Annotated in this window: 52 protein-coding genes (2 of these 52 cut by a window edge); 18 read left to right on the top strand and 34 right to left on the bottom strand. The window is 63.0% G+C overall.

What is annotated here, in order from left to right:
* Positions 1–560: the 3' portion of a LysE family translocator gene (locus OEG79_RS12315; protein ID WP_264145302.1), read on the top strand. It extends 52 nt beyond the left edge of the window; 560 of the gene's 612 nt are visible here — the last part of the coding sequence; the start codon falls outside the window, past its left edge; it ends in the stop codon at positions 558–560.
* Entirely contained in the window at positions 560–1750 is a 1191-nt protein-coding gene (locus OEG79_RS12320) for a benzoate/H(+) symporter BenE family transporter (protein WP_264145303.1), read from the top strand. Before OEG79_RS12315 ends, OEG79_RS12320 begins: the two co-directional genes overlap by 1 nt.
* A 136-nt stretch (positions 1751–1886) precedes the next feature.
* Here the strand turns inward: OEG79_RS12320 and OEG79_RS12325 are convergent, their stop codons facing one another.
* From OEG79_RS12325 to pyrF, 3 genes are all read right to left on the bottom strand, one after another.
* Positions 1887–2789 (bottom strand): bile acid:sodium symporter family protein, encoded by a 903-nt coding sequence (locus tag OEG79_RS12325; RefSeq protein ID WP_264145304.1) that lies wholly within the window; start codon positions 2787–2789, stop codon positions 1887–1889.
* A gap of 110 nt (positions 2790–2899) precedes the next feature.
* On the bottom strand, positions 2900–3661 hold the full coding sequence (locus tag OEG79_RS12330) for an SDR family oxidoreductase (RefSeq protein ID WP_264145305.1): 762 nt from the start codon (positions 3659–3661) through the stop codon (positions 2900–2902).
* A gap of 221 nt (positions 3662–3882) precedes the next feature.
* On the bottom strand, positions 3883–4584 hold the full coding sequence (gene pyrF, locus OEG79_RS12335; RefSeq protein WP_013715164.1) for an orotidine-5'-phosphate decarboxylase: 702 nt from the start codon (positions 4582–4584) through the stop codon (positions 3883–3885).
* 258 nt (positions 4585–4842) lie between these two features.
* On the opposite strand from pyrF, the gene OEG79_RS12340 reads away from it, so the two are divergent.
* The 3 genes from OEG79_RS12340 to OEG79_RS12350 are packed head-to-tail and all read left to right on the top strand — an operon-like array spanning position 4843 to position 7227.
* Entirely contained in the window at positions 4843–6237 is a 1395-nt protein-coding gene (locus OEG79_RS12340; RefSeq protein ID WP_264145306.1) for an ethanolamine ammonia-lyase subunit EutB, read from the top strand.
* Positions 6237–7004 carry an ethanolamine ammonia-lyase subunit EutC gene (eutC, locus tag OEG79_RS12345; protein ID WP_264145307.1) on the top strand — a complete coding sequence of 256 codons (768 nt, stop codon included), beginning with the start codon at positions 6237–6239 and terminating at the stop codon, positions 7002–7004. The genes OEG79_RS12340 and eutC overlap by 1 nt, the downstream gene beginning before the upstream one ends.
* Before the next feature lie 55 nt (positions 7005–7059).
* On the top strand, positions 7060–7227 hold the full coding sequence (locus OEG79_RS12350; RefSeq protein WP_264145308.1) for a DUF2897 family protein: 168 nt from the start codon (positions 7060–7062) through the stop codon (positions 7225–7227).
* 155 nt (positions 7228–7382) lie between these two features.
* Here the strand turns inward: OEG79_RS12350 and OEG79_RS12355 are convergent, their stop codons facing one another.
* The 3 genes from OEG79_RS12355 to OEG79_RS12365 all read right to left on the bottom strand — a co-directional run bounded on the left by OEG79_RS12355 (position 7383) and on the right by OEG79_RS12365 (position 9773).
* Positions 7383–8150, bottom strand: coding sequence for a substrate-binding periplasmic protein (locus OEG79_RS12355; protein WP_264145309.1), 768 nt, complete (start codon positions 8148–8150; stop codon positions 7383–7385).
* A 126-nt stretch (positions 8151–8276) separates the two neighbouring features.
* Positions 8277–9062 carry a substrate-binding periplasmic protein gene (locus tag OEG79_RS12360; RefSeq protein ID WP_264145310.1) on the bottom strand — a complete coding sequence of 262 codons (786 nt, stop codon included), beginning with the start codon at positions 9060–9062 and terminating at the stop codon, positions 8277–8279.
* A gap of 87 nt (positions 9063–9149) precedes the next feature.
* A complete protein-coding gene (locus tag OEG79_RS12365; RefSeq protein WP_264145311.1) occupies positions 9150–9773 on the bottom strand; it encodes a TetR/AcrR family transcriptional regulator in 624 nt (207 codons plus the stop codon).
* Positions 9774–9992: 219 nt separating this feature from the next.
* On the opposite strand from OEG79_RS12365, the gene OEG79_RS12370 reads away from it, so the two are divergent.
* From OEG79_RS12370 to OEG79_RS12400, 7 genes are all read left to right on the top strand, one after another.
* On the top strand, positions 9993–11780 hold the full coding sequence (locus tag OEG79_RS12370) for an acyclic terpene utilization AtuA family protein (RefSeq protein WP_264145312.1): 1788 nt from the start codon (positions 9993–9995) through the stop codon (positions 11778–11780).
* Positions 11781–11794: 14 nt separating this feature from the next.
* Positions 11795–12667 carry an SDR family oxidoreductase gene (locus tag OEG79_RS12375; protein ID WP_264145313.1) on the top strand — a complete coding sequence of 291 codons (873 nt, stop codon included), beginning with the start codon at positions 11795–11797 and terminating at the stop codon, positions 12665–12667.
* A 4-nt stretch (positions 12668–12671) separates the two neighbouring features.
* Entirely contained in the window at positions 12672–14288 is a 1617-nt protein-coding gene (gene atuC / locus OEG79_RS12380) for a geranyl-CoA carboxylase subunit beta (protein WP_264145314.1), read from the top strand.
* 39 nt (positions 14289–14327) lie between these two features.
* Complete coding sequence (gene atuD, locus OEG79_RS12385) at positions 14328–15488, top strand: citronellyl-CoA dehydrogenase (RefSeq protein WP_264145315.1); 1161 nt, start codon at positions 14328–14330, stop codon at positions 15486–15488.
* A 94-nt stretch (positions 15489–15582) separates the two neighbouring features.
* Positions 15583–16380 carry an isohexenylglutaconyl-CoA hydratase gene (atuE, locus tag OEG79_RS12390; RefSeq protein WP_264145316.1) on the top strand — a complete coding sequence of 266 codons (798 nt, stop codon included), beginning with the start codon at positions 15583–15585 and terminating at the stop codon, positions 16378–16380.
* 82 nt (positions 16381–16462) lie between these two features.
* A complete protein-coding gene (locus OEG79_RS12395; protein WP_264145317.1) occupies positions 16463–18451 on the top strand; it encodes an acetyl/propionyl/methylcrotonyl-CoA carboxylase subunit alpha in 1989 nt (662 codons plus the stop codon).
* Positions 18452–18554: 103 nt separating this feature from the next.
* Positions 18555–19379, top strand: a complete 825-nt coding sequence (locus OEG79_RS12400) for an SDR family oxidoreductase (protein WP_264145318.1) — start codon at positions 18555–18557, stop codon at positions 19377–19379.
* 127 nt (positions 19380–19506) lie between these two features.
* Here the strand turns inward: OEG79_RS12400 and OEG79_RS12405 are convergent, their stop codons facing one another.
* From OEG79_RS12405 to OEG79_RS12440, 8 genes are all read right to left on the bottom strand, one after another.
* Positions 19507–19998, bottom strand: coding sequence for a hypothetical protein (locus OEG79_RS12405; protein WP_264145319.1), 492 nt, complete (start codon positions 19996–19998; stop codon positions 19507–19509).
* A gap of 90 nt (positions 19999–20088) precedes the next feature.
* Positions 20089–20769, bottom strand: a complete 681-nt coding sequence (locus tag OEG79_RS12410; protein ID WP_264145320.1) for a hypothetical protein — start codon at positions 20767–20769, stop codon at positions 20089–20091.
* Positions 20766–21338 carry an RNA polymerase sigma factor gene (locus tag OEG79_RS12415; protein ID WP_264145321.1) on the bottom strand — a complete coding sequence of 191 codons (573 nt, stop codon included), beginning with the start codon at positions 21336–21338 and terminating at the stop codon, positions 20766–20768. The genes OEG79_RS12410 and OEG79_RS12415 overlap by 4 nt, the downstream gene beginning before the upstream one ends.
* Entirely contained in the window at positions 21335–23032 is a 1698-nt protein-coding gene (locus OEG79_RS12420; protein ID WP_264145322.1) for a vWA domain-containing protein, read from the bottom strand. The genes OEG79_RS12415 and OEG79_RS12420 overlap by 4 nt, the downstream gene beginning before the upstream one ends.
* Positions 23033–23118: 86 nt before the next feature.
* Positions 23119–24564 carry a PLP-dependent aminotransferase family protein gene (locus tag OEG79_RS12425; RefSeq protein WP_264145323.1) on the bottom strand — a complete coding sequence of 482 codons (1446 nt, stop codon included), beginning with the start codon at positions 24562–24564 and terminating at the stop codon, positions 23119–23121.
* A gap of 180 nt (positions 24565–24744) precedes the next feature.
* Positions 24745–25557 (bottom strand): OmpA family protein, encoded by an 813-nt coding sequence (locus OEG79_RS12430; protein ID WP_264145324.1) that lies wholly within the window; start codon positions 25555–25557, stop codon positions 24745–24747.
* On the bottom strand, positions 25557–25907 hold the full coding sequence (locus OEG79_RS12435) for a DUF4398 domain-containing protein (protein ID WP_264145325.1): 351 nt from the start codon (positions 25905–25907) through the stop codon (positions 25557–25559). Before OEG79_RS12435 ends, OEG79_RS12430 begins: the two co-directional genes overlap by 1 nt.
* A gap of 9 nt (positions 25908–25916) precedes the next feature.
* A complete protein-coding gene (locus OEG79_RS12440) occupies positions 25917–26750 on the bottom strand; it encodes a substrate-binding periplasmic protein (protein ID WP_264145326.1) in 834 nt (277 codons plus the stop codon).
* Between the two features lie 115 nt (positions 26751–26865).
* On the opposite strand from OEG79_RS12440, the gene OEG79_RS12445 reads away from it, so the two are divergent.
* A complete protein-coding gene (locus OEG79_RS12445; RefSeq protein WP_264145327.1) occupies positions 26866–27807 on the top strand; it encodes an alpha/beta fold hydrolase in 942 nt (313 codons plus the stop codon).
* A gap of 42 nt (positions 27808–27849) precedes the next feature.
* On the opposite strand, the gene OEG79_RS12450 is transcribed toward OEG79_RS12445, so the two are convergent.
* Complete coding sequence (locus tag OEG79_RS12450; RefSeq protein ID WP_264145328.1) at positions 27850–28779, bottom strand: electron transfer flavoprotein subunit alpha/FixB family protein; 930 nt, start codon at positions 28777–28779, stop codon at positions 27850–27852.
* Positions 28780–29529, bottom strand: a complete 750-nt coding sequence (locus OEG79_RS12455) for an electron transfer flavoprotein subunit beta/FixA family protein (protein ID WP_264145329.1) — start codon at positions 29527–29529, stop codon at positions 28780–28782. It lies immediately after the preceding gene.
* 324 nt (positions 29530–29853) lie between these two features.
* Here OEG79_RS12455 and OEG79_RS12460 point away from each other — a divergent pair, with 324 nt between their 5' ends.
* The gene (locus OEG79_RS12460; protein WP_264145330.1) at positions 29854–31518 is read left to right on the top strand and encodes an electron transfer flavoprotein-ubiquinone oxidoreductase; all 1665 of its coding nucleotides are present in this window, start codon (positions 29854–29856) and stop codon (positions 31516–31518) included.
* A 63-nt stretch (positions 31519–31581) separates the two neighbouring features.
* On the opposite strand, the gene OEG79_RS12465 is transcribed toward OEG79_RS12460, so the two are convergent.
* The 15 genes from OEG79_RS12465 to leuC all read right to left on the bottom strand — a co-directional run bounded on the left by OEG79_RS12465 (position 31582) and on the right by leuC (position 48897).
* Positions 31582–32358: an SDR family oxidoreductase gene (locus tag OEG79_RS12465; protein WP_264145331.1), complete on the bottom strand. Its 777-nt coding sequence runs from the start codon at positions 32356–32358 to the stop codon at positions 31582–31584.
* On the bottom strand, positions 32358–33569 hold the full coding sequence (locus OEG79_RS12470; RefSeq protein ID WP_264145332.1) for an O-succinylhomoserine sulfhydrylase: 1212 nt from the start codon (positions 33567–33569) through the stop codon (positions 32358–32360). Before OEG79_RS12470 ends, OEG79_RS12465 begins: the two co-directional genes overlap by 1 nt.
* 111 nt (positions 33570–33680) lie before the next feature.
* The gene (gene purF / locus OEG79_RS12475; RefSeq protein ID WP_264145333.1) at positions 33681–35189 is read right to left on the bottom strand and encodes an amidophosphoribosyltransferase; all 1509 of its coding nucleotides are present in this window, start codon (positions 35187–35189) and stop codon (positions 33681–33683) included.
* A gap of 76 nt (positions 35190–35265) precedes the next feature.
* The gene (locus tag OEG79_RS12480; RefSeq protein ID WP_264145334.1) at positions 35266–35787 is read right to left on the bottom strand and encodes a CvpA family protein; all 522 of its coding nucleotides are present in this window, start codon (positions 35785–35787) and stop codon (positions 35266–35268) included.
* 85 nt (positions 35788–35872) lie between these two features.
* Positions 35873–36487, bottom strand: coding sequence for an SPOR domain-containing protein (locus OEG79_RS12485; protein ID WP_264145335.1), 615 nt, complete (start codon positions 36485–36487; stop codon positions 35873–35875).
* Positions 36488–36501: 14 nt separating this feature from the next.
* Complete coding sequence (gene folC, locus OEG79_RS12490) at positions 36502–37779, bottom strand: bifunctional tetrahydrofolate synthase/dihydrofolate synthase (protein WP_264145336.1); 1278 nt, start codon at positions 37777–37779, stop codon at positions 36502–36504.
* Positions 37776–38660 carry an acetyl-CoA carboxylase, carboxyltransferase subunit beta gene (gene accD / locus OEG79_RS12495; RefSeq protein WP_161865309.1) on the bottom strand — a complete coding sequence of 295 codons (885 nt, stop codon included), beginning with the start codon at positions 38658–38660 and terminating at the stop codon, positions 37776–37778. The genes folC and accD overlap by 4 nt, the downstream gene beginning before the upstream one ends.
* A gap of 134 nt (positions 38661–38794) precedes the next feature.
* Positions 38795–39427, bottom strand: a complete 633-nt coding sequence (locus OEG79_RS12500; RefSeq protein WP_264145337.1) for a phosphoribosylanthranilate isomerase — start codon at positions 39425–39427, stop codon at positions 38795–38797.
* A gap of 44 nt (positions 39428–39471) precedes the next feature.
* Entirely contained in the window at positions 39472–40335 is an 864-nt protein-coding gene (truA, locus tag OEG79_RS12505) for a tRNA pseudouridine(38-40) synthase TruA (RefSeq protein ID WP_264145338.1), read from the bottom strand.
* 8 nt (positions 40336–40343) lie between these two features.
* On the bottom strand, positions 40344–43166 hold the full coding sequence (locus tag OEG79_RS12510; protein WP_264145339.1) for a FimV/HubP family polar landmark protein: 2823 nt from the start codon (positions 43164–43166) through the stop codon (positions 40344–40346).
* 156 nt (positions 43167–43322) lie between these two features.
* Positions 43323–44333 (bottom strand): aspartate-semialdehyde dehydrogenase, encoded by a 1011-nt coding sequence (locus OEG79_RS12515; protein WP_264145340.1) that lies wholly within the window; start codon positions 44331–44333, stop codon positions 43323–43325.
* A gap of 141 nt (positions 44334–44474) precedes the next feature.
* Entirely contained in the window at positions 44475–45587 is a 1113-nt protein-coding gene (gene asd / locus OEG79_RS12520; protein ID WP_264145341.1) for an aspartate-semialdehyde dehydrogenase, read from the bottom strand.
* Between the two features lie 56 nt (positions 45588–45643).
* Positions 45644–46726 carry a 3-isopropylmalate dehydrogenase gene (leuB, locus tag OEG79_RS12525; RefSeq protein WP_264145342.1) on the bottom strand — a complete coding sequence of 361 codons (1083 nt, stop codon included), beginning with the start codon at positions 46724–46726 and terminating at the stop codon, positions 45644–45646.
* An 84-nt stretch (positions 46727–46810) separates the two neighbouring features.
* Positions 46811–47458 carry a 3-isopropylmalate dehydratase small subunit gene (gene leuD / locus OEG79_RS12530; protein ID WP_264145343.1) on the bottom strand — a complete coding sequence of 216 codons (648 nt, stop codon included), beginning with the start codon at positions 47456–47458 and terminating at the stop codon, positions 46811–46813.
* Positions 47459–47469: 11 nt separating this feature from the next.
* Positions 47470–48897 carry a 3-isopropylmalate dehydratase large subunit gene (gene leuC, locus OEG79_RS12535; RefSeq protein ID WP_264145344.1) on the bottom strand — a complete coding sequence of 476 codons (1428 nt, stop codon included), beginning with the start codon at positions 48895–48897 and terminating at the stop codon, positions 47470–47472.
* 224 nt (positions 48898–49121) lie between these two features.
* On the opposite strand from leuC, the gene OEG79_RS12540 reads away from it, so the two are divergent.
* Both OEG79_RS12540 and OEG79_RS12545 read left to right on the top strand, forming a co-directional pair.
* Positions 49122–50003, top strand: coding sequence for a LysR family transcriptional regulator (locus OEG79_RS12540; protein ID WP_264148717.1), 882 nt, complete (start codon positions 49122–49124; stop codon positions 50001–50003).
* A 103-nt stretch (positions 50004–50106) separates the two neighbouring features.
* On the top strand, positions 50107–53394 hold the full coding sequence (locus OEG79_RS12545) for a PAS domain S-box protein (protein WP_264145345.1): 3288 nt from the start codon (positions 50107–50109) through the stop codon (positions 53392–53394).
* Between the two features lie 48 nt (positions 53395–53442).
* On the opposite strand, the gene OEG79_RS12550 is transcribed toward OEG79_RS12545, so the two are convergent.
* Both OEG79_RS12550 and OEG79_RS12555 read right to left on the bottom strand, forming a co-directional pair.
* Positions 53443–53892 (bottom strand): Hsp20 family protein, encoded by a 450-nt coding sequence (locus OEG79_RS12550; RefSeq protein WP_264145346.1) that lies wholly within the window; start codon positions 53890–53892, stop codon positions 53443–53445.
* Between the two features lie 91 nt (positions 53893–53983).
* Positions 53984–54961, bottom strand: coding sequence for a tRNA dihydrouridine synthase (locus OEG79_RS12555; RefSeq protein ID WP_264145347.1), 978 nt, complete (start codon positions 54959–54961; stop codon positions 53984–53986).
* Positions 54962–55184: 223 nt separating this feature from the next.
* On the opposite strand from OEG79_RS12555, the gene OEG79_RS12560 reads away from it, so the two are divergent.
* On the top strand, positions 55185–55580 hold the full coding sequence (locus tag OEG79_RS12560) for a hypothetical protein (RefSeq protein ID WP_264145348.1): 396 nt from the start codon (positions 55185–55187) through the stop codon (positions 55578–55580).
* Positions 55581–55586: 6 nt separating this feature from the next.
* Here OEG79_RS12560 and OEG79_RS12565 read toward each other — a convergent pair whose 3' ends face one another.
* Positions 55587–56036 (bottom strand): acyl-CoA thioesterase, encoded by a 450-nt coding sequence (locus OEG79_RS12565; protein WP_264145349.1) that lies wholly within the window; start codon positions 56034–56036, stop codon positions 55587–55589.
* A gap of 159 nt (positions 56037–56195) precedes the next feature.
* Between OEG79_RS12565 and OEG79_RS12570 the strand changes: the two genes are divergently transcribed.
* A protein-coding gene (locus tag OEG79_RS12570; RefSeq protein WP_264145350.1) for a diguanylate cyclase crosses the window boundary here: on the top strand, positions 56196–57671 show its 5' portion. 423 nt of this gene lie beyond the right edge of the window; 1476 of the gene's 1899 nt are visible here — the first part of the coding sequence; its start codon is at positions 56196–56198; its stop codon lies beyond the right edge, outside the window.

Here is a 57671-nt window from a genome sequence, read left to right on the forward strand (position 1 = left end):
TGACGCCAGGCCCCAACAACATGATGCTGCTCGCCTCGGGCGTGAACTTCGGCGTGCGCCGCAGCATCCCGCACATGCTTGGCATCAGCCTCGGTTTCATGCTGCTGGTGGCCGCCGTAGGCCTGGGCCTTGGCCAGGTGTTCCAGCGCCTGCCAGTGCTGCATGACGTGCTGCGCTATGTCGGCGCTGCCTATCTGCTCTATCTGGCCTGGAAGATCGCCCAGTCCGGCGCGCCGCAAAGCCGCGAGAATCTCGAGGCCAGGCCATTTACCTTCCTTCAGGCCGCGGCGTTTCAGTGGGTCAATCCGAAGGCGTGGATCATGGCAATCGGCGCCATTACCACCTATACACCGCAGGATGGTTTTTTCAGCAACGTGCTGCTGATCGCGGCCCTGTTTGCGCTGGTCAACTGCCCCAGCGTAGGTTTGTGGACCGTCGCCGGCAGCATGCTGCGCAAGTGGCTGGACAACCCGCGTGCCCTGCGCGCCTTCAACATCGGCATGGCACTGCTGCTGGTCGCCTCGCTCTATCCCATCATCGTCGACACTGGAATGTTCTGATGCAAGACGCCGCCCCTACCCGCCTGCGACCACTGGCGGACACCTCCACCTCGGCCGTGGTCGCGGGCTTCATTGCCATGCTCACCGGCTATACCAGCTCTCTGGTGCTGATGTTCCAGGCCGGCCAGGCTGCCGGCCTCACCGCGGGGGAGATTTCCTCATGGATCTGGGCACTGTCGATCGGCATGGCGCTGTGCTGCATCGTGCTCTCGCTGCGCTATCGCGCGCCGGTGATGATCGCCTGGTCCACCCCCGGCGCCGCGCTGCTGATCACCAGCCTGCCGCAAGTGTCCTATGGCGAGGCGATCGGCGCTTACATCCTGGCCTCGGGCCTGATCGTGCTGATCGGTCTGACCGGCACCTTCGACCGCCTGATGCGGCGCATCCCCGCCTCCATCGCCGCGGCCCTGCTGGCCGGCGTGCTGTTCAAGATCGGCCTGGAAATCTGCGTGGCGGCCGAGCAGCAGCCGGTTCTGGTGGTCGCCATGCTGCTCGCCTACCTGCTTGGCAAACGCCTGTGGCCACGCTACTCGGTGCTCTCCGCGCTGATCATCGGCAGCGTGCTGGCTGGGGCCTTCGGCTTGCTGGATTTCACAGGTTTCCAGTTGCAACTGGCCACGCCAGAGTGGACGACGCCGAGCTTCTCTCTGGGCGCCGCCATCAGTATCGGCATTCCGCTGTTCATCGTCGCCATGGCCTCACAGAACCTGCCGGGCATGGCCGTGCTGCGCGCCAACGGTTATGACGTGCCGGCCTCGCCACTGCTGACCAGTACCGGCCTGGTGTCGATCCTGATGGCGCCGTTCGGCAGCCACGGGATTCACATGGCCGCCATCAGCGCCGCGATCTGCGCCGGCCCGGAAGCCCACGAAGATCCGCACAAACGCTACACCGCGGCGGTCTGGTGCGGCGTGTTCTATGCCATTGCCGGCATTTTCGGCGCCACGCTCGCCTCGCTGTTCGCGGCACTGCCAGCAGCACTGATCCTGTCCATCGCCGCGCTGGCACTGTTCGCCTCGATCATTGGCGGCCTGACCCAGGCCATGAGCGAACCCAACGAGCGCGAAGCGGCGCTGATCACCTTCCTGGTCACCGCGTCCGGGATGACCCTGGCCGGCGTCGGCTCTGCGTTCTGGGGTATTGTCGCCGGCCTGCTGACCCTGGCCGTGCTGAACTGGGGCAAGCGCTAGATTCTCCGTAGCCCGGATGCAATCCGCGAGCACTCTGCCAGGTCGCCCCGGATTGCATTCGGGCTACGGACTCGGTCGAAGCGGGAGGGACTTTAGCCGCGACTATCACGGGCAAAGCCCTCCCCATTCTTTAACGCTACGCCTTTTCCCCTTGCACCGCCGGCTCGGCCAGCTCGACGCCGTGCACACGGTTGACCCACAGCCCGAACAGCGCAGCGGTGACGAACATGATCAGGCTGTAGATGGCTGCGGGGATGGCCATGGTCGGGTTGTTCAGCAGCGCCGGGCTGAGTGCCAGGGCGATGGCCAGGGTGCCGTTGTGGATGCCGATTTCCATGGCGATGGCAATCGCCTGGCGCAGGTCGAGCCTGAGCAGGCGCGGCACGCAGTAGCCCACCGCCATGCTCAGCAGGTTGAAGGCCAGCGCCGCGCCGCCCACCGAAGGCGCGTAGTCCACGAAGGTGCGCCAGTCCTTGGCCACTGCCAGCAGGATGATCAGCAGCAGGAACAGTGCCGAGACGATCTTCACCGGTTTCTGCATGCGCTCGGCGAAGCCGGGGAAACGGCTGCGCAGCCACATGCCGATGGCCACCGGCCCGAGGACGATGACAAACACCTGCACCACCTTGGCGAACTGCAGCGGAATGGCCTGATCGGCGGACATGAAGTAAGCCAGCGACAGGTTGACGATCAGCGGCATGGTCAGGATTGCGATCACCGAATTGACTGCGGTGAGGGTGATGTTCAGCGCTACGTCACCATGGGCCAGATGGCTGTAGAGGTTGGCGGTGGTGCCGCCTGGCGAGGCCGCCAGCAGCATCAGACCGACGGCCAGCGCCGGTGCCAGGCCGAACAGTTTGGCCAGGAAGAAGCAGGCCAGTGGCAGCAGCAACAGCTGGCAGGCCAGGCCGATCAACACCGGTTTGGGGAATCTGGCCACGCGGGCGAAATCGGCCAGGGTCAGGGACAGGCCAAGCCCGAGCATGATGATGCCCAGCGCAGCGGGAAGGAAAAACGTCAGCAAGGGATCGGCGGTCATTATTGTTATCGCTCCAGTTGTACCTCGCGAGATTGTGCGCAGTCAGGCCACTGCTGACAGTGGCCCTGCGAGCCAACCCTGGTTCCCCAGCAACTAGCGGGCCAGAGCGCTCAGATCGCCGTGGCGCCACCATCGACAGCCAGCGCGTGGCCGGTGGTGAACGCCGCATGATCGCTGCACAGATAGAGCACTGCAGCCGCGATTTCCTCGACCTTGCCGATGCGCCCGACCGGATGCATGGCAGCGGCGAACTCGGCCTTCTTCGGGTCGGCTTCATAGGCGCGGCGGAACATGTCGGTGTCGATCACCGCCGGGCACACCGCATTGACGCGAATTTTCTTCTTCGCGTACTCCACCGCAGCGGACTTGGTCAGGCCGATCACCGCATGCTTGGAGGCTGCGTAAATGCTCATCTTCGGAGCCGCCCCCAGGCCTGCCACCGACGCCGTGTTGACGATGGCACCACCGCCCTGGGCCAGCAGCAGCGGGATCTGGTGCTTCATGCACAACCACACGCCCTTGACGTTGACGCCCATGATGGCGTCGAACTCGGCTTCGTTGCCGTCGGCCAGCCTGCCCTGCTCGATCTCGATGCCGGCGTTGTTGAAGGCGTAGTCCAGGCGACCATACTGGGCCAGCGTGGCGTCCATGAGAGCCCTGACCTCGGCGTCGCAGGTCACGTCGCAACGTACGAAGCAGGCCTCGCCACCGGCCGCGCGAATCAGCTCGACAGTGCTCTCGCCGCCGGCCACATCCACATCGGAAACCACCACCTTAAGCCCTTCGGCGGCGAAGGCCTGGGCCGTGGCCCGGCCGATACCGGCAGCACCGCCGGTGACCAGGGCGACCTGGCCGGAGAACGTCATGCTCATGTGTCTGCTTCCTCGCAGCGATTCTTGTTGAATTTGCGAGGAGTCTAGCCAGCAAGCCAGACGGCGAGCAGCACTATCAGGCTCTGGAGTGGAGGGTCATGCAGGGCGCTGATGGCGACGCCACCAGCGCGGTGCCGCGATCAGCGGGTAGCCCGGATGTAAATCCGGGACAGATCGGACGGGATGCCAGAGCGCCCCGGATTTCATCCGGGCTACAGGGCTCAGGCGCGCAGTTCGGCAACCACCGCCGCCAGCGCCTGTGCCGGGTCGGCGGCCTGGCTGATGGGACGGCCGATTACCAGGTAATCGGAGCCTGCCTCCAGCGCCTGACGCGGGGTGAGGATGCGTTTCTGGTCATCGGCGCTGCTGCCGGCGGGACGGATACCCGGCGTCACCAGCTGCAGACGCGGCTGCGCGACCTTCAGCGCCTGCGCCTCCTGCGCCGAGCAGACCAGACCGTCGAGCCCCGCCTCGGCGGCCAGGCCAGCCAGGCGCAGCACCTGCTCCTGCGGCGGCACATCCAGACCGATGCCGGCCAGATCCTGCTGTTCCATGCTGGTCAGCACCGTCACACCGATCAGCAGTGGCTTGGCGCCGGCCAGCTTGTCCAGCTCGTTACGGCAGGCCGCCATCATGCGCAGACCGCCGGAACAGTGCACGTTGACCATCCATACGCCCAGTTCCGCCGCAGCCTTGACCGCCATCGCCGTGGTATTGGGAATATCGTGGAATTTCAGATCGAGAAAAAGCTCGAAGCCCTTGGCCTGCAACGCCTCGACCACCTGCGGCCCGCTGCGGGTGAACAGCTCCTTGCCGACCTTGACCCGGCACAGCGCCGGATCGAGCTGATCGGCCAGGGCCAGAGCAGCATCACGGCTGGGAAAGTCGAGGGCGACGATAATCGGTGTTTGGCAGGCGGGCATGAGCAGGTCTCGAACAGGTGAAAAACGCCGCGCATTGTAGCGCAAAGCGTCCCGGCACTGGTCGCGGCTGAAGCCCCCTCTGCCGATGTGCCATGAGCGGCCTGTCATGTACCAGGCAGGTGCATCCGCGCATTTTCTGCACCTTTTTCACTCACCGGTCACGGCCAGCACGCCCCCACCTGCCGCGCACCGCCAGTGCTCTGGGCTCTGGCATGAGCGCTGCACGGCAAATGCATCTCCGTGTCATGGGTTGCAAGCATGCCCTACCAAACCACCATCGGCAGCCTCGTCTACCGCTTCGCCGACCTCAAGACCCTGCTGGCCAAGGCCAGCCCCGCGCGTTCAGGCGACTACCTGGCCGGGCTGGCTGCCGCCACCTACGAAGAGCGCATGGCGGCCAAGCTGGCTCTGGCCGATGTGCCGCTCAAACGTTTTCTCGACGAGGCGCTGATCCCTTATGAGCAGGATGAAGTCACCCGCCTGATCATTGACCGGCACGATGCCGTCGCCTTCGCACCGATCAGTCATCTCACCGTCGGCGATCTGCGTGACTGGCTGCTGCTGGAAAAGACCGACAGCGCTCGTCTGGCTGCAATAGCCGCCGGGCTGACGCCGGAGATGGTCGCTGCCGTGAGCAAGCTGATGCGCAATCAGGACCTGATTCTGGTGGCACGCAAATGCCAGGTGATCAGCCGTTTTCGCAACACCCTGGGCCTGCCCGGCCACCTTGCCGTGCGCCTGCAGCCCAATCACCCCACCGACGACGTACGCGGCATAGCTGCCAGCATGCTCGACGGCCTGCTGTATGGCTCCGGCGACGCCACGGTGGGCATCAACCCGGCCAGCGACTCGTTGCCGACGCTGATGCGCCTGTGGCAGATGATGGACGAGGTACGCCAGCACTTCGAAATTCCCATGCAGAGCTGCGTGCTGACCCACGTCACCACACAGGTCCAGGCCATCGAGGCCGGCGCGCCGATCGACCTGGTGTTCCAGTCCATCGCCGGCACCGAGGCCACCAACGCCGGTTTCGGCGTCTCCCTGGCGATCCTGCGCGAAGCCCACGAGGCCGCGCTGTCGCTGGGGCGCGGGACTCTGGGTGATAACGTCATGTACTTCGAAACCGGCCAGGGCAGCGCGCTCTCCGCCGGCGGCCACCATGGCGTCGATCAGCAGACCTGCGAAACCCGCGCCTATGCCGTGGCCCGGGAGTTCCGCCCACTGCTGGTCAATACCGTGGTCGGTTTCATCGGCCCGGAATACCTCTACGACGGCAAGCAGATCATCCGTGCCGGGCTGGAAGATCACTTCTGCGCCAAGCTGCTCGGCCTGCCGATGGGTTGCGACGTCTGCTACACCAACCACGCCGAAGCCGACCAGGACGACATGGACAGCCTGCTCACCCTGCTCGGCGCAGCCGGCATCAACTTCATCATGGGCATCCCCGGCGCCGACGACATCATGCTCAACTATCAGAGCACCTCGTTCCACGACGCGCTTTACCTGCGCAGCTTACTGGGCCTGAAACGGGCGCCGGAGTTCGACGCCTGGCTGACACGCATGGCCATTACCGAACCCGGCGGCAGGCTGCGCGAGGTCGGTCGCGGGCATCATCTGCTCAAGCGACTGCCACAGATTTCCGGAGCGGCCTGATGAAGGATATCGATCTCATCCAGCACAACCCCTGGGACGACCTGCGTGCACATACCTCGGCCCGCATCGCGCTTGGCCGTGTCGGCTGCAGCCTGCCCACCCGGGAGGTGCTGAAGTTCGGTCTGGCCCACGCCCAGGCACGCGATGCGGTACATCGTCCGCTGGATTTCACTGAACTCAAGCATCAGCTGCATGCAGCCGGTTTTCGCGCCCTGAAAGTGCGCAGCAATGCCGAGGATCGGCAGGCCTACCTGCTGCGACCGGATCAGGGCCGTCATCTGCACAGCGACTGTCAGCTGCAGTTGCAACATGAACTGCCGGCCCCGGAACTGGCCATCGTGCTGGCCGACGGTCTATCGGCCGTCGCCGTGCAACGCCATGCCCTGCCTCTGCTGCAGGCCTTTCGCCAACGCTTCGATACCGACTGGGCCAACACTCCGGTGGTTCTTGCCGAGCAGGGCCGCGTGGCGATTGGCGACGGCATCGGTGAGGCACTGCGTGCTCGCCTGGTGATTGTGATGATCGGCGAACGTCCAGGCCTGACCTCACCAGACAGCCTCGGCCTGTACCTGACCTACGCCCCGAGAGTGGGTTGCCTGGACAGTGCGCGCAACTGCATCTCCAACGTGCGCCCCGAAGGCCTGCCCTACGAGGCGGCGGCATACAAACTCGACTACCTGGCACGCCAGGCACTGCGCCTGCAACTGAGCGGCGTACAACTCAAGGACGAGAGCGATATGCAGGCAGTGCAGCTGCAACCAGCCTGACAAGCGGGTGACGAGCGGGTATGGTGGAAGCACTTACCCGCAAGAGGAGTCGATCATGCCCTGGTTCGCCTGGCTCATCCTGATCCTGGCCTTGGGCTCCATCCTCGGCAGCCTGCTGCTGCTGCGCGACACGGCCAGGAAACTGCCGTTGACCGAGGAACAGCTCAAACGCATCCACGAGCGTAACGTCGAACAGGACGCCAAGGATCGCCGCGAAAGCTGAGCGGCGATGCAACGTCCGGGAGCCCGGCCGGGAATGCCCCTGACAGTGGCATTGTTCGGTGCCGTTACCTGCCCTTCAGTCCGCAGTTCGCCCTGCTCCCAGCGCCGCCTTCTTCAGCGGACATATGACCCTGGCAGTCGCTCTCCGCGGAGCAGTCAATGTTCCGCATCTGCTGCTATTGAGCTATCCGCTGTGACTGATGTGACGGCAATGCGGTAAGGCGAGAAGATGCGCTGCAACTCGCCCTTTGCGCGCAACTGCTCGAGCAATTGCGCGAAACGCTCGGGCCTGATCGGCGCACCGGCGCGGATCATCGCGTGATGGCGGTAGACCTGATCGACCCGCTCGGATATCAGCAGTTTGCGTGCGTGATCGCGATTGCGCTTGATGAAGTCGTAAAGGTTCGAGCGCGTCACCAGGGCTATATCCGCACGACCACGCAGTACCATCAGCAGGTTGCTGTCATGGGAATGCCCGAGGTTGGCGTTGAAGGTGCGGGTGAGGAAATCCGGATCACTGTTGAACCTGGCAAAGCCGTAGTGGTATCCGCGATAGAGCGCCAGACGCTTGCCGTCTAGCTGTTCGAAGTAACCCTGACCGCGCCGTTGTTCATCCCTGGCTACAAACAGCTCGGCGTCTTCCAACCCCATATCGACGGCATTGGCATCGATGCCCTGCCACCCCCATTGCGGATTCTCGAAAACAGCCATGTCGATACGTCCGCGCTGCAGATCACTGAAGCGCCGCACGATAGCGGTAGGCAGCATGGTGAACTGATAGTCGCTCTGCTCTCGATTCAGCGCTTCGAGCAGTTCAGGCAGGAGGCCACTGGACTCCTGCAGATTGGATTTGATCACGTAGGGAGGAAAATGCGCACCGCCGACCTTGACCATCTCGGCAGCATAGAGAGAACCGACGGACATCAGCCCCAGGGCAGCCCAACAGACACGAATCCAGCGCCGTGATTGCCGCATGTCGAATCCCCAAAAACTCCTTCTTTTAGTGAGCAGCAGCCTACTCCAGTCTCTCCTGGCCGACCAGATGGATTTTCACTGCACGGACGCTTTATCGCCCAATGCCAGGCGATAGCGCCCAAGCAACCTGGACAACTCGCCACTGGCGTGCAACTGGTCGAGGAGTCCGGCGACATCAGTTGGAGCCAGCGTCGCCCTGGGTCGCAACAGCACCTGATGATGGTAGACCTGATCCTGACGCTCGGAGATCAGCAACCCCCGTTGCAATTCCGGATGCCGATCCAGAAACAGCTCCAGATAGGAGCGCGTCACCACGGCGATATCGACGCGACGCGCCAGCAACATGCGCAAATTGCTGTCGTGGGAATAGGTCAACACCGCGTTGTAGGTGCGCGCCAGGTAGTCAGGGTCGGCGTCGAACGCAGCAAACCCGTAGTGGTAGCCGTGATAGAGCGCCATGCGCTTGTTGCTCAGGTCTGCGAAGTAGTCCTGGCCCCGGCCTGGCTCGGCAGCGGCGACATAGACTTCCGCATCTTCGATATCCAGCCGCAGAGCCAGGTGGTGCGTACTCTGCCACCCCCAATGACTGGACTCGAAGAACATCAGATCGAAGCGCCCGCCCTCCAGATCCCGATAGCGACGGGTCGCCGAGGTCGGTACCAGGACGAAACGATACTGCTGCTGCACCGCGTTGAGCGCGCGCAACAGATCCGGTACCAGCCCCTGAGGGTGCGGTGATTCGGGTTTGTCCAGATAGGGAGGGAAGTGATAACCGCCAACGCGTACCTCCTGCACCGCGACGGCATTGGACAGGTACAGCAGCGACAGACAGCACAACAGGCAGAAGGATAGTGCTCGCAAACTCGACCTCTCGTCCCGGGCACAGGACAGTCAAGGTCGCGTGCTCGAACTGAAACCGGCAGTTACTTCCATCCTAGCCGAGTTCGCTCAAACTTCCTTGCACACCAGCGACAACGCCTCTTCGGCCAGCTGATCCAGACTCATCGGCCCCTGCGGCCGGAACCAGGTATTGGTCCAACTCAGTGCTCCGGTGAGAAAACGTCGCTGAATGAACGGATCGCCCTTGAAGTAGCCAGCCTCGCGCGCCTCGCTCAGCACCGTCAGCCAAATCTGCTCATAGGTATCACGCAGCGCCAGCACCTGCGCCTGGCCGTTTTCCGACAGCGAACGCCATTCGTAGACCAGCACCGCCATCGCCTCGCCGGTACCGCCCATGATCGACTGCAGCTCGCAGCGGATCAGCGCCAGCAAGCGCTCGCGCGTACCCTGCGCCGAAGCCAGGGCTGCACGCATCAGAGCGGTGTTGTAAACGATGGTTTCCTCCATCACCGAGCGCAGGATTTCATCCTTGCTCTTGAAGTGATGAAAGATGCTGCCCGACTGAATGCCGATGGCTGCGGCCAGGTCACGCACAGTGGTGCGTTCGTAGCCCTTGCTACGAAACAGATGGGCAGCCATCTGCAGCAGTTTGCCGCGTGCACTGTCCGGATCGGTCAGCTGGCCGTTGTCGACCAGCTCCTGCATAACGGCCTGGGCCTTGTGTTCGTCCACGCTGGCTTCTCCCCTGATTCCCGCTCGGCGATTGTTCTGATGAATTATTGATGCTGCCGGCAAGTGCTTGTGTTGCTTGGCGAAATGTATGCGCCAGTAACCAACCAAGCAAGCGCTTGGGCGTATTTTTGGCCGAATTGTCCTCTTTTGCCACTTTTCAACCAAGCGCTTGCTTGGTAATGTCGACTCACCTTATCAATGTGTGACGGGCCAATTCCAATGACCAAAACCGTACGCATCGGCTGCGCCTCCGCGTTCTGGGGCGACACCTCCACCGCTGCAGCTCAACTGGTTCGGGGTGCCGAACTGGATTATCTGGTTTTCGACTACCTCGCCGAGATCACCATGTCGATCATGGCCGGGGCGCGCATGAAGAATCCGCAGGAAGGCTTCGCCAAGGACTTCGTCGAAGTACTGGCCCCCCTGCTGGGCGAGATCGCCGCCAAGAAGATCCGCATCATCAGCAACGCCGGTGGCGTCAACCCCGCTGCCTGCGCCGCCGCCATGGCCGCCGCCTGCGAGAAGGCCGGGGTCAACCTGAAAATCGCCGTACTGCATGGCGACAGCCTGCAGAGCAAGGCTGGCGAGCTGGCCAAGGCCGGCACCACGGAAATGTTCAGTGGCGCGCCGATGCCGGCCATGTGCGTATCGCTCAATGCCTACCTGGGTGCGCCCGGCATCACTGCCGCGCTGGATCAGGGTGCCGACATCGTCATCACCGGCCGCGTGGTCGACAGCGCCGTGGTCAGCGGCGCGCTGGTGCATGAATTCGGCTGGCAGTGGAACGATTACGACAAGCTGGCCCAGGCCGCCCTCGCCGGTCACCTGGTGGAATGTGGCGCCCAGAGCACCGGTGGCAACTTCACCGACTGGCACAACGTGCCGGACTACGAGCACATCGGTTTCCCGATTCTGGAAGTCGAGGCCGATGGCAGCTTCGTACTGACCAAGCCGGAAAACACCGGCGGCCTGGTCACCCCATTCACCGTCGGCGAGCAGATGCTCTACGAAATCGGCGACCCGCGTGCCTACCTGCTGCCGGACGTGATCTGCGACTTCACCCAGGTCAAGCTGGAGCAGGTCGGCGAGCACCGCGTGCACGTCAGCGGCTCCCGCGGCCTGCCGCCAACCAACTCGTACAAGGTCAGCGCCACCTATCCGGATGGCTTCCGCTGCACCGCCAGCTGCCTGATCGCCGGTATCGACGCCGTGGCCAAGGCCGAACGCGTCAGCCAGGCGATCATCAACAAGACCAACGAGATGTTCGCCGAGCGCGGCTGGCCGGCCTACCGCGAAGTGAATATCGAACTGCTGGGCACCGAGGCCACCTACGGCCCGCACGGCAAGCGCGGTGACACCCGCGAAGTGATCATCAAGCTAGGCGTCAGCCACGCCAAGAAGGAAGCGCTGGTGCTGTTCTCCCGCGAGATCGCCCAGGCCTCCACCGGCATGGCACCGGGCCTGACCGGCATCGTCGGCGGCCGCCCGACCGTCTACCCGGTGATCCGCCTGTTCTCCTTCCTGGCCGACAAGAGCAGCTGCGCGCTGGAAGTGGAAATCAGCGGTGAACGCACTCCGGTCAGCCTGCCGCAGATCGACACCTTCGATCCGGCGAACATCGCTGCCGAAGCCGTCCTGCCCGCCCCCACCGGCTCGGCCGACGCCAGCGTGCCGCTGATCAGGCTGGCCGTGGCCCGCTCCGGCGACAAGGGCAACCACAGCAACATCGGCGTGATGGCGCGCAAGGCCGAGTACCTGCCGTGGATCGCCGCCGCGCTGACCCCGCAAGCCGTGGGCGAGTGGATGGGCCACCTGCTCGACGCGCAGACCGGCAAGGTCAGCCGCTGGTATCTGCCGGCCAGCCACAGCCTCAACTTCCTGCTGGAAAACGCCCTCGGTGGTGGTGGCGTGGCCAGTCTGCGCATCGACCCGCAGGGCAAGGCCTTTGCCCAGCAGCTGCTGGAATTCCCCGTGCCGGTGCCCAAGGCCCTGGCTGACAGCCTGTAACAAGGACAACAACAATGGCATACGACTCAGTCTTCAAGCCCGGCCTGTTTGCCGGGCAGACCATCCTGGTCACCGGCGGCGGCAGCGGCATTGGCCGCTGCGTGGCCCACGAGCTGGCCGCTCTGGGCGCCCACGTGGTGCTGGTCGGGCGCAAGCAGGAAAAGCTGGAGAAGACCTGCGCCGAGATCACCGAAGACGGCGGCAGCGCCAGCTTCCAGGTTTGCGACATTCGTGATGAAGAAGCCGTGAAGGCCATGGTCGGCGCAGTGATCAGGGAACGCGGCCAAATTCGCCAACTGGTCAACAACGCCGGCGGCCAGTTCCCCGCGCCGCTGATCGGCATCAACCAGAAAGGCTTCGAGACCGTGGTGCGCACCAACCTGGTGGGTGGTTTCCTGGTGGCCAAGGAAGTCTTTCTGCAGAGCATGAGCAAACACGGCGGCAGCATCGTCAACATGCTCGCCGACATGTGGGGCGGCATGCCCGGCATGGGCCACTCGGGGGCGGCGCGGGCCGGCATGGAGAACTTCACCAAGACCGCGGCCTACGAGTGGGGTCACGCCGGCGTACGGGTCAACGCCGTGGCCCCGGGCTGGATCGCCTCCAGCGGCATGGACACTTACCCCGAGTCGATGAAGAACATGATCCGCAACCTTAAGGATCACGTGCCGTTGCAACGCATCGGCACCGAATCCGAGGTCGCTGCGGCCATCGTTTTCCTCCTGTCGCCGGGCGCCAACTTCATCAGCGGCAACACCATTCGTATCGATGGTGCGGCGAGCCAGGGCACCCGTGCCTGGACCCTCGGCAAGGCCAAGAACAGCGAGTCCTACAACGGCTTCCATCGTGCCTATGTGCCCGATGTACTGAAAGATCAGGGAGAGTGATGCGATGCCGGTGATTCAATCCGAAATCGATGTACATGGTGACAGCTTCGCGCAGAACCGCGATGCCATGCTGGCGGCCATTGCCAGCTTCCGCGACGTGGAGAAGAAGGTTCTGGACAAGGCCGCCGAGGCCAAGCCCAAGTTCGAAAAACGCGGCCAGCTGCTGCCGCGCGAGCGCATCAACCTGCTGCTCGACCCGGGCGCCCCGTTCCTCGAACTGTCCTCCCTGGCCGGCTATAAGCTGCACGACGACAAGGACGGCACCCAGGCCGGCGGCGGCATCATTGCCGGTATCGGCTATGTCGCCGGCGTGCGCAGCCTGATCCTGGCCAACAACAGCGCGATCAAGGGCGGCACCATCTCCCCCACCGGTCTGAAGAAATCCCTGCGCATGCAGCAGATCGCCGTGGAGAACAAGCTACCGATCATCACCCTGGCCGAGTCCGGTGGTGCCAACCTCAACTACGCCGCCGACATCTTCGTCGAAGGTGCACGCGGCTTCGCCAACCAGGCCCGCATCTCGGCCATGGGCATTCCCCAGGTGACCGTGGTGCACGGCTCGAGCACCGCCGGTGGTGCCTACCAGCCGGGCCTGTCCGACTACGTGGTCGTGGTGCGCGGCAAGGCCAAGATGTTCCTCGCCGGCCCGCCCCTGCTCAAGGCCGCTACCGGTGAGATCGCCACCGATGAAGAACTGGGCGGCGCGGAAATGCACGCCCAGGTCGCCGGTACTGCCGAGTACCTGGCAGAGAACGATGCCGATGGCGTTCGTCTGGCCCGCGAGATCATGTCCATGCTGCCGTGGAACCTGCAGCTGCCGGCGCGTCCGCAAAAGACCTGGCGCGAGCCGCTGTACCCGGCCGAAGAACTGCTCGGCATCGTTCCGGCAGACGCCAAGAAACCCTACGACGTACGCGAGATCATTGCCCGCATCGCCGACGGCTCCGAGTTCCTCGACTTCAAGAACGAGTTCGACAGCCAGACCGTCTGCGGCCACCTGCACATCGAAGGCCAGCCCTGCGGCATCATCGGCAACAACGGCCCGATCACCCCGCGTGGCGCGGCCAAGGCGGCTCAGTTCATCCAGCTGTGCGAGCAGAGCAACACGCCGATCCTGTTCTTCCACAACACCACCGGTTTCATGGTCGGCACCGAGTCCGAGCAGAACGGCGTGATCAAGCACGGTTCCAAGCTGATCCAGGCCGTCGCCAACTGCACCGTGCCGAAGCTGACCATCGTCGTCGGTGGCTCCTACGGCGCCGGCAACTATGCCATGTGCGGCCGTGGTCTGGACCCGCGCTTCATCTTCGCCTGGCCCAACAGCCGCACCGCGGTAATGGGCGGCGCCCAGGCCGGCAAGGTGCTGCGCATCGTCACCGAGGACAAGCACCGCAAGGAAGGCAAGGAAGCCGATCCGAAGATGCTCGACATGCTGGAAATGGCCACCGCGCAGAAGCTCGACAGCCAGTCCACTGCGCTGTACGGCACCGCCAGCCTGTGGGACGACGGCCTGATCGATCCGCGCGACACCCGCCGCCTGCTCGGCCTGCTGCTGGATGTCTGCACCGAGGCGCAGATCCGCCCGCTCAAGTCCAATACCTTCGGCGTAGCCCGCCTGTAACCTCTTCGACCAAGAACTCCGCAAGCAAGGACAAGAACAATGAACTTCACTCAAGAACACGAAGAACTGCGTCGCACGGTCAAGAACTTCGTCGATAAGGAGATCAACCCCTACGTCGAAGAGTGGGAGAAGGACGGCCGCTTCCCCATGCGCGAAATCTTCAAGAAAGCCGGCGACCTGGGTCTGCTGGGCATCTCCAAGCCGGAAAAGTTCGGCGGCATGGGCCTGGACTACAGCTACTCCATCGTCGCGGCCGAAGAATTCGGCACCGCTCACTGCGGCGGCGTGCCGTTGTCGATCGGCGTACAGACCGATATGTGCACCCCGGCCCTGGCCCGCTTCGGTTCCGACGAGCTGCGTGAGCAGTTCCTCGCCCCGGCCATTGCCGGCGACATGATCGGCTGCATCGGCGTGTCCGAAGTCGGCGCCGGCTCCGACGTGGCCGGCCTGAAGACCACTGCGCGCAAGGACGGTGACGACTACGTCATCAACGGCGCCAAGATGTGGATCACCAACAGCCCGCAAGCCGACTTCATGTGCCTGCTGGCCAATACCAGCGACGACAAGCCGCACGTCAACAAGTCGCTGATCGTGGTGCCGATGGACAGCAAGGGCATCAGCCTCAGCCCGCACATCGAAAAACTCGGCATGCGCAGCTCGGAAACCGCTCAGGTGTTCCTCGATGAAGTACGCGTACCGCAGCGTTACCGCATCGGCCACGAAGGCGCCGGTTTCATGATGCAGATGCTGCAGTTCCAGGAAGAGCGTCTGTTCGGCGCGGCCAACATCATCAAGGGTCTGGAGCTGTGCGTCGACCAGACCATCGAGTACTGCAAGCAGCGCCACACCTTCGGACAACCGGTGATCGACAACCAGGTCGTGCACTTCCGCATGGCCGAGCTGCAGTCCGAGATCGAAGCCCTGCGCGCTCTGGTCTACCAGGCCACCGAGCAGTACGTGAAAGGCCGCGACGTGACCAAGCTGGCCTCCATGGCCAAGCTCAAGGCCGGTCGCCTGGGTCGTGAAGTTACCGACAGCTGCCTGCAGTACTGGGGCGGCATGGGCTTCACCTGGGACAACCCGGTATCGCGCGCCTACCGCGACGTGCGCCTGGTCTCCATCGGTGGCGGCGCCGACGAAATCATGCTCGGCATCATCTGCAAGATGATGGGCATTCTGCCGGGGAAAAAGAAAGGCTGAGCCACGATGGCGGGTGGATACACCCGCCTTCTACCCAGAGACCGCCTTGTAGAAGCGGCTTCAGCCGCGAACCGCCGAAATCGAAGGAACTCCGATGAGCGAACTGCCCCACTGCGAAACCCTGTTGCTGAACCTCGAAGGTGGCGTGCTGCACGTCACCCTCAACCGTCCGGACAGTCGCAACGCCATGAGCCTGGCCATGGTCGGCGAACTGCGCGCCACCCTCGAGTCCGTGCGCCATGATCCGAATGTGCGCGCCCTCGTTCTGCGCGGCGCCGGTGGCTACTTCTGCGCCGGCGGCGACATCAAGGACATGGCCGGCGCCCGCACCAAGGGCGGCGACGCCTACCGCGAACTGAACCGCGCCTTCGGTGCGCTGCTGGAAGAAGCCCAGGCCGCCCCGCAGGTACTGGTAGCGGTGCTGGAAGGCGCCGTGCTCGGCGGCGGCTTCGGTCTGGCCTGCGTCTCCGACGTGGCCATCGCTACCGCCGGCGCCAAGTTCGGCCTGCCGGAAACCACGCTGGGTATCCTCCCGGCGCAGATCGCGCCCTTCGTGGTGCACCGCATCGGCCTGACCCAGGCCCGCCGCCTGGCCCTGACCGCCGCCCGCTTCGACGGAGCCGAGGCCCTGCGCCTGGGCCTGGTGCACTACTGCGAGAACGATGAAGCCGCCGTGCAGCAGCGACTGGACGAAACCCTGGAACAGATCCGTCAATGCGCGCCACAGGCCAATGCTCAGACTAAAGCCCTGCTGCTGGCCAGCGAACGCGAAACCCTCGGCCCGCTGCTTGACCGCGCCGCCGAACAGTTCGCCGCCGCCGTGACTGGCGCCGAAGGTATCGAAGGCACCATGGCCTTCGTGCAGAAGCGCAAGCCGAAGTGGGCTCAATAGAAACTCCTCCCCCCCAAGGGATAGAGAACAAATAGACCGTAGCCCGGATGCAATCCGGGGATTGCCCCACAGGAGCACACAGATGCCCGCATTCAACAAGATTCTGATCGCCAACCGTGGCGAGATCGCCTGCCGGGTGATGCGCACCGCCAAGGAACTCGGCTACCGCACCGTGGCGGTGTACTCCGAGGCCGACGCCGGCGCGCGCCATGTGCAGGTGGCTGACGAGGCCGTGTGCATCGGCCCGGCCCAGGTCAATCAGTCCTACCTGGTGATCGACAACATCATCAATGCGGCGAAGAAGACCGGCGCCGACGCCATTCACCCGGGCTACGGCTTCCTCTCCGAGAACGCCGACTTCGCCCGCGCCTGTGAAGCCGCAGGCATCGTCTTCATCGGCCCGACCGTCGAAGCCATCCACCTGATGGGCTCCAAGCGCCTGTCGAAGATCGCCATGATCGAGGCCGGTGTGCCCTGCATCCCCGGCTACGAAGGCTCGGCGCAGGATGACGAGACCCTGATCAGGGAAGCCGAGCGCATCGGCTACCCGCTGATGATCAAGGCCAGCGCTGGCGGCGGTGGCCGCGGCATGCGCCTGGTGCACCAGGCCAGCGAACTGTCCGAGCAGATCCGCACCGCCCGCTCCGAGGCGCAGAACGCCTTCGGCTCCGGCGAGCTGATCCTCGAGCGCGCGGTGATCCGCCCGCGTCACGTGGAGGTCCAGGTGTTCGGCGACCAGCACGGCAACATCGTGTATCTGGGCGAGCGCGACTGCTCGGTGCAGCGCCGTCACCAGAAGGTGGTCGAGGAAGCGCCCTGCCCGGTCATGACGCCGGAGCTGCGCAAGGCCATGGGCGAAGCCGCGGTCAAGGCGGCCGCCAGCGTCAACTATGTCGGCGCCGGCACCGTGGAGTTCCTCCTCGATGCCTCCGGCGAGTTCTTCTTCCTGGAAATGAACACCCGTCTGCAGGTGGAACACCCGGTTACCGAACTGATCACAGGACAGGACCTGGTGGCCTGGCAGATCCGCGCCGCCGAAGGCCAGCAGCTGCCGCTGACCCAGGACGAGATCCAGCTCAACGGCCACGCCATCGAGGTGCGCCTGTACGCCGAGGATTCGGCCAACAACTTCCTGCCGCAGACCGGCCGCGCCCTGCGCTGGGCACCGGAACTGCTGGACGGCGTGCGCATCGACCACGGTCTGGTCGAAGGCCAGGAAGTCACGCCGTTCTACGACCCGATGCTGGCCAAGGTCATCGCCTACGGCGCGACCCGCGAAGACGCCCGGCGCAAGCTGGTCCGCGCACTGGAAAACTGTGTGCTGCTGGGCGTCAACGGCAACCAGCGCTTCCTCGCCAACCTGCTGAGCAACGCCGAGTTCGCCGCCGGCAACGCCACCACCGCGTTCATCGCCGAGCACTTCGCCAGCGATGAAAGCCTGACCCCGCAGGCCCCGGCCGCCAACGAACTGGCCATCGCCGCCGCCCTGCTCTATCAGAGCTCGGCCAACGGCACAGCCCACCAGGGCGGCCTGGCCGGCTGGCGCAGCGCCGGCAGCGCGCCGTGGCGCTTCGTCCTCAAGCAGGGCGAAACCAAGCATGCGGTGGAGCTGGACGTGCTGGGCAGCGGTACCCAGGCGCACCTCAGGGCCCGTGTCGGCGAAACGGAGCTGGAACTGAAACTGCTGGCCAGCGATGGCCGCTGGCTGACCCTGGAGCAGGACGGCGTGCGCAGCCGCCGCGCCTATCACCTGGACGGTGACAAGGTCTGGCTGTTTGGCCACTTTGGCAACCTCGAGCTGCTTGACGTCACCCACGAGCCGGCCGGTGGCCAGAACGCCGCCAGCAGTGGCGCGGTGAAAGCACCGATGGATGGCGCCATCGTCGACGTACTGGTCGAGGAAGGCGCCCGCGTCAGCAAGGGCCAGCTGCTGGTGGTGCTCGAAGCGATGAAGATGGAGCACCCGCTCAAGGCTGGTGTCGACGGCACCGTTCGCCGGATCGGCATCGCCAGGGGCGACCAGGTCAAGAGTCGCCAGCTGCTGGTGGAGATCGAAGCCGACGAAGCCTGATCACTTCCCTTGATGCGTCACCCCGAGCCCCGCTCCAAGGCCTCACCAGAGGCCCTTGGGCGGGGCTTGGTCTTTTCCGTGCAACCGCCTGTGTGGAGGCCTTATGTCGCTCAACGGTAAAACCCTTTTCATCACCGGCGCCAGCCGGGGTATCGGCCGCGAGATCGCCCTCAAGGCTGCCGCCGATGGCGCCAACATCGTCATAGCGGCCAAGAGCGCCAAGCCGCATCCAAAACTGGAGGGCACCATCTTCAGTGTCGCAGCCGAAGTGGAAGCGGCTGGCGGCAAGGCCCTGGCCCTGCAGCTGGACGTGCGTGACGAGCGGGCCGTGGCAGCCGCCATGGCGCAGGCCGCCGAGCATTTTGGCGGTATCGATGCCCTGGTCAACAACGCCGGGGCGATCAAGCTGGTGGGCGTGGAAAAACTCGAACCCAAGCGCTTCGACCTGATGTACCAGATCAATACCCGCGCGGTGATGGTCTGCAGCCAGGCCGCACTGCCCTATCTGAAAAACAGCGCGGGCGGGCATATCCTCAACCTCTCCCCACCACTCAACCTGGACGCCAAGTGGTTCGCCCAGCACGGCCCCTACACCGTCACCAAGTACGGCATGAGCATGCTCACCCTGGGCATGAGCGAAGAGTTCAGGAAGTACGGCATCAGCGTCAATTCCCTATGGCCGAAGACCATGATCGCCACCGCCGCCATCGAGTTCGAACTGGGCAGCCGCGACGCCTTCAAGCGCGCCCGCACACCGGCGATCATGGCTGACGCGGCCCATGTGATCCTCTCCAGTCAGGGCCGCAGCATCACCGGGCGCCTGCTGATCGACGAGGACATTCTGCGCGAACAGGGCGTCAGTGATTTCGAGCAGTACCGCTTCGATCCCGCCGGCGGCAGCCTGGTGCCGGACCTGTTCGTGGATTGAACAGCGCTGGATATGACCGGCCTCTTCTCCACTTGGGAGAGGGAATGCGTTTTCGACTTCGTAGCCCGGATTTCATCCGGGCTACGTACGGGGCTGCCTTGGGCGCTGCAGCGTTACCGCCTCTGAGCTACTGCTTGAACTCGAACTGCAGCTCGGCACCTTCAATGGAGTCCCAGTAGTCATCCACGTGCTCGTTGCTGATCAACCGACCGCTGATCTGGAACGGACTTTCGACTTCGGTTTTCTCACCAAACAATGGCGGCAACAGTGGGGCAAGTTCATCGCGGGTCTCGCTTTCCAGCGCCTGCTCGAACAACTCCTGCGGCAGGCTGAGATCCAGCGCCGGTTTGGACTCGGACTCTGCCGGCTTGGGTTGCGGCACCACGGCGGGCCCGGGCTTGGCGGCGATGGGCTCCCTGGCGGGGGCGGCAGGCTTGCTTTCGACCGTTCTGGCAGGCGATGCCGGCTCGACAGGCTCGGATTTGCCGGCTGGTGCGGGTTCGGGTGCGGTAATTGCTGCGGGCTCTGGCTGGGCATGCTGCGCAACAGGCTCGGACGCGCGCTCACAGGCGCTCAGCCAGGCCAGGCTCAGCAACAGGAAAATGGTCTTACGCATCATGGAAGAAGAGTAACTCGATCAGTAACGCGCCCATGCTCCCCCGCCTGGGCGCGTCTGACAAGCTGGCTTACAAGACTTTTACCCGGCAGCTCATTCAGCTGACGGCTCACTGAGATGCTCGAGCTCGGCTTCGATATCCAGTTGCGGGTAGTCGGCCTGCAATTGTTCCAGCAACCGCTGCGCCTCCTCCTGCTTATCGGTGTTGCGCAGCTCCAGCAGACGCAGCAGCGCCTCGCGCGGTTCGCTCTGGATCACCAGTTCGGCCATCGGAGCGATTGCGGCGGTGCTGGCCATCGGCGTATCGGCAACTGCAGCAGGCGCCACCGGCCGTGCCATGGCCTCAGCCTTGAGGCGCTCCAGGGGCATGGCCATGCGCGCCATCGGCTCGCTCTCGGCTGCACGCTTGGCTGCCATGGGCGCAGGTGCTGGCACGGCCGGGCTCATCGCCACACTGGACGGCACTGCGTCGAAGGCATCCGGTGTCTGCTCCAGCGTGCGCCAGGTCAGGCTGACGCCGATCCCGACACAGGCCAGCCCGGCGACGGCAACCGACCAGCGCTGGCGACCACTGCCGAACAGCCATTGGTGCAAACGCTGCGTCCAACCGGCGTTGTCGCTGTCGATCTGGGCCTGCTGCGCTTCACGGGCCGCCGTACTGGCCGCGGCCAGGATACGGGCATCCAGCTCGGTCGAGGGTTCGCCGCTGCCATGGGCACGGAAATGCGCCAGCAGCTCCTGTTCGTGATCCAGCGGTTCTCGTTCGTGGGTCATGCGGACAACTCCTCGGTGGCCAGCAGCCGGCGCAGTTTCTGCAGGGCATAGCGCAGACGGCTCTTGACCGTCTCGGCAGGCGTGCGGGTCAACTCGGCAATCTCGTTCAGTTCCAGGTCGCCATGAGCGCGCAGCAGGAACACCTCGCGCTGGTCTTCCGGCAGGTCGGCCAATGCCGCCTGCAACCGCTCGCTATCACGGCTCAGGCCCCACTGCTGCTCAGGGCCCGGCTGCGGGTCGGCCTGGGCGTGCTGGCCTTCGTCGTATTCGTCATGCCCGGCCTGATGACGACCCGCCTTGCGCCAGTGGTCGATCAGGCGATTGCGGGCGATCTGGTACAGCCAGGTCTTGAACAGCACCGCCTCGCGCTGCTCGCTCTGACTGCGGATCAGGCTCATCCAGGTTTCCTGAAACACTTCCTCGGCCAGGGCATGATCGCCGCACAGGCCAAGCAGAAAACGGAACAGGCCCAGCCGATGGCGCTGGTACAGCACATTGAAGGCCGCGGCATCGCCGCGCCGGTAACGCCGCAATAAAGCGGCGTCGTCATCCGTGAGAGGTGCGTTCACTGCTGAACTCGTACTGGTGTGGAGCCGGAAGTTTGCAGGCTCTGGGCAATTTCGGCCAGCTGGATGAATTCGCCGCGCAGGCCGAAGCGATCCTCGCCCCTGGCCGAGCGCGCCAGTTCGATGCTTTGCGCCAGACCGAAGTCGCCCATGTAACGACCGTCCTTGAGCTGCTGGGCGAAGGCGGCAACCGCCGAGGCGAAACGCAGATCCTCGCTGGCGGCGTTCATCGGCTTGGCCTCGTCACGCGCGATGGGGCGCTCCAGCAGTCGACTGCTCGCCTCGCCCGGCACCTTGTAGCGAATCCGCAACCAGGCCAGTTCGCCACTCCCGCTCACGGGCTGGGCATTGCTCTGATAGCGCAGCGGCTCCAGCCAGCCCTTGCCACCTGCCGGGACGATCTCGTAGAGCGCAGTGACCGTGTGACCTGCGCCAATGTCGCCGGCATCGACCTTGTCATTGCTGAAGTCCTCGCGCTTGAGGGCGCGGTTCTCATAGCCCAGCAGCCGATATTCGCTGACTTCGGCCGGGTTGAACTCCAGCTGCAGCTTCACGTCGCTGGCCACCGTAGCCAGGGTCGAGCCGAGCTGATCCACCAGCACCTTGCGCGCCTCGCGCAGGTTGTCGATATAGGCATAGTTGCCGTTGCCTGCGTCGGCCAGTTGCTCCATCAGGCGCTCGTTGTAGTTGTCCACGCCGAATCCCAGGGTAGTCAGCGAGACGCCGCTCTTGCGCTTGTCGGCGGCCAGCTGCTTGAGACTGTCGAAGTCGCTGATACCTACGTTGAAGTCACCATCGGTGGCCAGCAGGATGCGGTTGATACCACCGTCGATCAGGTGCTTGCTCGCCTGCTGATAGGCCAGCTGGATACCCGACTCGCCCGCCGTCGAGCCAGCAGCAGTCAGTTGATCGATGGCCGCGCGAATCTTTGCCTTTTCGCTGCCTGGCGTGGAATCCAGAACCACCTGGCTGTCTCCGGCATAGGTGACCAGCGAGACGCGGTCCTGCGGACGCAGCTGGTCGACCAGCAGCTTCAGCGTGCCCTGCACCATTGGCAGGCCTTCGCGGCGATGCATCGAGCCGGACACGTCGACCAGAAACACCAGGTTGGCCGGAGGCAGCTCATCCACGCTGCGGTCCGACGCCTTGATGGCGATACGCAGCAGGCGCGTCTGCGGGTTCCACGGTGTCACCGCCAGCTCGGTGCTGACGCCGAAAGGTACGTCTCCCTGCGGCAACGGATAGGCATAGGGGAAATAGTTGACCAGCTCCTCCAGGCGTACCGCGTCCTTCGGCGGCAGTTGCCCGCCATTGAGGAAGCGCCGCACGTTGGCATAGCTGCCGGTATCGACATCGATGCTGAAGGTCGATACCGGCGTCTCGGCGACGGCGAACACCGGGTTGTCGGCATAGGCCTGGTACTGCTCACGTGACACGTCACGATAGCTCGGCGGCAGGATATCGGAGATGGGAGCCGGCGCGTAGGCCAAGGTCGCCATACGCTTCCGACTGGCCTCGACAGGCATCGCTGCAGCAGGAGGAATAGCCACACGCTCAGTTACGAGCGACGGAGCCTCCAGCCTGGCCTGCACCTCGGGCTCCGGGCCGGAGCCACTGCACGCGGCGAGCAGCAACAGGGTGCCAGCCGGGAAGCCGACGGCAAACGGACGAACGAGCAACGAGGAACAAGCGGACATGGAGCACCTCCTGAGCAATGGCACGAGACCTTCGCTCAGGTAGACGCAGCCCTTCGATGATTCGGGTTAAACCGGGACGCAACTATTCACTCGCCCCAGGAACCGCCCGCCTCCTGACATAGCTGCGTTGCCAGCATGCCCAGGGTCATCAGCGCCCTCTCCGCCTCGCGGTTCCACGGGATACCGCAGTTGAGGCGCACGCAGTGGTTGAACTGCTCGGTGTTGCTGAAGATCAGCCCCGGTGCGATGGAGATGCCCTGTTGCAGGGCGCGCACGTGCAGGTCCTTGGTGTTGACCCGCGCCGGCAGGCTGACCCAGAGAATGAAGCCGCCCTTGGGTCGGGTCATCTGCGTACCGGCAGGGAAATACTGCTGCACTGCCAGCTGGAAGGCGCTGAGATTCTTGCGATACTCCTGACGGATATGCCGCAGGTGGCGGTCATAGCCACCATTTTCCAGGTAGGCCGCGACCGCCATCTGCGTGACGCTGCACGCCGAATGGGTGGAAAAGGTCTGCAGGCGCTGGACCTCGTCCTGATACTTGCCGGCCACGATCCAGCCGATGCGCACCCCTGGCGAAAGCGTCTTGGAGAAGCTCGAGCAGTAGATCACCCGGCTGTCGCGATCATGCGACTTGAGCGCCTTGGTCGGCCCCTGTTCAAACATCAGCTCGCCGTAGATGTCGTCCTCGACGATCTGGAAATCGTAATCGCCGGCCAGGCGCAACAGCTGACGCTGCCGCTCCTCGGGAATGGTGCCGCCCAGCGGGTTGGACAACCTGGCGGTGAGCACCAGCGCCTTGATCGGCCACTGGTTGGCCGCCAGTTGCAGCGCTTCCAGGCTGATGCCGTTGGTGGGGTCACAGGGAATCTCGATGACCTTGAGGCCCAGCAGATCAGCCAGTTGCAGCCAGCCGTAATAGGTCGGCGACTCCACCGCAATCAGATCTCCCGGCTTGGTCGTCACCCTCAGCGTCATCTGCATGGCATCCACGCAACCGTGGGTGATCACCACTTCGGACGGATCGACCACCACGCCGGCATCGCGCATGCGGATCGCCACCTGGCGGCGCAACGGCTCGAAACCGGGGCTGAACATGTAGCTGAAGGCGCGCGGGCTGTGAAAACGGGTGACTTTGGCCAGCTGCTGGTGCAACGCGCGCACCGGCAGGTAATCGACATGCGGCACCGCGGCGCCCAGCGGAAATACCCCCTCGCGACGGGACTCGGTAAGCACCTGATTGATGATGCTGGCGCGAGTGACCAGGCCTGGCCGCTCGACCTTGGCGATATCCGGTGTCGGCGCTGTCAGCGCTGGCGTCTGGTGCACGTAAAAGCCGGATTGCGGGCGCGCGCGGATCAGCCCCTGATCCTCGAGGTTGGCGTACGCCTGCAATACCGTGGCGTGGCTGACATTGAGCTGGGCGCTCATCTTGCGAACAGAAGGCACCCGTTCGCCCGGCTGGTAGACACCACGACGAATATCTTCGGCCAACTGCTGGGCGATACGTTGATAGAGCAGCAGGTTGGTCATGGCGATATCCTCCGGGTCACTGGAGCATAACAGTAACCTATTGCTACACAATTGTACCGGCACAGATGCAATCTGTTTTTCCTATGCAGCGAAACCTGCAGAGCGGTACATAGCCCTCGCCGTTCTCAGAGCAGAAAAAACCCCGGACGCTGCCGGGGTTGTGTCAACTCGATACTCGACTCAGCGTTCTGCGCCAAGTTGGCCTCGCTCGTCGGAAAAGACGATTTCCACCCGGCGATTCTGTGCCCGACCACGTGCCGATGCATTTTCCGCGACCGGGAAGGCGGCGCCGTAACCGGTCACCTGAAGGCGCTTGGCATCGACTCCCAGGTCGACCAGCAGATCGGCCACGGCTTGCGCACGCGCACGGGACAATTCGAGATTCTCGGCCGCATCGCCGGTATTGTCGGTATAGCCTTCGATGCGTACCCGCCGCTGCGGATTGATCTGCAGGAACTGTACGAGCTTCAGAATGGTACGGTTGGCCGCCGGTTGCAGATCGGCACTGTCGGCATCGAACAATACATCGCCCAGGGTCATCACCAGACCGCGTTCGGTCTCGCTGGTGGCAAGACTGACCATCTGTTCTTCCAGCCAGCCGCTGTGCTGCTGCACGCTGAGCAGCTTGGCTTCGCGCAATGTCAGCTGCAGACGCTGACGTTCAAGCTCAAGCTTGGCGGCGCGCTCATGATTGAGGCTTATATCGCTGTGCTGCCGGGCGATCTCGGCGTAGCGCTGGCTGAGATAGGCGTAATGACGCACATCCTCGCCACTGCCCCAGTAGCTCGACAACCGCTCGGCACGAGCAAGGGATTCGCCCGCCCGAATCACATCCTTGGGCGCAGCGCGCAGGACGTCGGGATCTTCCTTGACCGACTGGAAGCTCAGGCGAGCCTCTTCCAGCGCCTGTTCGCTTGCCGGCTGATGACCCGCGCAACCATTCAGAAATGCGCCGACCAACAGCAGCCCGCCAAGATAACCGAAAGCCTTCATCACATGGCTCCCAGTTGCTGGCGCAGACGGCCGATACGCTGGTTGAGCTCGGTCAGCTGCTCGCGGCTCTTGGCGTTGAAATGCTGAGCCTCGGCCAGACGGGCATCCAGCTCGGCCTGCTCGGCCAGTTGGCGTGCCTGCTTGTTCTCACCATCCTGCATGGCCGTCTGGGCCTGCGCGAACTTGGTCTCGGCCTGACGCAACGACTCGGACTGTTCGCTGACAACCCCAAGGGATCTGGTCTGCACCAGGGCCTGCTCGGTCAACCGCAATTGCTCGGTGGGCGCAGGATCACTTGCGCAGGCGGTCAGGCCCAGCGCCAGCAGCAAGGGAAGTGTTCGATTGATCACGAAAGTTTCCTACTGAGTAACGTCGCCCACCGGGTCGGGCTGCATCTGCTGCGCCTTCCACAGTTCCAGGTTGCTTTGCAGGAACTGCTCAGGCAGACCGGCGGCGACCATTTCTGTCATTTTCCTCGCCAGCTGGCCACGCAGCCAGGGCTCGTTGCACGCGGAATTGTGCGACAGGGTAAGGTAAAGACCTTCACTGGAAATGGGCGGGTCCAGCACCTCAAGGTCATCGTCCATACCCAGCGTTTCAGCAAGCGCCAGGCCGGGGTAACGCTCGTAGAGCACGTAATCGGTGCGGCCGAGCAGCAGCTTCTGGAACGCCTGGGTCAGGCTGGACACCCCCTCGAGCGTCAGGTTCTGCTTGGCGAAGGTGTCGAACTGCTGACCGAAGCTGTTGCCTACCAGGGTGTCGCCGGTGTGCCCCTGCAGGTCGATCCAGCTGCCATAGGGGAATGCCTCGCCCTTGCGCACCCAGACCACACTCGGCGTGAAGAAGAATGCAGGATGCACGTAGTCCATGTGCTCCAGTCGCGGCAGGGTCAGAAACGCACCTGCAATCAGGTCGACACGACCGGTACGCACTTCATCCTGCGCACGCGACCAAGGCCCGGTGTAGATCACGTCGATCGCTACACCCAACTCCTTGGCCAGCTGCTTGAGCATATCGGCATTGGCCCCGATCAGTTGCTGCGGATTCTGCGGATCGCGCCAGAGATAGGGCGGATATTCGGGGTTGCCGGTCGCCACCAGGCGTTCGCATTTACCCGCAGCCAGGCCGACGCTTGGCATCACGGCCAGTGCACACCACAGCAACAGCGACTTAAACAGACAACGCTCAGGCATTGACTACTCTCGGTTCATGCGTTGATCGGCGGGATGAGTGCAACCCTACCCGTAATCTTCTGTGTTCATGCTAGCTTAGTGGCGTCGCCATAATAATTCGCGATAAGGACGCGCCATGAAAAAACTGCTGTTCGGACTGATACTCCTGCTGTCAGCAACGGTAGCCGCGCTGTACTTCACCCCTGCAGCTCAACTGACAGTCCTGCGCTGGGTAGAACAGTACCGCGCCGGGCTCACTCACGAGCAGCTAACGGTCAACGATCTTAACATCCATTACTACCAGGGAGGACCCGCCAGCGGCGAAACCCTGATACTGCTCCACGGCTTCGCTGCGGACAAGGATAACTGGCTGCGTTTTTCCCGCCACCTGACGCAGGACTATCGCGTCATCGCCGTGGACCTGCCCGGTTTCGGCGAGAGCGATCTGCCGCCAGGCAGCTATGACGTCGGCACCCAGGCCGAGCGACTGGCCAACATCCTCGATGCCCTGGGTATCCGGCAGGCGCATGTGCTGGGTAATTCGATGGGCGGGCATATCGCCGCACTCTTCGCAGCACGCTACCCGGACCGGGTGCACTCGCTGGCCCTGTTCGACAACGCCGGTATCGACGCCCCCAGACAGAGCGAGCTGTACCAGCGCCTGCGTCAGGACGGCGCCAACCCGCTGGTAGTACGCAAGATCGAGGACTTCCAGGCGCTGCTGGAGTTCGTCTTCGTCGAACCACCCTATCTGCCGGAATCACTGAAGACCCACCTGGCCGAACGCGCCATGGCCAACGCGGCGCATTACGATCGAGTATTCGAGCAGCTGGTGAGTCGTTATGTCCCGCTTGAGCACGAGCTGCCGAAGATCAGCGCGCCCACCCTGATACTCTGGGGCAAACAGGACCGCGTACTGGACGTGTCCAGCATCGAGGTCATGCAACCCCTGCTGCGCAAACCCAGCGTTGTGATCATGGATAACGTCGGTCATGCCCCCATGCTCGAACGCCCAGAGGAAAGCGCCCTGCTCTACCGGCGTTTTCTGGCCGATCTAAAGCCTGAAGACATCCCATAAAAAACCCGCTCTAGAGCGGGTTTTTTCGTAGCGGGAAACGGCTTAGACCAGTTTTTCCAGCTCCGGAACGGCTTCGAACAGATCGGCAACCAGGCCGTAGTCAGCCACCTGGAAGATCGGCGCTTCTTCGTCCTTGTTGATCGCAACGATCACCTTGGAATCCTTCATACCGGCCAGGTGCTGGATGGCACCGGAGATACCGACAGCGACGTAGAGTTGCGGAGCAACGATCTTGCCGGTCTGGCCGACCTGCATGTCGTTCGGTACGAAGCCGGCGTCGACGGCGGCGCGGGAAGCACCAACGGCAGCACCCAGCTTGTCTGCCAGCGCGTAGAGGATCTTGAAGTTGTCGCCGTTGCCCATGCCGCGGCCGCCGGAAACGACGATCTTGGCAGCGGTCAGTTCCGGACGGTCGGACTTGGCCAGTTCTTCACCGACAAAGGCGGACTTGCCGGCATCGGCGGGGCCGGACACGGCTTCAATGGCAGCGGAACCACCTTCGGCGGCTGCGGCGTCGAAACCGGTGCTACGCACGGTGATCACCTTGACGGCAGCAGAGGACTGCACGGTGGCGATGGCGTTGCCAGCGTAGATTGGGCGCTTGAAGGTGTCGGCGCTTTCAACGGCGATGATCTCGGAGATCTGGTCGACGTCCAGGGCAGCGGCGACGCGCGGCAGGATGTTCTTGCCGTTGCTGGTAGCGGCAGCCAGGATGTGGCTGTAGCCCTTGCCCAGCTCGGCTACCAGCGGCGCGACATTTTCCGGCAGCTGGTTGGCATAGGCGGCGTTGTCGGCAACCAGGACCTTGGCCACGCCAGCGATCTTGGCAGCAGCTTCGGCAGCAGCGCCAGCATTGGCACCGGCTACCAGAACGTGAATGTCACCACCGATCTTCTGCGCAGCAGCAACGGTGTTCAGGGTAGCGGCAGCCAGAGCGGCATTGGTGTGTTCAGCGATAACCAGGATAGTCATTTAGATTACCTTCGCCTCGTTCTTCAGTTTCTCGACCAGTTCAGCCACGGACTTGACCTTGATACCGGCGCTGCGGGCAGCCGGCGCTTCGACTTTCAGGGTCTTGACGGTGGAGGCGGTGGAAACGCCCAGCGCGTCCGGGGTAACGGTTTCCAGCGGCTTCTTCTTGGCCTTCATGATGTTCGGCAGCGATGCGTAGCGCGGCTCGTTCAGGCGCAGATCGGTGGTAACGATCGCCGGCAGATTCAGCGCCACGGTCTGCAGACCGCCATCGATCTCACGGGTGACATTGACCTTGTCGCCAGCCACTTCGACCTTGGAGGCGAAGGTACCTTGGCCGAAGCCGGTCAGGGCGCCCAGCATCTGGCCGGTCTGGTTGTTGTCGCTGTCGATGGCCTGCTTGCCCATGATCACGAGCTGCGGCTGCTCCTTGTCGACCACGGCCTTGAGCAGCTTGGCCACGGCCAGGGAGTTCAGTTCGTCATTGGATTCGACGAGGATGGCGCGGTCAGCACCCAGGGCCAGAGCGGTACGCAGTTGTTCCTGAGCTGCGGCCGGGCCGATGGTGACGACGACGATTTCGCTCGCTACGCCCTTTTCCTTCAGGCGTACGGCTTCTTCCACGGCGATTTCGCAGAAGGGGTTCATGGACATCTTGACGTTGGCGAGGTCGACACCGCTGTTGTCCGCCTTGACGCGGACCTTGACGTTGTAGTCAACCACTCGTTTGACAGCTACAAGAACCTTCATGGATTCCTCGTTACTCTCCGGTGAATAAGAATGTCGCCCAGGCGAGCCTGGCCAGTGATGCAGAATCGGCCGCAACCAACCTTTCAGCTCAGACGGCGAGCGCAAAACCGCCCGTATCTTGACCCCGCGGCCTGGCCCGGTCAATACAGCGAACTGGCCGGTCATCCGCGATGTAGTACGATTCTAACAGGCCTACAGAAAATTCAAACAAACGTTTGTATTGGATCGCTCGGAGGGTGTAGATATAATGCCCGCGCCGTGCTTAGGGAGTGAGCCGCGCCCTCCCCTATAAAACATCGAAGAGCCTTGACTAGGAGATAGCCTGTGGAACGCGAATTTATGGAGTTCGACGTCGTCATCGTCGGCGCCGGCCCGTCCGGACTGTCAGCCGCCTGCCGACTGAAGCAGAAAGCCGCTGAAGCGGGCCAGGAGATCAGCGTCTGCGTGGTCGAAAAAGGCTCCGAAGTTGGCGCTCACATTCTCTCCGGTGCCGTGTTCGAGCCACGCGCCCTGAACGAACTCTTCCCCGACTGGAAAGAGCTTGGCGCCCCGCTGAACACCCCGGTCAAGCGCGATGACATCTATCTGCTGCGCGACGCTGACAAGGCTACCCGAATTCCAGACTTCTTTGTGCCGAAAACCATGCACAACGAAGGCAATTACATCATTTCCCTGGGTAACCTGTGCCGCTGGCTGGCCCAGCAGGCGGAAAATCTGGGCGTGGAGATCTACCCGGGCTTCGCCGCTCAGGAAGCGCTGATCGACGAAAATGGCGTGGTGCGCGGTATCGTCACCGGCGACCTGGGCGTCGATCGCGAAGGCAACCCCAAGGAAGGCTACTACACCCCCGGCATGGAATTGCGTGCCAAGTACACCCTGTTCGCCGAAGGCTGCCGCGGCCACATCGGCAAGCAGCTGATCAAGAAATACAACCTCGACAGCGAAGCCGACGCTCAGCATTACGGCATCGGCATCAAGGAAATCTGGGATATCGATCCGGCCAAGCATGACCAGGGTCTGGTGGTACATACCGCCGGCTGGCCGATGGACATCATGGGCACCGAGAATACCGGTGGTTCCTTCCTCTATCACCTGGAAAACAACCAGGTCGTAGTGGGTCTGATCATCGACCTGTCCTACGCCAACCCGCACCTGTCGCCGTTCGACGAATTCCAGCGTTACAAGCATCACCCGGTGATCGCCCAGTACCTGGAAGGTGGAAAGCGCGTTGCCTATGGCGCTCGCGCCATCTGCAAGGGTGGCCTGAACTCGCTGCCGAAGATGGTCTTCCCGGGCGGCGCGCTGATCGGTTGCGACCTCGGCACTCTGAACTTCGCCAAGATCAAGGGCAGCCACACCGCGATGAAATCCGGCATGCTGGCTGCTGAAGCAATCGCCGAAGCCCTGGCTGCCGGTCGTGAAGGCGGCGACGAGCTGACCAACTACGTAGATGGTTTCAAGGCCAGCTGGCTGTACGACGAACTGTTCCGCAGCCGCAACTTCGGCGCGGCCATCCACAAGTATGGCGCCATCGTCGGCGGCGGCATCAACTGGCTGGATCAGAACATCTTCGGCGGCAAGATCCCCTTCACCCTGCACGACAACAAGCCGGACTACGCCTGCCTGAAGCCGGCAGCCGAGTGCGCGAAGATCGCCTATCCGAAACCGGACGGCAAACTGAGCTTCGACAAGCTCTCCTCGGTGTTCCTCTCCAACACCAACCACGAGGAAGAGCAGCCCTGCCACCTGAAGCTCACCGACCCGAGCATCCCGCTGGCGAAGAACCTGCCGCTGTACGACGAACCAGCGCAGCGCTACTGCCCGGCTGGCGTGTACGAGGTCGTCACGCAGGAAGACGGCGAGAAGAAGTTTCAGATCAACGCGCAGAACTGCGTGCACTGCAAGACCTGTGACATCAAGGATCCGGCCCAGAACATCACCTGGGTTGCACCGGAAGGCACCGGTGGCCCGAATTACCCCAACATGTAATTCGCGCATGATGTGAAAAAGGCTCCCTCGGGAGCCTTTTTCGTTTCTGTAGAAGCCTGGGGCTCAGTCTTCGTAGATCATCTTGCGACTCATGCCGCCATCGATGACAAACTCCTCTCCGGTGACGAAACCGGCTGCATCGGACAGCAGCCAGGCGACCTGCGCTGCTACATCCTCCACCGTCCCGACGCGACCGACCGGATGCTGCGCATGATCGAACACCGACAGCGGCTCCAGGCGCTGCTGCGAAGGGTCGCGAGCGTCGATCCATCCAGGGCTGACGCAATTGACGCGCACCTCCGGCCCCAGACTGATCGATAGCGCATGCGTGAGTGCGACCAACCCGCCCTTGCTCGCTGCGTAGGCCTCGCAATCGGCTTCGGACTGACTGGCCCGGGTCGAGGCTATGTTGACGATGGCTCCGCGATGCCCCCGCAGGTACGGCGCACAGTGCTTGGCCAGAAGCATGGCGCCGGTCAGATTCACCGCCAGCATGCGATTCCAGCGTTTGAGGTCGAGCGACTCCAGCGGCGGCGTGTAGGGATCGGAAATGGCAGCATTGCACACCAGCGCATCGAGGCGACCGAACTGGCCGAGCACCTCGGCGACGCCGACACTGACCTGATCCTCCTTGGCCACATCCATGGCGACGAACCAGGCGTTGTCGCCCAGCGCACGCGCCACCCTGGAGCCGCGCTCGCGATCGACATCGGCCAGCACCACCTGCCAGCCTTCGGTGATCAGCCAGGCACTGATACCCAGACCGATGCCGCGCGCGGCTCCGGTGACCAGTGCGACACGCCCGTTATTGGGAGTTCCTTCACTCCCCCACTCCAGCATCAGAGCGCGGCCAGACCGCGCGCCAGGTCTGCCTTCAGGTCTTCCAGGTCTTCCAGGCCCACGGCAACGCGAATCAGACTATCGCTGATGCCGGCATTGGCACGCTCCTGCGGTGTCAGGCGCCCATGGGAAGTGGTGGCCGGGTGAGCGATGGTGGTCTTGGTATCACCCAGGTTGGTGGTGATGGAGATGACGCGCGTGCCATCGATCACCTTCCACGCCGCTTCGCGACCGCCCTTGACCTCGAAGCTGACCACGGCGCCAAAGGCGCTCTGCTGCTTCTTCGCCAGTTCATGCTGCGGATGGCTGGGCAGACCGGCGTAGTACACGCGCTCGACCTGAGGCTGCTGTTCGAGCCACAGCGCCAGCTGCAGGGCGCTCTCGCTCTGCGCACGCATACGAATACGCAGGGTTTCCAGCCCCTTGAGGAACAGCCAGGCATTGAACGGGCTGAGGGTTGGTCCGGCGGTGCGCAGGAAGCCGACCACCTGGTCGATCTGCGCCTTGCGCCCGGCCACCACGCCGCCGAGCCCGCGACCCTGACCATCGATGTACTTGGTCGCCGAATGCATGACGATGTCGGCGCCGAGCTTTAGCGGCTGCTGCAGAGCCGGGGTGCAGAAGCAGTTGTCCACCGCCAGCAGGGCCCCGCGGGCATGGGCGATGTCGGCCAGGGCCGCGATATCCACCAGCTCGGCCAGCGGATTGGACGGTGACTCGACGAACAGCAATCTGGTGTTGGGCTTGAATGCAGCCTGCCAGGCATCCAGATCGGCGAGCGGCACGTAGTCCACCTCGATGCCGAAGCGCTTGAGGTACTTCTCGAACAGACTGATGGTGGAGCCGAACACGCTGCGCGATACCAGCACATGGTCACCGGCGCTGCACAGGCTCATGACGATGGAGAGTATCGCCGACATGCCGGAAGCCGTGGCTACCGCCTGCTCGGCCCCTTCCAGCGCAGCGATGCGCTCTTCGAAGGTACGCACGGTAGGGTTGGTGTAGCGCGAATAAACGTTGCCGGGTACTTCACCGGCAAATCGCGCAGCCGCATCGGCCGCGGTACGGAATACATAGCTGGAGGTCAGAAACAGCGCCTCGCCATGCTCCCCTTCCGGCGAGCGGTGCTGACCGGCGCGTACCGCCAGGGTGTCGAAGCCAACGCCATCAAGATCGCTGTCGAGGCGACCCGCATCCCATTCCAGTGTCATATCTCTACCTCACGAATAAGTAGCCCGGATGCAATCCGGGAACTTCAATGTGACATTCCCCCGGGCTGCATCCGGGCTACAGATCAAGGGCAGGTCTCCCTGCCCGGTGCATCAGTTGTTATGCAGATCGATGATCGCACTGACCGCCTGGGCCTTGGCCTTGCTGGCGTCGTTACGCGCCTGCTCGATACGGTTCAGGTAGGCCTCGTCGACATCTCCGGTGACGTACTTGCCATCGAAAACCGCGCAATCGAAGTTGTCGATCTTGATCTTCTTGCTGCCACTGACTGCTTCGATCAGGTCCGGCAGGTCCTGATAGACCAGCCAGTCGGCGCCGATCAGCTCGCACACCTGCTCGGTGGTACGGCCATGGGCAATCAGTTCGTGAGCGCTGGGCATATCGATGCCGTAGACGTTCGGGTAGCGCACCGCCGGTGCCGCCGAGCAGAAATACACGTTCTTCGCCCCGGCTTCGCGGGCCATCTGAATGATCTGCTTGCAGGTGGTACCGCGCACGATGGAATCGTCCACCAGCATCACGTTCTTGCCGCGGAACTCCAGCTCGATGGCGTTGAGCTTCTGCCGCACGGATTTCTTGCGCGCCGCCTGGCCGGGCATGATGAAGGTCCGGCCGATGTAGCGGTTCTTGACGAAGCCTTCGCGGAACTTCACGCCCAGGCGGTTGGCCAGCTCCAGCGCTGCGGTACGGCTGGTATCGGGAATGGGAATGACCACATCGATATCGTGATCCGGACGCTCGCGGAGAATCTTGTCAGCCAGCTTCTCGCCCATGCGCAGGCGCGCCTTGTATACCGAGATGCCGTCCATGATCGAGTCCGGACGGGCCAGGTAGACGTGCTCGAAGATGCACGGCGCGTACTTCGGATCGGCCGCGCACTGGCGGGTGAACAGCTGGCCGTCCTCGGTGATGTACACCGCTTCGCCCGGCGCCAGGTCGCGGATCAGGGTAAAGCCGAGCACATCCAGCGATACGCTTTCCGAGGCGATCATGTACTCCACGCCCTCGTCGGTGTGGCGCTGACCGAACACGATCGGGCGAATGCCGTTGGGGTCGCGGAAACCGACGATACCGTAGCCGGTAATCATTGCCACCACCGCGTAGCCACCCAGGCAACGCTCATGCACGTGGCTGACGGCGGCGAACACATCTTCCTCGGTCGGTTGCAGCTTGCCGCGCTGGGCCAGCTCGTGGGCGAACACGTTGAGCAGCACTTCCGAGTCGGAATTGGTGTTCACGTGGCGCAGATCGGACTCGTAGATTTCCTTGGCCAACTGTTCGACGTTGGTCAGGTTGCCGTTGTGCGCCAGGGTGATGCCGTACGGCGAGTTGACGTAGAACGGCTGCGCTTCGGCCGAGCTGGAGCTGCCGGCTGTCGGGTAGCGCACGTGGCCGATGCCCATGTGGCCAATCAAACGCTGCATGTGGCGCTGCTGAAACACATCGCGCACCAGGCCGTTGTCCTTGCGCAGGAACAGGCGACCGTCATGGCTGGTGACGATACCGGCAGCATCCTGGCCGCGGTGCTGGAGGACGGTCAGCCCGTCATACAGCGCCTGATTGACATTCGATTTACCGACGATACCGACGATGCCACACATGTGCCACGACCCCTGCTAGATAGTTCAGGCTAATTCAGCGAGTGGCGCAGCGGTGACTCCGCGCCGTTCACTCTTTTTAAAGCAGATCGGCTGGGTTAGCCGAACCACCGGAAAACCACTGTTCGGACCACCCCAGAATGAGGTTCTTCGACCAGTCGGCAACCATCAGAAAATGCGGCACCAGTTGCGACTGCTGCCACCACGTATCCTGCTCCACCGGCGCCAGACTGATCAGTCCGACCAGCAGCACGACCAGCAAGCCACCCCGCGCAGCGCCGAATACCATGCCGAGGAAACGGTCGGTACCGGACAGGCCTGTCACACGGATCAGCTCACCGATCAGGAAATTGACCAGAGCCCCTACCAGCAAGGTGGCAATAAAGAGAATGGCACAGGCCGCGATCACCCGGGCAGAAGGTGTTTCGATGAATTCGACAAGATGCTGGGCCAAGGCGCCACCGAACATCCAGGCGACCACACCTGCGATGATCCAGGTCAAAAGCGACAGCGCTTCCTTGACGAAGCCACGCTTGAGACTGATCAGACTAGAGATGGCGATGACGGCGATGATCGCCCAATCGACCCAGGTGAATACCACGGTGCGGCCTACCAGCGGAAAAGGCGGAACATTTTAGCAGAGCCCGGTGAATCGGGTAACCGGGCGTTGCATTTCAACGACGGGCTCAACCCGCCTCAGGCTGGAAACGCACAACAAAACCGCTGAGCTTGTGCTGGCGGTTGAGCTGATCACGCAGACGCTCGGCCTCGGCACGCTCGATCAGTGGGCCGACGAACACGCGGTTCATGCCATCGAAGGTGCGGATGTAGGCGTTGTAGCCCTGACTGCGCAGGGTTTTCTGCAGGTTTTCGGCGCCACCGCGACTGGACAGACTGGCCAGCTGTACCGACCAACTGATCGGCAGGTTGTTGGCATCCAGGCGCCCTTCAGGCTTGGCGGGGGCTACGGTAACGGCCTGTTCGGTCTTGGCCGGCTCCGGCTTCGGCTGAACAGCCGGCACTGGAGCCGGCCCGGGCTGCTCCGGCACCTCGACGATCTGCGGCTGCACCTCTTCGACCGGCATCAACTCCTGCGGCAATTGCTCGGGCTCGACCACTTCGGCAGGCTCTACCACGATCTCGGCAGAGCTCGATGCCTGCGGCATCGCCGGCACGTCCACGACCACGCGGCGCATCTCGTCTTCGCGCGAGAGCAGCATCGGCAGAAATATCACCGCCAATGCCACCAGCACCAGAGCACCGACCATGCGCTGCTTGAGTCCCTTGTCCAGCATTGCCATCCCCAATCCCCTTATCAAGCCGGCCGGGCCAGCCAATCCAGGGCCTCGGCCACGCAGAAAAACGATCCGAACAACAGTATTTCGTCACCCTCGGCGGCCTGTTCACACTGCGCTTCAAGGGCAGCACGCACGTCCGTGTATTGCGCCACTGCAGCCCCCTGGGCTTGCAGGTACCCGGCCAGCTCGCCAGCAGAACGTGAACGCGGCGTATCCAGTGGTGCCACCGCCCAGCCGGAAACCAGACTCAGGAGCGGTGCGACAACCCCGGGCAAATCCTTATCGGCCAACAGCGCGAACACCGCCCAGCGTTTCCCACTCGGCGGACGACTTTCCAGGCGCTGCGCCAGATAATCGGCTGCATGTGGATTATGCCCAACATCGAGCAACAGTGTGAGTGGCTTGCCTCGCCAATCCAGCGCGCGCCGATCCAGACGTCCGGTTACCCGTGTAGTGAGCAAGGCCTGCTCGATCTGCTGCGGCTCCCAGGGCAGCGGCAGAAGCGCATAGGCCTGCAGCGCCAGCGCAGCGTTCTCCATCGGCAGATCGAGAAGAGGCAATTCCTCCAGGCGTAACACCTGGCCCTGCGCATCAAGGCCATACCAGGACCATGCCTGTGACTCGATGCTCAGATCATAATCACGCCCCCGCAGGTACAGCGACGCATCGAGAGTCGCCACCTCGCGCAGCAACGGTAGTGGCGGATCCAGATCACCGCACAAGGCAGGTTTGCCGGCGCGCATGATTCCGGCTTTTTCGAAGGCCACCGACTCACGGGTATCTCCCAGCCAGTCGGCGTGATCGAGACCAATACTGGTGATCAGCGCCAGATCGGCGTCCACCAGATTGACAGCATCCAGGCGTCCGCCCAGGCCGACTTCGAGCACCACGGCATCCAGCCCGGCACGCTCGAACAGCCAGAAGGCGGCCAGCGTTCCCATCTCGAAGTAGGTCAGCGATACCTCGCCACGAGCGGCTTCGACCGCAGCGAAGGCCTGGCACAGTGCCTCGTCACTCGCCTCGTGCCCGTCCAGAAGCACACGTTCGTTGTAACGGAGCAGATGGGGCGAACTGTAGACACCTACGCGTTGCCCATTGGCCCTGATCAGACTGGCGAGAAAGGCACAGGTGGAGCCCTTGCCGTTGGTGCCCGTGACGGTGATCACCAGCGGCGCAGGTTTGCCCAGGCCGAGCCTGCGCGCCACCTCGCGCGAGCGCTCCAGGCCCATGTCGATGGCCGAGGGATGCAATTGCTCGAGGTAGGCGAGCCACTCGCCCAGGCTACGCTCGGTCATGCAGTGGCCGGCAGGGAGACCGGGGAAGGACGATTCATCAGCTGCGCCAGCAGGCGCGCCAGACGCGGGCGCAACTCGTTGCGCGGAATGATCATGTCGATAGCACCGTGCTCCAGCAGGAACTCGCTGCGCTGGAAGCCTTCCGGCAGCTTCTCGCGCACGGTCTGCTCGATCACGCGTGGGCCGGCGAAGCCGATCAGCGCCTTCGGCTCGGCCACGATCACGTCACCCAGCATGGCCAGGCTGGCAGAAACACCGCCGTATACCGGATCGGTCAATACGGAGATGAACGGCAGACCCTCTTCACGCAGACGCGCCAGCGCAGCGGAAGTCTTGGCCATCTGCATCAGCGAGATCAGTGCCTCCTGCATGCGCGCACCACCGGATGCGGAGAAGCACACCAGCGGGCAGCGTTTTTCCAGCGCGACATTGGCAGCCTGGACGAAACGCTCGCCGACGATGGCGCCCATGGAACCGCCCATGAAGGAAAACTCGAATGCACAAACGGCGATCGGCATGCCTTCGAGAGTTCCGCTCATGGAGATCAGCGCATCTTTCTCGCCGGTCTGCTTCTGCGCAGCGGCCAGGCGATCCTTGTACTTCTTGCTGTCACGGAACTTCAGGCGGTCCACCGGCTCCAGATCAGCGCCGATCTCCTCGCGCCCATCGGCATCGAGGAAGATATCGAGACGCGCACGAGCGCCGATACGCATGTGGTGATTGCACTTGGGGCAGACGTCGAGGGTCTTTTCCAGCTCGGGGCGATAAAGCACGGCATCACAGGACGGACATTTGTGCCACAGGCCCTCGGGCACAGAGCTCTTTTTCACCTCGGAACGCATGATCGAGGGAATGAGTTTGTCTACCAACCAGTTGCTCATGCTGTCATTTCTCCATAACCGTTGGTTCGGATGAACGCCCCACTGCGGCGCCCATCTCCAGCAATTCTTTTATACCGTGCCCATACCCGTGGAAACGGGCCATGGCGGCTAACAGGCTAATTGACGGCCCTGCCTCAATCGCCGTCACATTGCGCGCCATGCACCGCCTGCACGAATACACGAATTTTGTTTGCATCCTTTATGCCTTTACTGGCTTCTACCCCGCCGCTGACATCGACGGCATAGGGCCTGACCTGGCGAATGGCGGCGGCAACGTTGCTCGCCTCCAGGCCACCGGCAAGGATGATCGGTTTGGCGATGTCCGACGGCACAAGTGACCAGTCGAAAGTCGCCCCGGTTCCACCGGGCACGCCTTCAACGAAGGTGTCGAGCAGAATGCCCCGAGCTCCAGAGTAGTTCGCAATGGTGGCAGCAAGGTCTTCATCGGGGCGTACACGCAGCGCCTTTATATAGGGACGACCATACCCTTCACAGTCGGCAGGCGATTCGTCGCCGTGAAACTGCAACAGATCCAGCGGCACTTGCCGCAGCAGAGCCTGCAACTGGTCACGCGGCATGTTCACGAACAGGCCGACGCTGGTCACGAACGGCGGCAACGCCTGCACGATCGCAGCAGCCTGCTCGGGACTCACCGCACGCGGGCTCTTGGCATAGAACACCAGACCGATGGCATCAGCCCCGGCCGCAACGGCCGCCAGCGCATCTTCCACCCGGGTAATGCCGCAAATCTTGCTGCGCACACGCATTCGCTTCACCTTCTGCCTGTCGAGCGCCGGATGGTAACAAAGGCTCAGGTCTGCCGCACATCTACCAGGCCGGAGAGGAAATGCGGGCCAAGGTAACGTGCCGGCAAGTCGAACTCTTCGGGGTATTCAACCTGAACCAGATAAAGCCCATAGGGGTGCGCGGTCACGCCACCACTGCGTCGCTCCGCACGCGCCAGCACCTCGCTGACCCACTCGACTGGCCGCTCTCCGGCGCCGATGGCCATCAGCACGCCGGCAATATTGCGCACCATGTGATGCAGGAAGGCGTTGGCCCGAATATCCAGTACGATGAAACAACCGTGCTCGATCACCTCCAGATGATGCACGGTCTTGATCGGCGACTTGGCCTGACACTGACTGGCGCGAAACGAACTGAAATCATGCGTGCCAACCAGAGCACGAGCAGCTTCACGCATGCGCGCCACATCCAGCGGCCGGTGATTCCAGGTCACCTCTTCGGCCATATGCGCCGGACGAATCGGATCACTGTAGATCACGTAGCGATAACGCCGCGCCATCGCGCTGAAACGCGCGTGAAAATGCGCCGGCATCACCTTCGCCCAGGTCACGCTTATGTCCTTGGGCAGGTTCATGTTGGCGCCCATGATCCAGGCGTGCAGCGGTCGCTCGACATCGGTATCGAAATGAACCACCTGCCCACTGGCGTGCACCGATGCATCGGTACGCCCGGCGCAATGAATATTGACCGGCGCGCCGCCCGCGACTTTTGACAGTGCATCCTCCAGACAACCCTGGATAGAGGCGACATTGCCAGCCTGACGCTGGAAGCCGCGGTAGCGCGCGCCCTTGTATTCGAGACCAAGGGCGACTCTGGAAAAGCCAGCGGCCGCCATTTCGGCGGCCGCTACAGGTACTGCTTCAGACATGGAATCGATCAAACCAGCTTGGCAATCATCTCGCGAGCTTCCTGCTGCTGTTCGTCGTTACCCTCGGCAACCACTTCATCGAGAATGTCGCGAGCGCCTTCGGTATCCCCCATGTCGATATAGGCGCGCGCCAGATCGAGCTTGGTCGCGGTCTCATCGGTACCCGAGAGGAAGTCGAAATCGTCGTCACCGCCCAGGTCGCCGGACAGGCTGTCGGCTGCTGCAAGCGGAGCTGCCTGCGGCTCGTCGAAGTCAGTCGACAACTGGTCCAGCTCGGCAGTCACCTCATCCAGCTGGGCCGCAAAGCTGTCAGCTTCGGCTGCTGGCTGAGCCGGCGCTTCATCTTCGAGCGACAGGTCGAAATCGGCCGGCAGGTCGAGATCGGCAGCCGGAGCTTCTTCCGGCAGATCGAGGCTCAGGCCGGACAGATCATCCTCGGACTGACTCAGCGGCGCGTCATCGTCGAGGCTCAGCAGGAAATCATCACCTTCGTCGCTGGCCACTGCAGCCGGCTCGTCCAGGTCGAGACTGAATTCAGAGAGATCATCGGCCGACTGAGACAGTTCCACCTTGTCATCACCCAGAGCCAGATCGAAGGCCAGGTCATCATCAGCGGAAGCGGCCGGTGCAGCGGGCTCGTCGATCAGGCCGAAGTCCAGATCATTATCCAGCGACAGTGGCGCTTCGTCGGTCTTGGCATGCTGAAGATCGCTTTCCAGATCAGCCTCTAGCTCATCCAGGCTCAGGTCGAATGCATCATCCAGGTCGCCACCCGCAGTGGCAGCAGGTGCTTCAGCGACGAGCTCGTCCAGGCTCAGGTCATCCAGACTGAAATCGCCCAGGTCGTCCTCGACGGACGCCGCGGCGGCGGCAGCACCGGCACCGGCAAAGGCAGCGATCGCCGGATACCTGGATTTCAGCTGCTCGGCCTCAGCATTCACTCCGCCGATTTCGCGCAGCTCGTTGTCCTGACGGGCAAAGCCTTCGCGATCACCCAGCTCGGCGTATACCTCCATCAGCTTCAGACGCAGATCGGCACGATGCGGCTCGTCGTTGATCGCGTTCTGCAGCAGTTCGGCAGCCTGATTGAAGCGGCCATAGGCGATGTAGATATCTGCCTCACCCAGCGCATCGCCGGTCTGCGCGGTAACGCGCTCTTCGCCAGCGACCGGAGCGGCCTGGGCGGCAGGTTCGTCATCGAGCCCCGCGAAGCTGTCCTCAGGCATCTCCAGATCGGACGCGAACGCCTGATCCTGCGACAGATCACCGGCCAGTTCGTCCTGCAACTCGGCTTCCTTCATGGCATTGCGACGCGACAACGCCATCAGAGCCAACAGCAGAACCAGCAGCGCACCACCACCTGCCAGCCCCAGGGTCATCGGGTTGGCCATCAGGTCATCGAGGAAGCTCTGCGGAGCCGGAGCAGGCGCTACGGGCTTGGCCGCTTCGACAGGTGTGGCCGGAGCGGCAGGTTTCACCGGAGCAACAGGCTCAACGGCAGCAGCCGGCTCCTCGGCCGGCTGTTCGGTAGTGGCGGCGCTGTCTTCGACAGACGCCCCCGGCTCCTCGGAATAGTTGTAGTCAGGTTCTGCCCCCTCAGGCGGCGACACGGGTGGAGTTGCCGCCTCCGACACAGGCGGAGCCGCTTCGGGCTCCGTAGCCGGAGTTTCCGTGGCCGGTTCATCAGCAGCAGCCGGAGCAGGAGCTGCCGAGAGATCGGCCTGCAGCTTGGCCAGCTGACTGTCTTTCAGTTCGACCAGGCGCTGCAGCTTGTCCAGCTGACTTTGCAGATCGCTCACCCGACTTTGCAGCTCGGCATTCTCGCGACGAGTCGAATCCAGACTTTCCTGAGTCACGGCCAGCTTGTCGGCCAGCGCCTTGCTGTTGGCCGAACCGGTATCGCTACCGCGAGTGGACTGACCAGCGTCAGCCGCCACCAGTTTCAGGCTGTCAGTCGATTCGGCAGTGGCAGGTGCGGAACCGGCGGTGCTACGACGGGTGGCATCCAGCTGACGCGAAGCAACGGCACGGCCTTCGCGCCAGGCAGCATTCTGTTCGGCAACCTGGGCAATCGCCTCGACAGCACTGCGACTGCGAATCTGCTGCTCATCCGGCAGACGCAGCACCTGGCCGCTCTTCATACGGTTGATATTGCCGCCGATGAAGGCATCCGGATTCAGATCCTGAATGGCCAGCATGGTCTGGTTGACCGAACCACCGCCGACGCGCTGGGCAATTTCCCACAGCGTATCGTTGGCAGTGGTCTTGTATTCGTTACCAGAGATGCTGTTCGAAGCCGGAGCCGACGCGGCAGGACGCGACGCGGTAGCAGGTGCACTGCTCGGCGCAGCGGCGGGAACAACAGCCGGGCGCGGCGCAGGCGCGGCAACCGGCAGTTGCGGCGCAGCGGCTACCGTGGTTTGCGGAGAATACAGTGGCGGATCGAGCAGCAGCGTGTACTCACGCAGCAGGCGGCCATTCGGCCAGAGTACTTCCACCAGGAAGTTGAGATAGGGCTCGCGCACTGCCTTGTTCGAAGTGACGCGAATAACGCTCTTGCCATTAGGCTTCAATACGGGAGTGAACTTGAGGTCGGTCAGAAAGTACTGACGATCAACACCCGCCTTGACGAACTCCTCGGGGGACGCGAGGGTTGGAATCACCTCATTGGAGGCCAGGTCGCGAACCTCCAGCAATTCGATCTCCGCCACCAATGGCTGATTCAGCGAGGACTGCAGGGTAACTTCACCCAACCCCAACGCATGCGCCATACCGGAAGACAGCGCGGAAGCGGCTGCGATTGCCAGCACCAGTTTGCGAACCCGAATCATAGCGTTATCCCTTGTCTTATCTTTTTTTCTCGGCATGCGAGAGGGTCTTGAGAACTGCTGCCTGCCTCCGCTCCAAGAGCGGTTCCCCATTCAGCAATCAACTCAGCCAGTATTGCCAAGCTAGAAAGATTCTTCAAATTTCTAGGTAAGTATCTTTTACAGATAGTGTTTTATCAATAACTCAGCTATCTGCACAGCATTCAGAGCGGCGCCTTTTCTTACATTATCAGACGCAATCCACAAATTGAGTTGCGTTGAATCGCCGACGCCATGGCGAACTCGTCCGACATAAACCTGATCCTGCCCCACCGCATCACCCACTGCTGTCGGATAGTCGCCCGCCTCTACCAGCTCTATGCCTGGCGCTGCTTCGAGCAATTGCTGCACGGCTGCGACATCTATATCTGCATCGGATTGCACGCCAACCGCAAGGCTGTCACCAAAGAACACCGGCGCCAGGGCGCAAGTTGCAGCAACGGGAAGCCCGGGCAGACCTAACAATTGCCGGACCTCCTCAGCGAGACGCTTTTCCAGCTGCGCATGCCCCTGCTGGTCCACTTCGCCGATCTGCGCCAGCAAATTGAAGGCGACCTGCCGATCCACCGTCTTGGGCTCCAGCGGGCGGGCGTTGAGCAACTCGGCGGTCTGGCGCGCCAACTCCTGCACGCCACCGCGCCCCAAGGTGGAGATGGCCAACATGGCCGTCAGCTGCAAACGCTGCGGATTCAGTACCGATTTCAATGCCGACAACACCAATGCGCAGGCAACCGCCGAAGGGGTCGGCGCACTGACACACCACGGCCTGGTCAGCGCCGGCAACCCATCGACGCCCAGTTCGGGCAGTACGCAGGGTGCCTGCTCCAGCGGCAACGCAGCGCTCAGATCGATCAGTGAACAGCCGGCCGCCAGCACGCGCTCACGGCAGGCGCGCGTGACTTCCGCGCCCGCAGCGAAGAATGCCAATTGCACCTGAGAAAAGTCGAAAGCCTCCAGCGACCTGACCCGCACCTGACGACCACGAAACGAAAGGCTCTGCCCCGCCGACTCGCTGCTGGCCAGCAGATGCAGATCCCTGATCGGAAATTCGCGCTCTTCGAGCAATTCGACCAGCGCTTCACCAACATTACCGGTGGCGCCGATCAGGGCGACATTGATGGGCTGACTCATGGACGGACCTACAACACAGAAGGAGCGGCACTGTAACTGCACGCCCCGCGTCCCGGCAATCGGCTTGAGCGCATATAAAAGACAAAGCCCCTCTGTATAAACAGAAGGGCCTTGCTGAACGGGCGATGACCAAAGTGGCGCTTAGCGCTCCAGCAGAATCCGCAGCATGCGGCGCAGCGGCTCGGCTGCACCCCACAGCAATTGGTCGCCGACGGTGAATGCGCCCAGGTACTGCGAGCCCATGTTGAGCTTGCGCAGACGACCGACCGGAACGCTCAGCGTGCCGGTGACGGCAGTCGGGCCGAGATCACGGATGGAGTCTTCGCGGTGGTTCGGCACCAGCTTGACCCAGGGATTGTGCTGGCTGATCAGGCCTTCGATGTCGGCCATCGGCACATCCTTGTTCAGCTTGATGGTCAGCGCCTGGCTGTGGCAACGCATGGCACCGATGCGCACGCAGATACCATCGACCGGGATCGGACTCTTGAAACGACCGAGGATCTTGTTGGTTTCGGCCTGAGCCTTCCACTCTTCACGGCTCTGCCCGTTGGGCAGTTCCTTGTCGATGTAGGGGATCAGACTGCCGGCCAGCGGCACGCCGAAGTTGTCCACCGGAAAGGACTCGCCACGCATGGTCTCGGCCACCTTGCGGTCGATTTCGAGGATGGCACTGGCCGGGTCAGCCAGGTCATCGGCCACCGCACTGTGAAGGGTGCCCATCTGCTTGATCAGCTCACGCATGTTCTGCGCGCCGGCACCGGAAGCCGCCTGATAGGTCATGGCACTCATCCATTCGACCAGACCGGCTTCGTAGAGGCCGCCCAGCGCCATCAGCATCAGGCTGACGGTGCAGTTGCCGCCAATGTAGTTCCTGGTGCCGGCATCCAGCGCCTGATCGATGACCTTGCGGTTGACCGGATCGAGCACGATCACCGCGCTGTCGTCCATGCGCAGGCTGGAAGCAGCGTCGATCCAGTAACCCTGCCAGCCGGCTTCACGCAGCTTGGGGAAGACTTCATTGGTGTAGTCGCCGCCCTGGCAGGTCAGGATCACGTCCAGGCCTTTCAGCTCGTCGATACTGTAGGCATCTTTCAGCGGAGCAATGTCCTTGCCAATGGCAGGGCCCTGGCCGCCAACATTGGAGGTGGTGAAGAACACCGGCTCGATCAGGTCGAAGTCCCGCTCTTCCAGCATGCGCTGCATGAGCACGGAACCGACCATGCCACGCCAACCGATCAGACCTACACGTTTCATAACGACTACACCCTTATAAACAGCCCGCCGGAACCACCCCGGCGGGGCTGGGAAGATTACAGACTACGCAGCGCTTCGACTACTGCATCACCCATCTCGGCGGTACCGACCCTGGTCTTGCCTTCGGACCAGATGTCGCCGGTACGCAGCCCCTGATCCAGCACCAGACTCACCGCCTTCTCGATGGCATCGGCGGCAGCGACCTGGCCGAAGCTGTAACGCAGCATCATGGACACCGAGAGAATGGTGGCCAGCGGGTTGGCAATACCCTTGCCGGCGATATCCGGCGCAGATCCGTGGCAGGGTTCGTACATGCCCTTGTTGTTGGCGTCCAGGGAGGCAGATGGCAGCATGCCGATGGAACCGGTGAGCATCGAAGCTTCGTCAGACAAAATGTCACCAAACATGTTGTCGGTGACGATCACGTCGAATTGCTTGGGTGCGCGCACCAGCTGCATGGCGGCATTGTCGACATACATGTGGCTCAGTTCGACATCCGGATAGTCCCTGGCCACTTCCTCGACCACGGCGCGCCACAACTGGCTGGAAGCCAGAACGTTGGCCTTGTCCACCGAGCACAGCTTCTTGCCACGCACGCGAGCCATGTCGAAACCGACCTTGGCGATGCGGCGGATCTCGCTCTCGCTGTACGGCAGGGTGTCGTAAGCCATGCGCTCGCCGCTCTCCAGCACCTTGCTCTCACGCGGCTGACCGAAGTAGATGCCGCCGGTCAGCTCACGCACAATGAGAATATCCAGACCCGCGACCACTTCCGGCTTGAGGCTGGAGGCCTCGGCCAGTTGCGGATAGAGGATGGCCGGACGCAGGTTGCCGAACAGACCCAGTTGCGAGCGAATTTTCAACAGACCGCGCTCCGGGCGAATGGCCGGGTCGATGGTGTCCCACTTCGGACCGCCAACGGCACCCAGCAGCACGGCATCGGCGGCGCGGGCGCGCTCAAGGGTCTCGTCTGCCAGCGGGACGCCGTACTTGTCGATGGCCGCGCCGCCCAACTCGTCAAAGGCCAGTTCGAAACCCAGAGCGAACTTGTCGTTGGCCAGGTTCAGTACCTTGACCGCCTCGGCCATGATTTCCGGGCCGATACCGTCGCCAGGGAGAACCAGAATCTGCTTGCTCATCACATCCTCACGAAACACAGGGTGCGCCGTGCGCACCACTGAAAAAAATTGTTCCGGTGCGCACCGCGCACCAGGCTGAATACCTTACTTGATCGCGCCGAACAGCCAGGGGCTGGTTTCCCGATGCCTGGCCTCGAAGGCACGAATGGCCTCCTGATCCTGCAGGGTCAGGCCAATGTCGTCCAGGCCGTTGAGCAGGCAGTGCTTGCGGAAGGCATCGACCTCGAAGCTGTACTGCACGCCGTCGGGGCGGGTCACGGTCTGGGCCTCGAGATCGACGGTCAGCTGATAACCCTCGGTGGCCTCGGCCTGCTCGAATAGCGCATCGACCTCTTCATCCTTGAGGATGATCGGCAACAGGCCGTTCTTGAAGCTGTTGTTGTAAAAGATGTCAGCGAAGCTCGGCGCAATGACGGTACGGAAGCCGTACTCGTCCAGTGCCCAGGGCGCGTGTTCGCGCGAGGAGCCGCAACCGAAGTTCTCGCGCGCGAGCAGAACGCTGGCGCCCTGATAACGCGGGAAGTTGAGCACGAAATCCGGGTTGATCGGACGCTTGGAGTTGTCCTGATTCGGCTGGCCGACATCCAGGTAACGCCACTCGTCGAACAGGTTGGGGCCGAAGCCGGTGCGCTTGATCGACTTGAGAAACTGCTTGGGAATGATCTGATCGGTGTCGACGTTGGCGCGGTCGAGCGGGCAGACCAGGCCGGTGTGTTGGGTAAAGGCTTTCATCATCTGACTCCTCAGGCCTGGATCAATTCGCGCACATCGATAAAGCGACCGGTCACCGCCGCGGCGGCAGCCATGGCCGGACTGACCAGGTGGGTACGGCCACCGGCGCCCTGGCGGCCTTCGAAGTTGCGGTTGGAGGTCGAGGCGCAATGTTCGCCACTACCCAGCTTGTCCGGGTTCATCGCCAGGCACATGGAGCAGCCCGGTTCACGCCATTCAAAACCGGCCTCGATAAAGATCTTGTCCAGCCCTTCCGCTTCGGCCTGCGCCTTGACCAGACCGGAGCCCGGCACCACCAGTGCCTGCTTGACGGTGCTGGCCACTTTGCGCCCCTTGGCCACCGCTGCGGCGGCGCGCAGGTCCTCGATACGCGAGTTGGTGCAGGAACCGATGAACACGCGATCCAGCCTGATGTCGGTGATCGGCTGATTGGCGGCAAGGCCCATGTACTTCAGGGCGCGGGTGATCGAATCCTTCTTCACCGGGTCGCTTTCGCGGGCCGGGTCCGGCACGTTCTGGTCGACGGCCAGAACCATCTCAGGCGAAGTGCCCCAGCTGACCTGTGGCTTGATGTCCTCGGCACGCAGCTCGACCACGGTATCGAACACCGCATCGTCGTCGGACACCAGGGTCTGCCACTGCGCCACGGCCTTGTCCCAGTCCTCGCCCTTGGGCGCGAACGGACGATCCTTGACGTAGGCGATGGTCTTCTCGTCCACCGCCACCAAGCCGACGCGGGCTCCGGCTTCGATGGACATGTTGCAGATGGTCATGCGCCCTTCCAGCGACAGGTCGCGGATCGCGCTGCCGGCGAACTCCAGGGCATGGCCATTACCGCCGGCAGTACCGATCTTGCCGATCACCGCGAGCACGATGTCCTTGGCAGTAACGCCGAACGGCAGCTTGCCTTCGACGCGAACCTGCATGTTCTTCATCTTCTTGGCCACCAGGCACTGGGTGGCGAGCACGTGCTCGACCTCCGAGGTTCCGATGCCGTGGGCCAGCGCACCGAAGGCGCCATGGGTGGAAGTGTGCGAGTCGCCACAGACCACGGTCATGCCGGGCAAGGTAGCGCCCTGCTCCGGGCCGACCACGTGGACGATGCCCTGGCGCACGTCATTCATCTTGAATTCGAGGATGCCGAAGTCATCGCAGTTCTCGTCCAGGGTCTGCACCTGGATACGCGATACTTCGTCGGCGATGGCTTCAAGGCCGCCCTGGCGCTCGGCTCTGGTGGTCGGCACGTTGTGATCCGGGGTGGCGATGTTGGCATCGATGCGCCACGGCTTGCGTCCGGCCAGGCGCAGCCCTTCGAACGCCTGCGGCGAGGTCACTTCGTGGAGGATGTGACGATCGATGTAGATCAACGAAGAACCGTCGTCGCGACGTTTCACTTCGTGCATTTCCCAGAGCTTGTCGTAGAGCGTCTTGCCAGTCATCAGCCTTACCTCGTCAGCGCCTTTTGAGCACATCTGGAACCTGCCTGCGTTATCACCGCCCGGAGTCAGAAGTGCCTTTATTCATGCCAGGGCGAAAATGGCCCTTCGGCTTATGGGGAGAATGCTATGGGCGGGCACGAAATAACTCAAATTCATATTTTTTATTCAAAGGATTCCACAACGGAATGTATGCTCAATGCATCATTCCTTACCTGGAGCGCTTCATGGATCTGGCCAACCTCAACGCCTTCATCGCCATCGCCGAGACCGGCAGTTTTTCCGAGGCTGGCGAGCGCCTGCATCTGACCCAGCCGGCGGTGAGCAAGCGCATCGCCGGCCTGGAACAGCAACTGGGCGTGCGCCTGTTCGACCGCCTGGGGCGCGAAATCGGCCTGACCCAGGCCGGCCGCGCCCTGTTGCCACGCGCCTACCAGATCCTCAATGTGCTGGACGATACGCGCCGGGCGCTGACCAACCTCTCCGGTGAAGTCAGCGGGCGCCTAACCCTGGCCACCAGCCACCACATCGGCCTGCATCGCCTGCCCGCCCTGCTACGCGCCTTCACCCGCGCCCATCCGCAAGTGGCACTGGACATTCAGTTCCTCGATTCGGAAGTGGCCTATGAGGAAGTCCTGCATGGTCGCGCCGAGCTGGCAGTGATCACCCTTGCCCCGGAAACTCGCGAACCGATTCGCGCCGTCGCCGTATGGGACGACCCGCTGGATTTCGTGGCGGCGCCCGAACACCCGCTGGCACGCAGCCAGGTGATCAGCCTGGCCGATGTGGCGCAGCACCCGGCGGTGTTCCCCGGAGGCAATACCTTCACCCACCACATCGTGCAGCGTCTGTTCGAGGCCCAGGGCCTGACACCGAACATCGCCATGAGCACCAACTACCTGGAAACCATCAAGATGATGGTTTCCATCGGCCTGGCCTGGAGCGTACTGCCGCGCACCATGCTCGACGAACAGGTGGCGCGTCTGCCGATCCCCGGTATCCAGCTGAGCCGTCAGCTGGGCTACATCCTGCATACCGAGCGCACGCTGTCCAATGCGGCGCGGGCGTTCATGGATCTGCTCGACAGCCAGCGTGACGACCTTGCATAGGCGGCCGGCCTCAGACTAACGTGGCGACATAACGATAAGAAAAGTGCCCTCATGCCATTTATGCCCGCCCCGCGCATTGCGCCCTCCGGAGAAAGGTTCGGCCATGGCCAGATCGACTGACCAGACCCCGCCCCTGCCACACATACCGGCGATGGATCCCGCCGAGTTCGAGAAAACCTGGCAAGACGCGCCGCGTTTGCTGGCTGCGCTGAACGGCGCCCATCTCGGTACCTGGTACTGGGACATCCGCAGTGGCCAGGTGAACTGGTCGCGCGGCGCCCAGGCACTGTTTGGTCTCGACCCCAATCGCCCGGTGACCCGGGAGCTGCATTACATGGAGCTGATTCCCGAAGAGGAACGCGCAGAGGTCCTGGCAAAGTTCCGCGCCATTCTCAGGGGCGAACAGGTTTCCAACGCTCTGCGCCATCGCATCCGCTGGCCCGATGGCAGCCTGCACTGGCTGGAGATCACCGGCAGCCTGCAGCGCGAGGCCGACGGCCAGCCACGCATGTTCGGCGTGATCCGCGATATCACCGCCCAGCAGGAGCGTGCCGAAGCGCTGCGCGCCTCCGAGGAGCGCTTCGCCAGTCTGTTCCGCCTGAGCCCCGACATCATGATGCTGGTTCGCTTCGACAGCAGCGAGATCGTCGAGGTCAATCAACACTTCACCCATGCCTTCGGCTGGCACGCCAACGAAATTGTTGGCCACCCTACCCATGATCTGAACATCTGGGTGCATGCCAGTCAGCGCGACCAGTTGCGTCAGCAGGCGCCGCTGAGCAGTGAGCCGATAATTCAGGAAGTACAGCTGCGCACCCGTACAGGCGAGATTCTCGACGGTGTGCTGTCGAGTCAGTACATCGAACTGCAGGGCGATCGCCTGTTGCTCTGCACCTTCCTCGACACCAGTGAGCGCAAGCGCGCGGAAAACGCGTTGCGCGCCAGCGAGGAAAAGTTCGCCAAGGCCTTCATGCACACGCCGGATGCGGTGGCCATCACCGACCGGGAGAGCGGGCGCTTCATCGAGGTGAACCGGAGTTTCGAACGACAGTTCGGCTGGAGCAGCACCGAGGCCGTGGGGCGCACCTCGCTGGAGCTTGGCATCTGGGCTGATCCCGGTGACCGCCAGCGCATGCTCCAAGCCTTGCACGGCGGGCACCTGAACAACCTCGAAGTGCGGCTTTTCAGCCGTGATGGCAGCGTCACCAGCAACCTGTTGTTCGGTGGCGAAATCGAACTCGACGGCCGCACCTGCCTGGTGCTCACCGTACGCAACATCACCGAACAGCGCGCGCAGGAACAGGCTCTCAACGAAAGCAAGCAGCGCCTGCGCCTTGCGCTGGAATCTGCCGACCTCGGCACCTGGGACTGGGATATTCCCGGCAATCGACTGATTGCCAGCGCCCGGGCGTCACAGTTGCAGGGGCTGGAGCCGGTAGCGTTCGAAGGCACCTTTCTCGATTTCTTCCGCCACGTACCCATGGCGGACCGACATAACCTGCGCCAGAGCTACCAGCAGCTGGCCCAGGAACACCGCAACCACTATCAGGTCACCTACCGCGTGCAGCTGGAGAACGGCGGCCTGCGCTATCTCGAAAGCACCGCCAAACTGCAGTTCGATGAGGCCGGCCAGCCACTGCGCATGGTCGGCACCCTGGTCGACATCAGCGAGCGGGTCATCCGCGAGCAACGCGTCATTGCCTCGGAGGAGAAGTTCGCCAAGGCGTTTCATTCCAGCCCCGACGCCATCACCATCACCGAGCGGGACAGCGCCCGCTACATCGAGGTCAACGAAGGTTTCACCCGCCTCACCGGCTATGCGCCGGACGAGGTACTCGGGCGTACGGCATTCGAGATGGACATCTGGGCCTTCCCGGAGGAACGCCAGCAACTGCTCGAGCAACTGGCTCGCCATGGCCAGGTGCTGCATCTGGAAATGCACGGCAAGCCCCGCAACGGCGAGGTTCGCCTGGTGGACGTCTCCGTACAGCCTCTCGAGCTTGACGGCATGCCCTGCCTGCTGCTGACCGCGCGCGACATCAGCGAGCTCAAACAGGCCCAGGCGCAGGTGCAGCACCTGGCCTATCACGATGCACTGACCAATTTGCCCAATCGCGCCCTGCTGATGGATCGCCTGACCCAGCAGATCTCCCTGCTCAAGCGCCATGACCTGCGCGGCGCCCTGCTTTTCCTCGATCTCGATCACTTCAAGCACATCAACGACTCGCTCGGACACCCGGTCGGCGACGCCGTGCTGCGTCTGGTCACCGCGCGCCTAGAAGCCAGCGTGCGCCTGGAAGACACCGTGGCGCGTCTGGGCGGCGACGAGTTCGTGGTGCTACTCTCCGGCCTGGAAGGCAAACGCTCGGAAGTCACCCGCCAGGTCCGCCAGGTTGCCGAAAAACTACGCCAGCTGCTCGCCGAACCGATGCTGCTCGATGGCCACCGCCTGCAGGTGACCCCGAGCATCGGCGTGGCGCTGATTCCGGACCACGGCAACACGCCGGCGGATCTGCTCAAACGCGCCGACATCGCCCTCTACCGCGCCAAGGATTCCGGCCGCAACGCCATCCAGCTGTTTCGCACCACCATGCAGGAAGCCGCCAGCGCCCGCCTGCGCCTGGAGAACGATCTACGGCTGGCCCTGGCTCGCGGCGAGTTCGAACTGCACTTCCAGCCGCAGGTCGACGCCCGTGACGGCAAGGTGGTCGGCGCCGAAGCACTGCTGCGCTGGCAGCACCCGCAGCTGGGCCCGCAGTCACCGGCGCACTTCATCCAGGTGCTGGAAGAAAGCGGCCTGATCGTCGAAGTCGGCGGCTGGGTACTGGCCGAAGCCTGTCACTTCTGCTCCCAACTGCTGACTGAAGGCCTGATCGATGACGAGCGTTTCAGCCTGTGCGTGAATATCAGCCCTCGTCAGTTCCGCCAGCACGACTTCGTCGAGCGTGTGGCCAGCAGCCTGCGCGACAGCCAGTTGCCCAACGCCATGCTCAAGCTGGAAATCACCGAAGGCATCGTCATTCAGAACATCGACGACACCGTGGGCAAGATGCTGCGCCTGAAGAAACATGGCGTCAGCTTCGCCATGGATGACTTCGGCACCGGCTACAGCTCGCTGACCTACCTCAAGCGCCTGCCGGTGGACATGCTGAAGATCGACCAGTCGTTCGTACGCGATGCGACCAACGACCCCAACGACGCCGAGATCATCCGCGCCATCGTCGCCATGGCACGCAGCCTGGGCCTGGCGCTGATCGCCGAGGGCGTCGAACAGCAGGACCAGCTGAAATTCCTGCAGGCGCAGGGCTGCCATCTCTACCAGGGCTATCTGTTCAGCAAACCGCTACCGCAGACTGCCTTCCGTGACCTGCTGGGCATGCAGATCGGCTGAAGCCGAACGAAAAGGCGCCCCGCAGGGCGCCCTTTTTTCAGCATCGACTCAGTTTTCCAGCGCCGGACGCTGGTTGCCGATGGGGATACGCTTGGGCTTGGCCTCTTCCGGGACGATACGCTCCAGATCGACATGGAGCAGCCCGTTGACCAGATTGGCGCCCTTGACCTCGATATGGTCGGCCAGGCGGAAGGACAGCTTGAACGCGCGCTGGGCGATGCCCTGATGCAGGTAGCTGATGCTCTCGGCGCTGCGATCACGCTTGTTGCCGACTACGGTCAGCACGCCCCGCTCGACCTGCAGCTCCAGATCGTCTTCCTCGAAGCCGGCAGCCGCGACCACAATGCGGTAATGATCTTCGCCGTGCTTCTCGACGTTGTAGGGAGGATAGGAACTGCCGGCGTCATTGCTGCGCAGGGCAGATTCGAAAAGATCGTTGAAACGGTCGAAACCGACGGACTGGCGAAACAGAGGAGCCAGGGACAGTACGTTGCTCATGAGTATTCTCCTGAAATATCAGCAAGGGTCATTTCGCGGAACCCGACTTCGGCATCCCGCAGCCACTTATCTGAGGTCGGTCGGAGTTTTTTCAAGAGCCGGAAAATTCATTCAATGCGGTTTGCCGGGGCAGCACCAGCAACTGGTCGATGCGTTCGCAATCCTGCTCACGACGAACCTCGGCGAACAATGCGACCGCCTCCGGGTAGGTCCGCGTGAGCATGGCCAGCCACTGTTTCAGACGCCCTGGTGCGTAGCGCGGCGCCAGCTTGCGCCGTGCCTGCTGCCAGAAATCGAGCAACAGCGGCTGCAGCTCGGCCCAGCTCATTTCCTCGGGTTCCTCGCCTGCCCTGAGCGCCGCGATCTGCCGCGCCAGGCCGGGACGCGATACCAGGCCACGGCCCAGCATGATGTCATCCACGCCACTGATCTCGCGGCAACGGCGCCAATCGTCCAGCGTCCATACCTCACCGTTGGCGAATACCGGCACGGCCACCACATCCTGCACCCGCGCGACCCATTCCCAGTGCGCCGGCGGTTTGTATCCTTCGACCTTGGTGCGCGCATGCACGACGATCTGGCTCGCCCCGCCTTCGGCCAGCGCCCGCGCGCAGTCCAGCGCTCCGTCCTTGTCTTCGAAACCCAGGCGCATCTTTGCCGTCACCGGAATCTCGGCCGGCACCGTGCGCCGCACTTCGCGAACGATGGCATGCAGCAACTCAGGTTCCTTGAGCAGCACCGCACCACCGCGCGACTTGTTCACCGTCTTGGCCGGGCAACCGAAGTTGAGATCGATCACGGGCGCGCCAAGGGTGCAGGCAAAAGCGGCGTTGTCGGCCAGGCACTGCGGATCGGAGCCAAGAAACTGCACGCGCATCGACGTACCGGCCTGGGTCCGCGAGCCGTTGAACAGCTCCGGCGCCAGCTTGTGGTAGGTGGCAGCGGGCAGCAGCCGCTCACTCACACGAATGAACTCGGTGACGCACCAGTCGATACCGCCGATACGGGTCAGTACGTCGCGCAGAATCTCGTCGACCAGCCCCTCCATGGGCGCCAGAGCGATTTGCATGAGGTTGTCCGGAAAAAATGGGCGAACAGTGTAGGTTCTGTACGAAAAGTCGTCGAGCAAAGCTCAGGCGAGGGGAAGAAACCGAGAATGCCCAGTGCACAAACTGAACTTGGGCGCTGCGCACCGGCTTTGAACGTCATTGCTGCCAACCTCGTCCGTGGCGCTGCGCGCAACGCGAACGATGGGCCGGCTGCCGGTCCAGACATTTATGGAGGAAGCCGCCATGCGCTATTCCGCACTCATCGCTCTGACTATCTGCAGCCTGGGGGCACAGGCTGGCGATGCACTGCCTGCGGGTATCGAAAAGGTACCGGCAGCCCCGGTGACCGAAGCCCCCGGCCGTCTGATGGTCAGCCGCGACAGCAATGCGCCGAACGCCTGCGACGTCGAGCTCTACGTCAACCAGCAGGTGGTAGCGAAACTGGGTCCCGGCGAGCACACCAGCCTGGATCTGCCCAGCGGCGAGCTGAGTGTCGCCGTGGCCTTGTCGCCGGATGGCTACTGCGGCGGCCGCGGACCGGATGCCTCACAATCGGTCCTGCTGCGCCCCGGCGAGACCCGCCAGTTCGCCATCATGGTGGAACCACAGCAGGTGTTTCTCACACCGCTGATCGACTGAGCGCCCTTACAGCTCCAGCGGATAAGGCGGCATCAACGCCTTGCCGTAGCCCTCGACGAACTCCTCCGGCATGCGCTTGGGGCGGCCGCTGGACAGTTCGATGCAGACGAAGGTGGTCTTGGCCCTGAGCAACGTCATCCCATCCTCGGGGCGTACCAGCTGGAAACGACGATCCATCTTCAGACGCTGATCGGACTCGACGATCCAGGTCCCCATCTGCAGTTGCTGCCCCTCATAGGCACTGGCCAGATAGTCGATCTCGTGACGCACCACCGCCATGGCCCGGTCCAGGCGGCGATATTCGGCCAGATCCAGCCCCAGGAACTGCGAATGGCGCCAGGCGCAACGCTCCAGCCAGCTCACGTACACCGCATTGTTGGCATGGCCGAGACCGTCGATGTCCTCTGCCGCCACTTCGATATCGATGACGAAGGGGCTGGGCAACTCCCAGTTCATGGCTGTACCTCCAGGTTTGCTGCCGCACGGCGTGCTCTGTGATTCACCTCAAAAACCGGTCATAGCATCAACGGCCTGACCGGCCAGGTGCCGCATGATACGCCGCGAAGCCATGACATGCAGTGCCGAGCTTTCATCGTGTCATGGCAGCACGCCATAATGGGCGAATTCGCCAGACAGCCCGAGAACGAGCAATTGACTGCCACTCTGCGCCTACTGATGCTTCTGCTGCTGCCAGCAGTTACCTGGGCTGACAGCCTGCCTCTGCCCATCGGTCAGACGCAGATGCTGCCCGGCCCCTACCTGTATTACTGGGAAGACCCAAGCGGCCAGGCCAAATTCACGGATATCCGCGCCCTTCCCGACTCCGCCTGGCAGGTGGTGAAACGGCGCGATGCCAGTTTCGGTTACACCGGCAGCACCTACTGGCTGCGCCTGGACGTACACAACCCTCACAAACGCTCGCTTGGCTGGGTTCTGGTGATCGGCAATCCGTTGCTGGATAACCTGGATGCCTATGGCCTGGATGGCGAACGAATCTATCAGGCAGGCGACCAGCGCCCGTTCGACTGGCGCTGGGTCGACCATCGCCAGCTTGTACTTCCTCTGCACGTAGAACCAGGCGAACAGCGCCGCATCTGGCTGCGCATGCAGACCGATGGCTCGGCCAACCTCAGTGCCAGCCTGATGACGCGCGACACCTTCGACCACCAGGAACAGCGCAGCCTGTTGCTGCAAGGACTGTTCTTCGGCTCGCTGATCGCGATGCTGATCTACAGCCTGAGCATTTTCTGCATCACCCGCGACCGCAATTACCTGTGGTACAGCCTGTTCGTGGCCAGTTTCAGCATCTACCAGTTCATCCAGCTCGGCTTCGCCCTGCAATGGCTGTGGCCCAACGCCCTGGCCTGGCATCAACTGAGTTTCCCGCTCAGCTCGGCACTGGCGACGCTGTTCGGCATCCACTTCATCTACGGCGCACTGGAGCTGGAAAAGGCCGCGAGCCCTTACCGCCGGGTCGCCAACGCGCTCAAGGCCTGCACCTGGCTGGTCATTGGCATGGCGTTGCTTGGCCCGTATGCGGCAGCGCTGATCGGCAGCTTCGTCCTGGTGGGGGCCTGTGCCCTGGCCGCCTTCGTCATCACCCTGCTGCGCTGGCGTGGCGGTTACCCGTCCGCACGCCTGTTCGCCCTGGGCTGGTTCGTACTGATTACAGCCAGCATCGCCAGTATTCTCACCGGCACCGGGCTGCTGCCCTACTCGCTGCTGACGCTGCATGCCCAGCAGATTGGCGGCCTGATCGAGATGACCGTGTTCTCCATTGCACTGGCCTCACGCATTCGCCAGGTACAGGAAGCCGAGCGCCTGGCCCAGGCCAGACTGATCGAGCAGGAACGCCGACTGCGCAACGAACAGGCCAAGCATCTGGAACTGCAGACGCAGATCAGCGATACCCTGGAACACCGTGTACAGGAGCGTACCGCGACCCTGCAGGAGACCCTGCATCAGTTGTCCAACGCCAACCTGCGGCTGGCCGAGCTGAACCGCCGCGACGGGCTCACGGGCCTGTTCAACCGCCAGACACTGAGCGAGGAACTGGCTCGCGCCTGTGCCCGCGCGGTACGCAGCCAGCAG

It is taken from the genome of Pseudomonas sp. Z8(2022) (assembly GCF_025837155.1).
Taxonomy (GTDB): Bacteria; Pseudomonadota; Gammaproteobacteria; order Pseudomonadales; family Pseudomonadaceae; genus Aquipseudomonas.

Bases quoted from the DNA above. Each gene is read 5' to 3' on its own strand.
- asd (WP_264145341.1), bottom strand. From the start codon at position 45,587: ATGAAACGTGTAGGTCTGATCGGTTGGCGTGGCATGGTCGGTTCCGTG.
- OEG79_RS12485 (WP_264145335.1), bottom strand. From the start codon at position 36,487: ATGGCAATGCTGGACAAGGGACTCAAGCAGCGCATGGTCGGTGCTCTG.
- OEG79_RS12565 (WP_264145349.1), bottom strand. From the start codon at position 56,036: ATGAACTGGGAGTTGCCCAGCCCCTTCGTCATCGATATCGAAGTGGCG.
- OEG79_RS12330 (WP_264145305.1), bottom strand. From the start codon at position 3,661: ATGAGCATGACGTTCTCCGGCCAGGTCGCCCTGGTCACCGGCGGTGCT.
- OEG79_RS12405 (WP_264145319.1), bottom strand. From the start codon at position 19,998: ATGATGCGTAAGACCATTTTCCTGTTGCTGAGCCTGGCCTGGCTGAGC.
- OEG79_RS12420 (WP_264145322.1), bottom strand. From the start codon at position 23,032: ATGTCCGCTTGTTCCTCGTTGCTCGTTCGTCCGTTTGCCGTCGGCTTC.
- OEG79_RS12440 (WP_264145326.1), bottom strand. From the start codon at position 26,750: ATGCCTGAGCGTTGTCTGTTTAAGTCGCTGTTGCTGTGGTGTGCACTG.
- OEG79_RS12560 (WP_264145348.1), top strand. From the start codon at position 55,185: ATGCGCTATTCCGCACTCATCGCTCTGACTATCTGCAGCCTGGGGGCA.
- OEG79_RS12325 (WP_264145304.1), bottom strand. From the start codon at position 2,789: ATGACCGCCGATCCCTTGCTGACGTTTTTCCTTCCCGCTGCGCTGGGC.
- OEG79_RS12370 (WP_264145312.1), top strand. From the start codon at position 9,993: ATGACCAAAACCGTACGCATCGGCTGCGCCTCCGCGTTCTGGGGCGAC.
- OEG79_RS12395 (WP_264145317.1), top strand. From the start codon at position 16,463: ATGCCCGCATTCAACAAGATTCTGATCGCCAACCGTGGCGAGATCGCC.
- OEG79_RS12400 (WP_264145318.1), top strand. From the start codon at position 18,555: ATGTCGCTCAACGGTAAAACCCTTTTCATCACCGGCGCCAGCCGGGGT.
- OEG79_RS12375 (WP_264145313.1), top strand. From the start codon at position 11,795: ATGGCATACGACTCAGTCTTCAAGCCCGGCCTGTTTGCCGGGCAGACC.
- OEG79_RS12340 (WP_264145306.1), top strand. From the start codon at position 4,843: ATGCCCTACCAAACCACCATCGGCAGCCTCGTCTACCGCTTCGCCGAC.
- OEG79_RS12350 (WP_264145308.1), top strand. From the start codon at position 7,060: ATGCCCTGGTTCGCCTGGCTCATCCTGATCCTGGCCTTGGGCTCCATC.
- atuE (WP_264145316.1), top strand. From the start codon at position 15,583: ATGAGCGAACTGCCCCACTGCGAAACCCTGTTGCTGAACCTCGAAGGT.
- OEG79_RS12355 (WP_264145309.1), bottom strand. From the start codon at position 8,150: ATGTCCGTCGGTTCTCTCTATGCTGCCGAGATGGTCAAGGTCGGCGGT.
- OEG79_RS12455 (WP_264145329.1), bottom strand. From the start codon at position 29,529: ATGAAGGTTCTTGTAGCTGTCAAACGAGTGGTTGACTACAACGTCAAG.
- OEG79_RS12320 (WP_264145303.1), top strand. From the start codon at position 560: ATGCAAGACGCCGCCCCTACCCGCCTGCGACCACTGGCGGACACCTCC.
- OEG79_RS12545 (WP_264145345.1), top strand. From the start codon at position 50,107: ATGGCCAGATCGACTGACCAGACCCCGCCCCTGCCACACATACCGGCG.
- eutC (WP_264145307.1), top strand. From the start codon at position 6,237: ATGAAGGATATCGATCTCATCCAGCACAACCCCTGGGACGACCTGCGT.
- OEG79_RS12500 (WP_264145337.1), bottom strand. From the start codon at position 39,427: ATGCGTGTGCGCAGCAAGATTTGCGGCATTACCCGGGTGGAAGATGCG.
- folC (WP_264145336.1), bottom strand. From the start codon at position 37,779: ATGACCGAGCGTAGCCTGGGCGAGTGGCTCGCCTACCTCGAGCAATTG.
- leuC (WP_264145344.1), bottom strand. From the start codon at position 48,897: ATGACTGGCAAGACGCTCTACGACAAGCTCTGGGAAATGCACGAAGTG.
- OEG79_RS12430 (WP_264145324.1), bottom strand. From the start codon at position 25,557: ATGAAGGCTTTCGGTTATCTTGGCGGGCTGCTGTTGGTCGGCGCATTT.
- OEG79_RS12450 (WP_264145328.1), bottom strand. From the start codon at position 28,779: ATGACTATCCTGGTTATCGCTGAACACACCAATGCCGCTCTGGCTGCC.
- OEG79_RS12515 (WP_264145340.1), bottom strand. From the start codon at position 44,333: ATGAGTCAGCCCATCAATGTCGCCCTGATCGGCGCCACCGGTAATGTT.
- accD (WP_161865309.1), bottom strand. From the start codon at position 38,660: ATGAGCAACTGGTTGGTAGACAAACTCATTCCCTCGATCATGCGTTCC.
- OEG79_RS12445 (WP_264145327.1), top strand. From the start codon at position 26,866: ATGAAAAAACTGCTGTTCGGACTGATACTCCTGCTGTCAGCAACGGTA.
- OEG79_RS12555 (WP_264145347.1), bottom strand. From the start codon at position 54,961: ATGCAAATCGCTCTGGCGCCCATGGAGGGGCTGGTCGACGAGATTCTG.
- OEG79_RS12425 (WP_264145323.1), bottom strand. From the start codon at position 24,564: ATGACCAACCTGCTGCTCTATCAACGTATCGCCCAGCAGTTGGCCGAA.
- pyrF (WP_013715164.1), bottom strand. From the start codon at position 4,584: ATGCCCGCCTGCCAAACACCGATTATCGTCGCCCTCGACTTTCCCAGC.
- OEG79_RS12470 (WP_264145332.1), bottom strand. From the start codon at position 33,569: ATGACACTGGAATGGGATGCGGGTCGCCTCGACAGCGATCTTGATGGC.
- OEG79_RS12465 (WP_264145331.1), bottom strand. From the start codon at position 32,358: ATGCTGGAGTGGGGGAGTGAAGGAACTCCCAATAACGGGCGTGTCGCA.
- truA (WP_264145338.1), bottom strand. From the start codon at position 40,335: ATGTCTGAAGCAGTACCTGTAGCGGCCGCCGAAATGGCGGCCGCTGGC.
- leuB (WP_264145342.1), bottom strand. From the start codon at position 46,726: ATGAGCAAGCAGATTCTGGTTCTCCCTGGCGACGGTATCGGCCCGGAA.
- atuC (WP_264145314.1), top strand. From the start codon at position 12,672: ATGCCGGTGATTCAATCCGAAATCGATGTACATGGTGACAGCTTCGCG.
- atuD (WP_264145315.1), top strand. From the start codon at position 14,328: ATGAACTTCACTCAAGAACACGAAGAACTGCGTCGCACGGTCAAGAAC.
- purF (WP_264145333.1), bottom strand. From the start codon at position 35,189: ATGTGTGGCATCGTCGGTATCGTCGGTAAATCGAATGTCAATCAGGCG.
- OEG79_RS12550 (WP_264145346.1), bottom strand. From the start codon at position 53,892: ATGAGCAACGTACTGTCCCTGGCTCCTCTGTTTCGCCAGTCCGTCGGT.
- OEG79_RS12540 (WP_264148717.1), top strand. From the start codon at position 49,122: ATGGATCTGGCCAACCTCAACGCCTTCATCGCCATCGCCGAGACCGGC.
- leuD (WP_264145343.1), bottom strand. From the start codon at position 47,458: ATGAAAGCCTTTACCCAACACACCGGCCTGGTCTGCCCGCTCGACCGC.
- OEG79_RS12510 (WP_264145339.1), bottom strand. From the start codon at position 43,166: ATGATTCGGGTTCGCAAACTGGTGCTGGCAATCGCAGCCGCTTCCGCG.
- OEG79_RS12410 (WP_264145320.1), bottom strand. From the start codon at position 20,769: ATGACCCACGAACGAGAACCGCTGGATCACGAACAGGAGCTGCTGGCG.